This window comes from Cupriavidus sp. USMAA2-4, from assembly GCF_001854305.1.
Lineage (GTDB): Bacteria > Pseudomonadota > Gammaproteobacteria > Burkholderiales > Burkholderiaceae > Cupriavidus > Cupriavidus malaysiensis.
This window is the reverse complement of sequence record NZ_CP017749.1, coordinates 2,094,756-2,152,426: the sequence shown is the minus strand read 5'-3', so window position 1 is coordinate 2,152,426 and position 57,671 is coordinate 2,094,756. Positions and strand designations below refer to the sequence as shown.

40 protein-coding genes (2 of these 40 cut by a window edge) are annotated in these 57,671 nt (G+C 70.9%); 12 read left to right on the top strand and 28 right to left on the bottom strand.

The window, feature by feature from the left end:
* From pgaC to BKK79_RS29385, 6 genes are all read left to right on the top strand, one after another.
* A protein-coding gene (gene pgaC / locus BKK79_RS29410) for a poly-beta-1,6-N-acetyl-D-glucosamine synthase (RefSeq protein WP_071039576.1) crosses the window boundary here: on the top strand, positions 1 to 535 show its final stretch. Its footprint begins 782 nt before the window's first position; the window shows 535 of its 1,317 coding nt (coding positions 783-1,317); its start codon lies off the left edge, out of view; it ends in the stop codon at positions 533 to 535.
* A gap of 14 nt (positions 536 to 549) precedes the next feature.
* A complete protein-coding gene (locus tag BKK79_RS29405; RefSeq protein WP_071039575.1) occupies positions 550 to 993 on the top strand; it encodes a hypothetical protein in 444 nt (147 codons plus the stop codon).
* A 70-nt stretch (positions 994 to 1,063) separates the two neighbouring features.
* Entirely contained in the window at positions 1,064 to 2,302 is a 1,239-nt protein-coding gene (locus BKK79_RS29400; RefSeq protein WP_071039574.1) for a hypothetical protein, read from the top strand.
* 244 nt (positions 2,303 to 2,546) lie between these two features.
* Entirely contained in the window at positions 2,547 to 3,782 is a 1,236-nt protein-coding gene (locus tag BKK79_RS29395) for a CaiB/BaiF CoA transferase family protein (protein ID WP_071021514.1), read from the top strand.
* Positions 3,779 to 4,606, top strand: a complete 828-nt coding sequence (locus BKK79_RS29390) for a GntR family transcriptional regulator (protein ID WP_071039573.1) — start codon at positions 3,779 to 3,781, stop codon at positions 4,604 to 4,606. Before BKK79_RS29395 ends, BKK79_RS29390 begins: the two co-directional genes overlap by 4 nt.
* Before the next feature lie 164 nt (positions 4,607 to 4,770).
* On the top strand, positions 4,771 to 5,754 hold the full coding sequence (locus tag BKK79_RS29385) for a tripartite tricarboxylate transporter substrate binding protein (RefSeq protein WP_071039572.1): 984 nt from the start codon (positions 4,771 to 4,773) through the stop codon (positions 5,752 to 5,754).
* A 48-nt stretch (positions 5,755 to 5,802) separates the two neighbouring features.
* Here BKK79_RS29385 and BKK79_RS29380 read toward each other — a convergent pair whose 3' ends face one another.
* From BKK79_RS29380 to BKK79_RS29365, 4 genes are read right to left on the bottom strand one after another with little or no spacing between them, the layout of a single operon-like run.
* Positions 5,803 to 7,404 (bottom strand): gamma-glutamyltransferase family protein, encoded by a 1,602-nt coding sequence (locus BKK79_RS29380; protein WP_071021522.1) that lies wholly within the window; start codon positions 7,402 to 7,404, stop codon positions 5,803 to 5,805.
* A 4-nt stretch (positions 7,405 to 7,408) separates the two neighbouring features.
* Positions 7,409 to 10,048 (bottom strand): branched-chain amino acid ABC transporter ATP-binding protein/permease, encoded by a 2,640-nt coding sequence (locus BKK79_RS29375; RefSeq protein WP_232346348.1) that lies wholly within the window; start codon positions 10,046 to 10,048, stop codon positions 7,409 to 7,411.
* A complete protein-coding gene (locus tag BKK79_RS29370; RefSeq protein ID WP_071039571.1) occupies positions 10,045 to 10,923 on the bottom strand; it encodes a branched-chain amino acid ABC transporter permease in 879 nt (292 codons plus the stop codon). Before BKK79_RS29370 ends, BKK79_RS29375 begins: the two co-directional genes overlap by 4 nt.
* A 38-nt stretch (positions 10,924 to 10,961) precedes the next feature.
* Complete coding sequence (locus BKK79_RS29365) at positions 10,962 to 12,137, bottom strand: ABC transporter substrate-binding protein (protein ID WP_071021528.1); 1,176 nt, start codon at positions 12,135 to 12,137, stop codon at positions 10,962 to 10,964.
* Positions 12,138 to 12,467: 330 nt separating this feature from the next.
* Here BKK79_RS29365 and BKK79_RS29360 point away from each other — a divergent pair, with 330 nt between their 5' ends.
* From BKK79_RS29360 to BKK79_RS29350, 3 genes are read left to right on the top strand one after another with little or no spacing between them, the layout of a single operon-like run.
* A complete protein-coding gene (locus BKK79_RS29360; RefSeq protein WP_071039570.1) occupies positions 12,468 to 13,475 on the top strand; it encodes a polysaccharide deacetylase family protein in 1,008 nt (335 codons plus the stop codon).
* Between the two features lie 31 nt (positions 13,476 to 13,506).
* On the top strand, positions 13,507 to 14,262 hold the full coding sequence (locus BKK79_RS29355; protein ID WP_231908157.1) for a GntR family transcriptional regulator: 756 nt from the start codon (positions 13,507 to 13,509) through the stop codon (positions 14,260 to 14,262).
* A gap of 29 nt (positions 14,263 to 14,291) precedes the next feature.
* Complete coding sequence (locus BKK79_RS29350; RefSeq protein WP_071039569.1) at positions 14,292 to 14,933, top strand: flavin reductase family protein; 642 nt, start codon at positions 14,292 to 14,294, stop codon at positions 14,931 to 14,933.
* A 62-nt stretch (positions 14,934 to 14,995) separates the two neighbouring features.
* On the opposite strand, the gene BKK79_RS29345 is transcribed toward BKK79_RS29350, so the two are convergent.
* From BKK79_RS29345 to BKK79_RS29335, 3 genes are all read right to left on the bottom strand, one after another.
* Entirely contained in the window at positions 14,996 to 16,243 is a 1,248-nt protein-coding gene (locus BKK79_RS29345) for a CaiB/BaiF CoA transferase family protein (RefSeq protein WP_071021536.1), read from the bottom strand.
* Positions 16,244 to 16,420: 177 nt separating this feature from the next.
* Positions 16,421 to 17,248 carry an SDR family NAD(P)-dependent oxidoreductase gene (locus BKK79_RS29340; RefSeq protein ID WP_071039568.1) on the bottom strand — a complete coding sequence of 276 codons (828 nt, stop codon included), beginning with the start codon at positions 17,246 to 17,248 and terminating at the stop codon, positions 16,421 to 16,423.
* Between the two features lie 45 nt (positions 17,249 to 17,293).
* Entirely contained in the window at positions 17,294 to 18,478 is a 1,185-nt protein-coding gene (locus BKK79_RS29335; protein WP_197524083.1) for a lipid-transfer protein, read from the bottom strand.
* Between the two features lie 398 nt (positions 18,479 to 18,876).
* Here BKK79_RS29335 and BKK79_RS29330 point away from each other — a divergent pair, with 398 nt between their 5' ends.
* Positions 18,877 to 19,506: a LysE family translocator gene (locus BKK79_RS29330; protein WP_071039567.1), complete on the top strand. Its 630-nt coding sequence runs from the start codon at positions 18,877 to 18,879 to the stop codon at positions 19,504 to 19,506.
* A gap of 117 nt (positions 19,507 to 19,623) precedes the next feature.
* Here the strand turns inward: BKK79_RS29330 and BKK79_RS29325 are convergent, their stop codons facing one another.
* The 4 genes from BKK79_RS29325 to BKK79_RS29310 form a co-directional block, all read right to left on the bottom strand.
* Positions 19,624 to 20,625: a tripartite tricarboxylate transporter substrate binding protein gene (locus tag BKK79_RS29325; RefSeq protein ID WP_071021548.1), complete on the bottom strand. Its 1,002-nt coding sequence runs from the start codon at positions 20,623 to 20,625 to the stop codon at positions 19,624 to 19,626.
* A 202-nt stretch (positions 20,626 to 20,827) separates the two neighbouring features.
* A complete protein-coding gene (locus tag BKK79_RS29320; protein ID WP_071021551.1) occupies positions 20,828 to 21,994 on the bottom strand; it encodes an acyl-CoA dehydrogenase family protein in 1,167 nt (388 codons plus the stop codon).
* Positions 21,991 to 23,229 (bottom strand): CaiB/BaiF CoA transferase family protein, encoded by a 1,239-nt coding sequence (locus BKK79_RS29315; RefSeq protein ID WP_071021553.1) that lies wholly within the window; start codon positions 23,227 to 23,229, stop codon positions 21,991 to 21,993. Before BKK79_RS29315 ends, BKK79_RS29320 begins: the two co-directional genes overlap by 4 nt.
* Positions 23,230 to 23,241: 12 nt before the next feature.
* The gene (locus tag BKK79_RS29310; protein WP_198173339.1) at positions 23,242 to 24,045 is read right to left on the bottom strand and encodes an enoyl-CoA hydratase/isomerase family protein; all 804 of its coding nucleotides are present in this window, start codon (positions 24,043 to 24,045) and stop codon (positions 23,242 to 23,244) included.
* Positions 24,046 to 24,179: 134 nt separating this feature from the next.
* Between BKK79_RS29310 and BKK79_RS29305 the strand changes: the two genes are divergently transcribed.
* Positions 24,180 to 25,073 (top strand): IclR family transcriptional regulator, encoded by an 894-nt coding sequence (locus tag BKK79_RS29305; RefSeq protein WP_084085319.1) that lies wholly within the window; start codon positions 24,180 to 24,182, stop codon positions 25,071 to 25,073.
* 121 nt (positions 25,074 to 25,194) lie between these two features.
* Here the strand turns inward: BKK79_RS29305 and BKK79_RS29300 are convergent, their stop codons facing one another.
* From BKK79_RS29300 to BKK79_RS29245, 12 genes are all read right to left on the bottom strand, one after another.
* On the bottom strand, positions 25,195 to 25,701 hold the full coding sequence (locus BKK79_RS29300) for a hypothetical protein (RefSeq protein WP_071040433.1): 507 nt from the start codon (positions 25,699 to 25,701) through the stop codon (positions 25,195 to 25,197).
* A gap of 95 nt (positions 25,702 to 25,796) precedes the next feature.
* Positions 25,797 to 26,162, bottom strand: a complete 366-nt coding sequence (locus tag BKK79_RS29295; RefSeq protein ID WP_071021556.1) for a hypothetical protein — start codon at positions 26,160 to 26,162, stop codon at positions 25,797 to 25,799.
* Positions 26,163 to 26,268: 106 nt separating this feature from the next.
* Positions 26,269 to 27,678, bottom strand: a complete 1,410-nt coding sequence (locus BKK79_RS29290; RefSeq protein WP_442873307.1) for a Do family serine endopeptidase — start codon at positions 27,676 to 27,678, stop codon at positions 26,269 to 26,271.
* 38 nt (positions 27,679 to 27,716) lie between these two features.
* Positions 27,717 to 28,631 (bottom strand): peptidylprolyl isomerase, encoded by a 915-nt coding sequence (locus BKK79_RS29285; RefSeq protein ID WP_071039565.1) that lies wholly within the window; start codon positions 28,629 to 28,631, stop codon positions 27,717 to 27,719.
* Positions 28,632 to 28,685: 54 nt separating this feature from the next.
* Positions 28,686 to 28,919 carry a hypothetical protein gene (locus tag BKK79_RS29280; RefSeq protein ID WP_071039564.1) on the bottom strand — a complete coding sequence of 78 codons (234 nt, stop codon included), beginning with the start codon at positions 28,917 to 28,919 and terminating at the stop codon, positions 28,686 to 28,688.
* Positions 28,916 to 29,494 (bottom strand): YbjN domain-containing protein, encoded by a 579-nt coding sequence (locus BKK79_RS29275; protein ID WP_071039563.1) that lies wholly within the window; start codon positions 29,492 to 29,494, stop codon positions 28,916 to 28,918. Before BKK79_RS29275 ends, BKK79_RS29280 begins: the two co-directional genes overlap by 4 nt.
* A gap of 41 nt (positions 29,495 to 29,535) precedes the next feature.
* Positions 29,536 to 30,297, bottom strand: coding sequence for a hypothetical protein (locus BKK79_RS29270; RefSeq protein ID WP_084085317.1), 762 nt, complete (start codon positions 30,295 to 30,297; stop codon positions 29,536 to 29,538).
* Between the two features lie 10 nt (positions 30,298 to 30,307).
* The gene (locus BKK79_RS29265; protein ID WP_232346347.1) at positions 30,308 to 32,062 is read right to left on the bottom strand and encodes a putative porin; all 1,755 of its coding nucleotides are present in this window, start codon (positions 32,060 to 32,062) and stop codon (positions 30,308 to 30,310) included.
* Positions 32,063 to 32,196: 134 nt separating this feature from the next.
* Complete coding sequence (locus BKK79_RS29260; RefSeq protein ID WP_071039561.1) at positions 32,197 to 32,913, bottom strand: energy transducer TonB; 717 nt, start codon at positions 32,911 to 32,913, stop codon at positions 32,197 to 32,199.
* A 10-nt stretch (positions 32,914 to 32,923) separates the two neighbouring features.
* A complete protein-coding gene (locus BKK79_RS29255; protein ID WP_071021575.1) occupies positions 32,924 to 33,334 on the bottom strand; it encodes an ExbD/TolR family protein in 411 nt (136 codons plus the stop codon).
* Positions 33,335 to 33,346: 12 nt separating this feature from the next.
* Positions 33,347 to 35,128, bottom strand: a complete 1,782-nt coding sequence (locus BKK79_RS29250) for a DUF2341 domain-containing protein (protein ID WP_071039560.1) — start codon at positions 35,126 to 35,128, stop codon at positions 33,347 to 33,349.
* Positions 35,129 to 35,304: 176 nt separating this feature from the next.
* The gene (locus tag BKK79_RS29245; RefSeq protein ID WP_084085313.1) at positions 35,305 to 36,987 is read right to left on the bottom strand and encodes a ShlB/FhaC/HecB family hemolysin secretion/activation protein; all 1,683 of its coding nucleotides are present in this window, start codon (positions 36,985 to 36,987) and stop codon (positions 35,305 to 35,307) included.
* Between the two features lie 202 nt (positions 36,988 to 37,189).
* Between BKK79_RS29245 and BKK79_RS29240 the strand changes: the two genes are divergently transcribed.
* A complete protein-coding gene (locus tag BKK79_RS29240; RefSeq protein ID WP_231908159.1) occupies positions 37,190 to 37,639 on the top strand; it encodes a hypothetical protein in 450 nt (149 codons plus the stop codon).
* A 79-nt stretch (positions 37,640 to 37,718) separates the two neighbouring features.
* Here BKK79_RS29240 and BKK79_RS29235 read toward each other — a convergent pair whose 3' ends face one another.
* The 5 genes from BKK79_RS29235 to BKK79_RS29215 form a co-directional block, all read right to left on the bottom strand.
* The gene (locus BKK79_RS29235; RefSeq protein WP_198173338.1) at positions 37,719 to 49,949 is read right to left on the bottom strand and encodes a filamentous haemagglutinin family protein; all 12,231 of its coding nucleotides are present in this window, start codon (positions 49,947 to 49,949) and stop codon (positions 37,719 to 37,721) included.
* A 375-nt stretch (positions 49,950 to 50,324) separates the two neighbouring features.
* The gene (locus tag BKK79_RS29230) at positions 50,325 to 51,347 is read right to left on the bottom strand and encodes a FecR family protein (RefSeq protein ID WP_084085309.1); all 1,023 of its coding nucleotides are present in this window, start codon (positions 51,345 to 51,347) and stop codon (positions 50,325 to 50,327) included.
* Positions 51,348 to 51,452: 105 nt separating this feature from the next.
* The gene (locus BKK79_RS29225) at positions 51,453 to 51,959 is read right to left on the bottom strand and encodes an RNA polymerase sigma factor (RefSeq protein WP_071021589.1); all 507 of its coding nucleotides are present in this window, start codon (positions 51,957 to 51,959) and stop codon (positions 51,453 to 51,455) included.
* Positions 51,956 to 52,747, bottom strand: coding sequence for a hypothetical protein (locus tag BKK79_RS29220; RefSeq protein ID WP_157128547.1), 792 nt, complete (start codon positions 52,745 to 52,747; stop codon positions 51,956 to 51,958). The genes BKK79_RS29225 and BKK79_RS29220 overlap by 4 nt, the downstream gene beginning before the upstream one ends.
* Before the next feature lie 156 nt (positions 52,748 to 52,903).
* A protein-coding gene (locus BKK79_RS29215; protein ID WP_071039556.1) for a filamentous hemagglutinin family protein crosses the window boundary here: on the bottom strand, positions 52,904 to 57,671 show its 3' end. Its footprint extends 7,601 nt past the window's final position; only the last 4,768 of its 12,369 coding nucleotides appear in the window; the start codon falls outside the window, past its right edge — the gene reads right to left on this strand; its stop codon occupies positions 52,904 to 52,906.

Below are 57,671 nucleotides of genomic sequence, written 5' to 3'. Positions count from 1 at the left end.
CTTCAAGGGCCTGTTCCGGCAGCGCCTGCGCTGGGCCAAGGGCGGCATCCAGGTGCTGCAGAAGTACGCCGTCCCCATCCTCCGCAAGCGCGCGACGATGATGTGGCCGATCTTCCTCGAATATGCCGCCAGCGTGCTGTGGGCCTACTGCATGCTGTTCACGCTGGTGATGACGCTCGCCAACGCGCTGTTCGACCTGCCGCCGGCCTGGCACTTCGCCAACGTGCCGCGCGGCGCCGGCATCGCTCTCTTCCTGACCTGCTGCGCGCAGATCGTGGTCGGCTGCCTCATCGATCGCCACTACGACACCCGGCTGCTGCGCTACTTCCTCAACACGATCTGGTATCCGGTCGCGTTCTGGACCATCGGCATGGTCGCTTCGGTGATCGCCCTGCCCAGCGTGCTGCTGCACCAGCGCGGCTCGCGGGCGCGGTGGGTCAGCCCGGACCGCGGCATCCGCGAGGGCGCGCCCTCGCAGCCAACGTCTCCCGCGCCGGCATCGCCGCATGCCACGCAGCTTGAAGAGCACACTTGAGGAGGAACCCCGACATGAACGAGCCGATCATCGACACATCCGGCGCCGGACTGCAGGCTTACCTGCAGTACCTTGGGCGCGGCAAGGCGCTGCGGCGCTACCTCTGGTTCCGGCTGGCGCGCCCTGCGATCGTCGCCGGCGCCTGGCTGGCGGCCGCGTATTACATCTACCGCTGCGTCCTGTCCGGCGGCGGCAGCCCGGTGACGTGGCGCGAATTCGTGCCGCAACTGCTGGCCGTGGCCGCCATGGCGCTGGCGCTGAGCCTGTGGGCGTTCGCGCGCCTGGCCGGCGAACACCGGCCGGGCGCCCACCATACGCCGCGCGCGGCCGCCACACCGTCACTGGACCTGGCCAAGGACGTCGTGCTGGCGGTGGGCGCCGGGCGCCGCCTGGTCGCCTACCACGACCAGGACGGGCTGATCTCGCGCGTCGCGCCGCTGCAGCAGGAACTGGCCTGAGCAGCGCCGGCGACCCGGTCCGCGCGGGCGGACCGGGGCCATCCGGCCGGGCTCGACTGCGGAAACCACCATGCGCGGCACGATCGGCGCGATGGCGCCATGGCATGCGGCGCTGGCCCTCGCCGCGGCGCTGTCGTGGGCGACTGCGGCCCAGGGCGGCGCCATTCCGGCCACCGAGGCCGCCCTGCCCGCCGGCGCGCGCCCCGGCGTCGACCTGCGTGCCTATATGCACGGCATCGGCGCCGCGGCCGGCCCCGGCGGCCTCACCTATGTCTTCTTCAGCAGTGCCGGACTGCCGCCGCGCGGCCCCGACCGCAACCGCAACTGGACCCACGACATCTACGTCGCGACCTGGACGCCGGCCCAGCCCGCGCTCGGCAAACCCCGCCTGCTGGTGGCGCAGAAGGAAGCGCAGGAGCCGGTGTCGGTGGCACAGAATGCCGCCGGCCGCATCATGCTGACCTTCGAGGACGGCTCGGACACCGTCAATACCGTCAGCCAGCGCTACCGTCTCTACACCCGTGACCTGCAGCCGCAGCAGGCAAGATCGATCGACGTCCGGGCCGGCGGGCACTCCGGCCACGTAGCGGCGGTGGGCAACCGCTTCGTGGTGTTCTATGCCGACGACTGGGTGGACGGCGGCGGTGTCGACGACCTGGGCACCGGCAACGGCGTCTACCTCAAGACCTACGACGGCAAGGGGCGACTGCTGCGCAGCGACGACGTGGCCCGCCGGCAGCGCGAGTGGTGGCCGCTGCTGGCGGGCTCGCGCGATGCCGCCCTGCTGGTCTGGCAGCAGTACATCCCCGGCGAGACCCATGCCCGCCTGAAGGCCGCGCTGTTCCGCCCGGCCGATGGCACCCTGTCCGCCGCGCAGGTGCTGAGCGACCGCCTGAAGTACTACACCTACGGCGTGGCCTACGTGCCCGCGCTCGAGCGCTTCCTGGTGGTCGGCACCAGCGATGCCGGCACCGGCTTCGCGCGCCTGCTCGACGACGACGGCCAGGTGCGCGCCACGCTGGATTGCATGCCGGCCAGCGTGCGCGAGGCCGGCATCGCCGTGGCCGGCGAAGCCGCCTACACGCCGTCGCAGGACGGCCGCCTGCTGCACCTGGCGCTGTCCGCCGACCGCATCACGCTGCGCGGCAGCCAGCCCTCGCCGATCCCCTGGACCTACCAGGGCAGCCTGGGGCTGGTGCGCTCGCCCTCGGTGCTGCACTGGGTGGCGCTGACGCCGAGCGGGCTGCAGGAGGCCGACTTCGACCTCGCCCGCGCCACGCCGCCGACGCCGGCCGACCTGTGCCGCTGACCGGAGCGCTCCGGCGGCCGCGCCGGCGCCCATGACACCCGCCGCACCCGCTGCTGCACTGCTGCACTGCTGCACTGCTGCACTGCTGCACTGCTGCACTGCTGCACTGCTGCACTGCTGCACTGCGGCGCATCCACGCATTGAGCGACACCGGCTTTTCTCCTATAGTTCCAAACATAGAACTAAAGAACGAAGACCGGCCGGCAGCCTGTTCGGGCGCACGGCCCCGAGGAGCGCGCAAGCCATGGAGCAAGCACGACAGGAGGAGAACGCCGGCCCGCTGGCCGGCGTCAAGGTGGTGGACATCACCTCGGTGTTCATGGGCCCGTCGGCCACGCAGATGCTGGCCGACCTGGGTGCCGACGTGATCAAGGTGGAACCGCCCGGCGGCGACAGCACGCGCGCCATCGGCCCCTGCGGCGACCGCAAGCTCGGCCCGCTCTTCCTCGGCCTGAACCGCAACAAGCGCAGCATCGTGCTGGACCTGAAGGCCCCGGCCGGGCGCGAGGCGCTGCTGCGGCTGGCCACGGAGGCGGACGTGCTGGCCTACAACGTGCGCCCCCAGGCCATGGAGCGCCTGGGCCTGGGCTACGACACGCTGGCGCAGCTCAACCCGCGCCTGGTCTATGTCGGCATGTTCGGCTTCTCGCAGCGCGGCCGCTACGCGCCCCAGGCCGCCTTCGACGACCTGATCCAGGCCGCCACCGGCCTGCCGCAGGCGGTCGCGGCGGGCACCGGCGGCCTGCCGCGCTACCTGCCGATCACCATCGCCGACCGCTCGGTGGGACTCTATGCCTTCGGCGTGATCAGCGCCGCTCTGTACGCGCAGGCCCGCACCGGCAAAGGCCAGCGCGTCGACGTGCCGATGTTCGAGACCATGGTGCCCTACGTGATGGGCGACCACCTGTACGGCGAAACCTTCGTGCCGCCCCAGGGCGGCTTCGGCTATCCGCGCCTGCTGTCGCCGGAACGCCGCCCCTACCGCACGCTGGACGGCCATGTCTGCTGCCTGATCTACCACGACCACCACTGGCGCACCTTCCTCAAGGTGATCGGCCGGCCGGAACTCTACGACAGCGACCCGCGCTTCGCCAGCATCACCACGCGCACCGCCCACATCACCGAGCTGTACGCGCTGGTCAGCGACGAGATGGCCAAGCGCACCACGGAGGAATGGCGCACGCTGCTGGAAGAAGCCGACATCCCGGTGTTCCCCATGCACACCTTCGAGTCGCTGCTCGACGATCCGCACCTGGACGACATCGGCTTCTTCCGCGAGACCGAACACCCCGCCGTGGGCCGCATCCGCGAGATGGCGGTGCCCAGCGAATGGCATGGCACGCCGCCGCTGCGGCGCCGCCATGCGCCGTCCCTGGGCGAGCATAGCCGCGAGATCCTGCGCGAGGCCGGCTACGACGACGCCGCCATCGACGCGCTGGTGGCGGCAGGCATCTCGCGCGACGGCGCCGCGCAAGCGTGAAGTCCGCACGCACCGCCGCCCCGGCCGCGCGCGGCCGGGCCTTTGCCGACGATGGCGGCAGCGGCGGCGTCACGCGCTATCGCCAGCTCGCCAGCGTGCTGCGCCACAAGATCGTCGCCGGCGAATACTCGGTCGGCGCGCGCCTGCCCACCGTGGAGGCGCTGGCGCAAACCTACGGCATCGCCAAGGTGACGGTGCGCCAGGCCTTCGCGCTGCTCGCCGAGGAGGGCCTGGTGAGCAGCCGGCGCGGACTCGGCACCCACGTCCTGCAAGGACCGCCGGGGCCGGATGCGCGGCTGCGCTCGGCCATCAACGACGAATCCGCCGATGGCGCCGATGGCGCCGGCTTCCAGATCCGCGTGCTCGACAAGCGCAAGGACGCCAGCCTGCCACCCGAGCTGGGCCGGCACGGCAGGCCGCTGGAGCGCTATGTGATGGTGCGCAAGCTGCATATCCATGATGGCGCGCCGTTCTGCCTGATCGAGATGTACATCGCCGCCCCGGTGTTCGCCCGCTTCCCGCGCGGCAGCGAGAAGCGGCACAAGCTGGTGCACCTGCTGCGCCGCGTCGCCGGCGAGCGCCTGGCCGTGATGCACCAGACCCTGACGGTCGAGCCCGCCGACCACGTGCTGGTGCGCGAGCTCGGCTATGGCTTCGGCGCCCCCGTGGCCAGGATGGTGCGCACCGCGCGCGACATCGACGGCGACATCCTGATGGCCGGCTTCTTCTGGTACCGCGGCGACCGCTTCGTGCTCGACATGGAGCTGCCGGCCAGGCTGACCGAGCACTATCCGGCGCTGGCGATCCCGGCGAGCCGCGGCTAGCCGCTGGCCGCTGGCCGTTATCGATCAGCCGCTGGCGGCCAGCCGCCAGCCGATCGCCGGCAAGCGCCGGCACGACCGGGAGACGACGCCCCCTGGCGCGAGCCAGCACGTGCCGCCTCCCCGCCAAGATGCCGCGAAGGCACGAGAAGAGAAGAGGAGACAAGATGAACGAGCGAATCGAACGGCGCCGCTTTCTCGCCCTGCTGCCGCTGCTGGCCGCGGCGGCGGCGGCGCCACGGCCGGCGCGCGCGGCCGGCTATCCGGAGCGGCCCCTGCGCGTGCTGGTGCCGTTCCCGCCGGGCAGCGGCACCGACGACAGCGCGCGCTATGTCGCGCAGAGCCTGACGGCGCAGACCGGCCAGCCGGTGGTGGTCGACAACCGTCCCGGCGCCAGCGGCATCATCGCCGCCAAGGCGGCCGCCGCCTCGCCCGCGGACGGCTACACCCTGTTCATCACCACCAACACCACGCATGCGGCCAATGCCTCGCTGTTCCGCACGCTGCCCTACGATCCCGTCAAGGACTTCGCGCCGGTCTCGCTGATCGCCCGCAGCGGGCTGGTGCTGGTGGTGCCGGCCGATAGCCCGGTGCGCACGGTGGCTGACCTGAGCGCGCTCGCCAAGGCGCGGGCGGGCAAGCTGACCTTCGCCAGCGGCAGTTCCTCGACCCGCATCGCCGGCGAACTCTACAAGATGATGAGCGGTGCGCCGGCCGAGCACATTCCCTACAAGGGCGTGCCCCAGGCCCTGACCGACCTGATGGGGCACCAGGTCGACTTCATGGTCTCCGACATCTCGCCGGCCCGGCCCCTGATCCAGGGCGGCAAGCTGCGCGCCGTCGCCGTCACCACCGCCCGGCGCCATCCGCTCTTCCCAGAGGTGCCGACCATGGCCGAAAGCGGCCTGCCCGGCTATGAGATGACCGCCTGGGTGGCCGCCTTCTTTCCCGCGGCCACGCCCCCGGCCCTGGTGGCGCGCATGAACGCGCTGATCCGCCAGGCACTGGCGGCCCCGGCCACGATCGAGCATTTCGGCCGCACCGGCGGCGAGGCCGTGCCGTCCACGCCGGACGAACTGGCAGCCTTCGTGCGCAGCGAGACGCTCAAGTGGGCGCGGGTGATCCAGGCTGCCGGCATCGAGCCGGAGTGAGCCAGGCTCGCTGAACGAAGCCGCCCCGGCGGGTCCGGCGGGCCAGCGCTACAGGCCCATCGCCACCCCGTCGCTGCGCGGGTCGTGGGCGCCGCGGCAATGCCGCCCGTCGGCATCGATGGCGATCACGCCCGGGTGCCCGGCCAGCGGGCTCTGCGCCGGGATCTCGCTGATCTCGTGGCCCCGCGCCGCCAGTTCCGCCATCACCTGCGCGCCGGCGTCGGCCTCCAGCTTGAGGCTGTCGCGCGCATCGGAAAAGGTGCGCCCGAGCAGGAAACGGGGCCGCGCCAGCGCGCTCAGCGGATCCATGCCGTAGTCGATCAGGCGCGTCAGCACGGCCGCAAGGGTCTGCGGCTGGCCATCGGCACCCTGCGTGCCGTACAGCAGGCGCGGCCGGCCCTCGCGCAGGTACATGCCTGGATTCAAGGTATGGAAGGGCCGCTTACCCGGGCCGATCGCGTTGTGGTGCGCCGGATCGGTGTGGAAGGCCGCGCCGCGGTTGTGCCACAGGATGCCGGTATCGCCCGCCACCACCCCGCTGCCCCAGTCGAAGTAGATGGTCTGCAGCACGCTGGCGCAGCGGCCCTGGCGATCGACCGCCGCCAGGTAGACGGTATCTCCATGCTGGTAGACATGCGGCCAAGACAACGCGCGCTGCGGGTCGATGCGGCGTGCCATGGCATCAAGCCGCGCCGGGCTCAGCATGTCCGCCACCGGCACCTCGGCGAAGTCGGGATCGGCGACATAGCGGTTGCGCTCGATGAAGGCCTCCTTCACCGCCTCCACCAGCAGGTGGTAGTAGTCGGCACTGCCTTCGGCGAGCGCGGCCACGTCGAAGCGCTCCAGCACACCGAGGATCTGCAGCGTGGTCACGCCCTGCGTCGGCGGCGGCAGGCTGAGCAGTTCGCCGCCGCGGTAGGAAACGCGCAGCGGCGCGGCCTCGCGCGCCGCGGTGGCGGCGAGGTCGGCCCGCGTCAGGGGCGAGCCGGCGGCGCGCAGGCCGGCGACAATGCGCGCGGCCAGTTCACCCTCGTAGAACTCGCGCGCGCCATGGGTGGCGATGCGCTCCAGGCTGCGCCCGAGCGCCGGCTGGCGCAGGCGGCTGCCGACCGCCGGCAGGCTGCCATGCGGCAGGAAGGTGTCGGCAAAGCCCGCCCAGCCGGCCAGTTCCTGGCGGCGGAAGGACTGCCAGAAGTGCTGCGAGGGCGTCAGCGCAAAACCTTCGTGCGCATAGTCGATGGCGCGCCGGAACAGCTCGCTCCAGCCCAGGCGGCCGCCCCATTCGCCGGCCACGGCGTAGGCCCGGGCCCAGGTGTCGACGGTGGCGGCGCTGGTCAAGGCGGCGGCACCGCCGCGCTGGGGAATCGCGCCATCGAAGGCCGGCAGCGCCGCGGCCGCCTGGCCGATGCCCGACAGGCCGCGCACCTGGCCGGCTCCGTCGCTCAAGAGCCAGAAGGCATCGCCGCCCAGTCCGGTGAAATGCGGATAGGTGACCGCGAGCGTGGCGCCGATGGCGATGGCGGCCTCGATGGCATTGCCGCCGGCGCGCAGCACCTCGAGCCCGGCCTCGCTGGCCAGCGCGTGCGGGCTGGTGACCATGCCGGCCGAGGACTCGGCCAGCGCGGAGTTGGCAGGAGACAGGCATGCCATGGTGTCACGCTCCGCCGAGATAGGCCTGCGCCAGCGACGGGTCGCTCGCCAACTGCCCGGCCGGGCCGCTGGCCACCACCCGCCCCTCCTCCAGCACATAGGCGCGGTCGGCCAGCGACAGCGCCAGCGCGGCCATCTGGTCCACCAGCAGGATGGTGATGGCCGATTCGCGCAGGTGATCCAGCGAGGCGAACAGCTCCTCGATGATCTTCGGCGCCAGGCCCAGCGAGGGCTCGTCCAGCAGCAGCACCTTGGGCCGCGACATCAGGCCGCGCGCGACCGCCAGCATCTGCTGCTCGCCGCCCGACAGCAACCCGGCGCGCTGGTGCTGGCGCTCGCGCAGACGCGGAAAGCGGGCGAACATCGCTTCCACGCGCCGCATCGTCTCGGCGCGCGGCAGGCGCCCCGAGGGAAAGGCACCCAGGCGCAGGTTGTCGAGCACGGACAATTCCGGGAACACTTGCCGTCCCTCCGGCACCAGGACGACGCCCAGCGCCGCCACGCGCGCGGCGTCCAGCCGCGCCAGGTCCGTGCCGTCGAACGTGATGCCGCCCGCCACCGGGCGGTGCAGGCCGGCCAGCGCGCGCATCAGCGTCGACTTGCCGGCACCGTTGGCTCCGAGCAGCGCCACCATCTCGCCCTCGCGCACCTGCAGGTCCACCTCGTGCAGCACCGGCGCGGCGCCATAGCCGGTACGCAGCGCGCTGACGCCGAGCGCCTCGCGCGGCGGCGCACCCTCGCCCGTGCCGGCACGCCGCGCGCGCGCCGGCACGCCGCCGGTATCGCCCAGGTAGGCGCGGCGTACCACCGGATCGGCGCGCACGTCCTGCGGCGTGCCCACGGCCAGGCGCTGGCCGGCGTCGATCACCACGATGCCGTCGGATACGTCCATCACCAGCGACATATCGTGCTCGACCAGCCCGACCGCTACGCCGCTGCCGGCGATCGCGCGCAGCAGGCGGCCGAGCGCCACCTTGTCCTCGCGCGACAGGCCCGCGGCCGGCTCGTCGAGCAGCAGCACGGCCGGGCGCGTGGCCAGCGCCCGCGCGATCTCCACCAGGCGGCGGTCGATGTGGGGCAGGTCGGCCGCGCGCACGTCGGGGTCGCCGGTGTAGCCGCAGGCCAGCAGCAGCCCGCGGGCCCGCTCGCGCACCACCGCCGAGGTGAAGCCGGTGACCCCGAGCAGGCTGCCCAGGCGGCCGCCGGACAGCGCGATGGCCACGTTGTCGGCAGCGCTCATGCCGGCGAACAGCTGCGTGGTCTGGTAGGTCCGCGCGATACCGTGGCGCGCGCTGTGGCAGGCACCGCGCGCCGGCAGCGCGCGTTCGCCCAGCCAGCGCTGGCCAGCGCTCGGGCGGTAGTAGCCGGAGAGCATGTTCAGCACGGTCGACTTGCCGGCGCCGTTGGGGCCGATCAGGCTGGTCACCCGGCCGGGCGGCAGTTCGAACGACAGCGCATCCACCGCGCGCACGCCGCCGAACACCATCGACAATCCCCGCGCCGCCAGCCCCGCGCGCTCGGCCGGTGGCCGTACGGGCAGGCGGCTGGCGGCGGCGGCATCGGCGCGGCCGCCTCCGGGCCAGGCCTTCGGGCGCCGCCGCAGCCGCCCCAGCAGGACGCCGGCGACACCGGCCACACCCACCGGCGCCACCCACAGCACCACCAGCAGCAGCAGGCCGAAGCACAACAGGCGCAGATTCTCCAGGCTGGACAGCAGTTCCGGCAGCAGGCCCACCACCAGGGCGCCGACCAACGGCCCGGCCACCGTGCCGGCGCCGCCGATCATCACCACCAGCACGAACAGGATCGATTGCAGGAAGGAGAACATGCCCGGCGTGACCATGCCCTGCAGCGGCGCGTACAACCCGCCGGCCAGGCCCGCCAGCGCCGCCGAGACGGCGAAGGCGACTGTCTTGACCACCAGCGGATCGATGCCGATCGAGGCCGCCGCGGTCTCGCTGTCGCGCACCGCCCGCATGGCCGCGCCCCAGCTTCCGCGCGCCATGCGGGCATAGGCGGCGAGCGCCAGGCCCAGCACCAGCAGCGCGAGCAGCGCCACGCTGCGTTCGCCGCCGCCGAGGCCCGGCAGCGCCGGCTGGGCGATGCCCATCAGGCCGTTCTGGCCGCCCGTCAGCGCGCGCCACTCGACCGCGCCGTGCTCGACGATGAAGCCGAAGGCGATGGTCACCATGGCCAGGCCCGGCCCCTTGACGCGCAGCGCCGGCAAGGCCAGCAAGGCACCGAGCGCGCCCGCCAGCAGCGCGGCGGCCGGCCATGCCGCCCAGAAGCTCCAGCCCGCCTGGCCGGTCAGGATGGCCACGGTGTAGGCCCCGATCGCATAGAAGCCGACGTGGCCGAACGACACCTGCCCGCTCAGGCCGAGCAGCAGGTTCAGGCCCACGCCGCAGATCGCCAGCAAGGCCACCCCGGCGATCACGAAGACGAAGTAGCCGTTCAGCGACAACGCCAGCGCCGCGGCGGCCAGCAGCAGGGCCACCACGGCCGCCACCTGCGCCGCAGACCCCAGGCCGAGCAGCGGCGCGCCGCGCCGGGCGGCAGACGATGCCACCGGCGGCACCGCGGCGGAAGGCGGAGACGAGGGAGACGAGGGAGACGAAGGGGAAGACAGCATCGGATCGCTCATACCTTGCGCACCTCCGCACGCCCGAACAGGCCGTCCGGCCGCAGCGCCAGCAGCGCGATCACCAGCGCGAAGGTGATGATCTGGGTGTAGCTGGAGCCGAGCCAGGCGGTCACCAGCGCCTCGGCCAGGCCGAGCAGCAGGCCGGCCGCCATCACGCCCCAGGCGCTCGACAGGCCGCCCAGGATGGCCACGGCGAAAGCCTTGAGGCCGAACACCGTGCCCATGTCGGCCTGCACGTTGAACAGCGGCGCGATCAGCACGCCGGCCACGCCCGCCAGCAGCGTCGACAGCGCGAAGGCGCCGGCCACGGTGCGCCGGATGGGGATGGCCATCAGGCGCGCGGCGTCGCGGTTCTGCACCACCGCCAGCATGGCGACGCCCCAGCGCGAACGGCGCAGCGCCCAGTGCAGCAGCCCGGCCAGCGCCAGCCCCACCACGGGGATCACCAGCTGCAGCGGATAGACGCCGACGCCGGTGGCGCCGAGCTGCAGCGATTGCGTGGCCAGCGGGGACGGCAGGCTGCGCGGCTCGCTGCCGAAGGCCAGCAGCACCACGTTGTCGAGCACGATGCCCAGTGCCACCGTGGCCATCAGCCAGGCATCGGAGCCGCGGCTGGCGAACGGCCGCACCGCCAGGAACTCGACCGCCAGCCCGTACAGCGCGCACAGCGCCAGGGCCAGCAGCATGGCCAGCGGCATCGGCCAGCCAAGCGTCTGCGCGAAGGTGTAGGTCAGCACCGCCCCCAGCATCATCGAGCTGCCCTGGGCGAAGTTGACGGTGGCGGACACCGCGTGGGTGAGATGGAAGCCCAGCGCCATCAGCCCGTACATGCTGCCCAGGCCGAGCCCGCTGATCAGGGCGGAAATCCAAAGCATGGAGAAACCTCGTCGCTGCCGGAAGCGGCCGGCCTGCCTTACCTGCCCACCGGCACGATACGGTTGTCGATGAACTGCGCCCATACGTAGTCGTTCTCCGACAGCGCGTCGTGGGCCTGCGGCGTGAAGGGCTTCACATAGGTCTTGATCAGGCCTTCGTAGCGGTCGATCTTGTAGAAGCCCTCGCGCACCGCATCGCCCTGCGTGCTGCCGGCGCGGGCGATGGCCAGTGCCGCCAGCCGGGTCGCGTCATAGGCGTTGGCCACGCCCACGGCAGGCGTGATGTCGTCCGGGCCCTTGATGTCACCGTACCTGGCCTTCAGCTCGGCCACCACGCGCGTGCTGACCGGGGTCTGCGGCCCGAAGAAGCTGTAGGTCTGCACGAAGTGCACGTTTCTGGCATTGGGGCCGGCCAGCTCGGTGAAGCGGCCGCCCGCCGGGCCCCAGTGCGAGACCACCGGCACCTTCCAGCCCATGCGGTCGAGCGATTTCACCACCTGCGCCGACGGGCCCACGTTGCCCACCAGCAACAGCACATCGGCGCCGGCGGCCTTGAGCCGGCCGAGCTGCGGCACCACGTCGACATCGCTGGCCTCGAACTTCTCCACCCCGGCGGGCTTGGCGCCCTTGGCCGCCAGCGCTGCCACGATGCCCTTCTCGTTCGACTCGCCCCACGGGTTGTTGACCAGGATCAGGCCTGGCCGGCTCGCGCCGAAAGCCTTCTGTGCGTACTGCAGCATGGCCTTGTCGACCACCTCGTCGACCGCCGAGACACGGAAGGCATAGTTGGGATTGGCGCCGTTGCGGGTGATCGCGGTACCGGCGGCCCACGGGCCCATGAAGGGCACCTTCTCCTGGTTGGCGATCGGCACGATCGCCATCGACACCGGCGTGTCGAGGCCGCCGAACAGCACCGCGACCTTCTCCTTGTAGATCAGCTCGCGCGCAGCCAGCACGCCCTTGGCGGGATTGCCCTCGTCGTCGCGCCGCACCAGTTCGAGCCTGCGGCCGCCGAGCAGGCCGCCCTTGGCGTTGATCTCGTCGATGGCGACCGTCATGCCGCGCGTCAGCGCCTCGCCGGCACGGGCGGACTGGCCGGACAGCGCGGTGATCAGGCCGATCTTGATCGGCTCGGCCGCCTGCGCCCGCAAGGCAGGCAGCACACAGGCCGCGGCGGCGGCAAGCAAGAGGGCACGGCGTTGGGGACGGGGCATGGGGTTCTCCGGAGGCGTCTGCACGATGAGTGGATGCGGCAGGACGGCAGGCGCCGCCCTGGTACAGGCCCATCGATTGCAAGAGCCATGCCAATCTGCACGCGAAACGGAAACTGATCAGATGACGATCTCTACGGCTATATGCAGACGATCTGGCCTGCTTTTTGCGAACGATCTGACATCGTTCCGGATTGCGATGCGCGGCCAGGCTCTTGCACGAGCGCGGTGCGCGGCGCCGCAAGTCGGGGCAGGCGTTCCCCGCAATGGTTCCGCCCACCCCGCCGGACCCCGACACCCTGCAAGCGAAGAAAGGAAGAAAGGCAAACGTCCATGACGCACCATCCGAGTCCGCCGGCGACACCACAACCACATGCCGCACCCGCACCCGCACCGCAGTTCGGCCCGCTGCGCAGCCACGGCCGCTTTCCCTACCGCCCGATCACAGACGCCGATGCCTTCCGCTGGCCTGGCGGCGCCCGCCTGGCGGTCTACCTGGGCTTCAATATCGAGCACTTCGCCTTCGGCGAGGGCCTGGGTGCCAGCCTGGGCCCCGTGTCGCCCCAGCCGGACGTGCTCAACTACAGCTGGCGCGAATACGGCAACCGGGTCGGCGTGTGGCGCTGCCTGGAGCTGTTCGACCAGTTCGCCATGCCGGCCGGCGTGCTGCTGAACACCGCGCTGTACGATCACTGCCCCGAGGTGCTCGATGCCTGCCTGGCGCGCGGCGATGAACTGATCGGCCATGGCCATACCAATGCCTGCCGCCAGAGCGAACTCGACGAAGCCGGCGAGCGCGCGCTGCTGCGCCACTGCCGTGAGCGCATCCGCGCGCACAGCGGGCAGGCCCCGGCAGGCTGGCTGTCGCCCTGGATCTCGGAGACGACGGCCACACCGGACCTGTTGGCCGAATGCGGCTACCGCTACACGCTGAACTGGTGCCACGACGACCGGCCGGTGCCGATGCAGACCCGCGGCGGTCCGCTGTGGGCCATTCCCTACCCACAGGAACTCAACGACATCCCCATGATCGTGGCGCGCCAACTCGACGGCGCGGCCTTCGCCGACATGATCATCGACCACTTCGACGAGATGCTGGCGCAGGCCGGCCATGCCCGCCATCCGCAGCCGCTGGTGATGGGCATCGCGCTGCATCCCTACCTGGTCGGCCAGCCTTACCGCCTGCGCCACCTGCGCCGCGCACTGGCGCACATCGCCGCGCACCGCGACCGCGGCGACATCTGGATGACCACGCCCGGCGCCATCTGCGCCGCCATGGAGGCCCAGCCGCCGGCGCAGGACGCGGGCGCACCGTTCACTGCCCTGGCCGCGTCACGCTAACATCATGGCCATCGATTGCCCGCTCGCTCCCATGCCCTCCTCCCCCGTGAAGAAGACCCGCGCCGCACAGCAGGCGCCCGCCGCCGAACAAGCGGAAACGGAGGCGCGCGACGCCGACGCGCGCATCTACCAGACCATTTTCGACGGCGTCCTCAATCACCGCCTGGTGCCCGGCACCAAGCTGCCGGAGCCGGAGCTGTGCCAGTTGTTCGGCGTCGGCCGCGCCGTGGTGCGGCGCGTGCTGGAAAAGCTCGCCCACGACGGCATCGTGGCGCTGCGCCCCAACAAGGGCGCGGTGATCGCCGAGCCGACGCCCGAGGAAACCCGCCAGATCTTCGAAGCCCGCCGCGCCATGGAACGGGTGCTGGTGGAATTGGCCGTGTCGCGCGTGAACGCGGACGACCTGCGCGAGCTGCGCCGGCAGCTCGACGAGGAACACGACGCCATGCACCGCTTCGACCAGCCTTCCTGGGCGCGGCTGGCCAGCGGCTTCCACCTGCGCATCGCCGCGCTGGCGCGCAACCCGGTGCTGCAGCGCTATCTGACCGAACTGGTCTCGCGCTGCTCGCTGATCGTCGGCCTCTACGAGCCGCCCGGGCACGCCCCCTGCGAACATGATGAGCATGCCGCCATCGTCGCCGCCATCGAAGCTGGTGACGCTGCCGGCGCGGTGGCACGGATGGAGGCCCACCTGCTCGAACTCGAGCAGCGGATCGAAACCTCGCGCATGAAGGGCGAGAAGAGCCTGGCCCAGATGCTGGGCCTGCCGCAGCAGGGCAAGCAGTAGGCACGTGCCGGCCACGCACGGGAAACCCCATGGAAATCGATTTCAGCACCCTGACCGAGTACCAGCGCTACAAGCTGATGGCGAGCCTGATCGTGCCGCGCCCGATCGCGCTGGTCACCACGCTCGGCGCCGACGGCACGGCCAATGCCGCGCCCTTCTCCATGTTCAACATGCTGGGGGAGGAGCCGCCGATCGTCATGATCAGCGTCAATCGCCTGGCCGACGGCTCGCTCAAGGACACGGCGGCCAATATCGTGCGCAGCGGCGAATTCGTCGTGCACCTGAGCGACGAAGCGATGGCGGACAAGATGCACCAGTGCGGCGAGCGGCTGCCGCCGCACGTCAGCGAGCTGGCGCGCGCGGGACTGACGCCGGCCCCCTGCGCGCAGGTGGCGCCGCCGCGCATCGCCGAGGCGCCGGTGGCCTTCGAATGCACGCTGTGGGAAACGCTGGAGACCGCCAGCCGGCAGATCTTCATCGGGCGCGTGCTGCACCTGCATGCGCGCGACGGCCTGATCGACACCGAGCGCTGGCGCGTGCGCCTGCAGGACTACTTCCCGGTCGGTCGCTTCGGCGCCAGCTTCTACGTGACCACGCGCGACCGCTTCTCGCTGGAGCGGGATGCGGACGCCGGCGTGGCCAGCCTGTCGACAGCGATCGATGAGATGTAGGGCGCGCGGCGCCGCATGGACCGACGCACGGACCGACGCCAAGGCGGTCCGCAAGCGGGCCCTCAGGCGCCCGCCTGGCCCTCCGGCAGCGTCAGCACGCCGCGCGCCTGCAGGTCCTGCAATTGCGCGTCGCTCAGCGACAGCAGTTGCTGCAGCACCGCGCGCGTGCCCTCGCCCAGCGTCGGCGGCGCGCTGCGGATCGGCAGGCGCTGGCCGTCCAGCCGGTACGGCGGCGCGAACACGTGCGTGCTGCCCGCCACCGGATGCGGCATCTCGCGCAGCAGGCCGCCGCGGCGCGTGCGCTCGCTGGTCAGCGCCTCGTGCAGCCCCGCCACCTTGCCGCAGGGGATGCCGCAGGCCGACATGCGCTCCAGCAGCACGTCGCGGGCGAAGCCGCGGATCACGCCGGTGATCAGCGGTGTCAGCGTCTCACGGTTCCGGGCCCGCTCCACGTTGGTGGCATAGCGCGGGTCCTCGACGATGTCGGGGCGCTCGACCACCTGGCGGCAGAATTTCTCGAACTGGCTGTTGTTGCCCACCGCGATGATCAGCGGACCGTCCGCGGCATCGAACATGCCGTAGGGAACGATGGACGGGTGGGCATTGCCATAGCGCGCCGGATCGCGGCCCAGCAGCATGGCATCGAGGCCGTAATAGCCGGTCACCATGACGCCGCAGTCGTACAGCGCCATCTCGATCAGGCGGCCCTTGCCGGTGCGCTCGCGGCGGAACAGCGCCGCCAGCACGGCCTGCGCGGCGTACATGCCGGTCATCAGGTCCACCACCGCCACGCCGAACTTCAGCGGCGGCTGGCTGGCCTCGCCGTTCAGCGCCATCAGGCCGGCCTCGCCCTGGATGACCAGGTCGTAGCCCGGCCGCTTGGCCTCCGGGCCGCTGCTGTCGTAGCCCGACACCGCGCAGTAGATCAGCTCCGGCTTGATCGCCTTGAGCTGCGCGTAGCCCAGGCCCAGCTTCTCGGCGCCGCCGGTCTTGAAGTTGTGGATCACCACGTCGAACTGCGGCAGCAGGTCATAGACGATCTGCACGCCTTCCGGGCTCTGCAGGTCCAGCGTGATCGACCGCTTGTTGCGGTTCATGCTGTTGTAGTAGGTGGTCTCGGTCTTGCCGATGCGCATGCCCCAGTCACGCGTATCGTCGCCGCGGCCGGGGTGCTCGACCTTGATCACCTCGGCGCCGAAGTCGGCCAGCACCTGGCCGCACAGCGGCCCCGCGAACACGCGCGACAGGTCGAGTACACGCACGCCTTCCAGCGGGAAGTCGAGATCCTGGGATTGCTCTTGGTTCGTCACTGCTTGTCTCCGTAGTGCTTTGCGAGGCAGGTGTGTCCCCGCTGTGCAGGCGGTAGTCTAGCCGAGACAGCGCAGCGCGGAAGGCCGGATGCCGTTTTTCGTTCTGCATGGCAGAAGAGCAATTCCACCAGGCGCGACCAGCTGCCGGTGTGACCCGGCGGCAGGTCGCCGCCGCGCTCACGGGCGGCCGCCGCCGCAGACCAGCACCTGGCCGCTGACGTAGTTGGACTCCGGGATGCAGAACATGTAGACCGCGCCGGCCGCCTCCTCCGGCGTGCCCCCGCGCCCCAGCGGGATCAGCGCCTCGGCATTCTTGAGCACCTGCGGGTTGACGCCCACCTTGATCTGCTGGCCGGCGATGTCGATGCTGGCATCGGCGTCGGCCGCGGCCTCGGTCAGGCGCGTCATGATCAGGCCGAAGGCGACGCTGTTGACATTGACCTTGTAGCGCCCCCATTCCTTGGCCATGGCCCGGGTCAGGCCGTTGATGCCGGCCTTGGCGGCGGCGTAGTTGGCCTGCCCCGCGTTGCCGTACACGCCCGAGGTGGAGGAGATGTTCACGACCTTGCGGAACACCGGCCGGCCAGCCTCGGCCTCGCGCTTGGCGGCCTCGCGGATGAAGCCGGAGGCGGCGCGCAGGATGCGGAACGGCGCGGTCAGGTGCACCGCGAGCATGGCTTCCCACTGCTCGTCGCTCATCTTCTGCACCACGTTGTCCCAGGTGTAGCCGGCATTGTTGACGATGATGTCGAGCCCGCCGAAGCTGTCCAGCGCCTGCTTGACGAAGCGGTCGGCGAAGCCGGCCTCGGTCACGCTGCCGACGCAGGCCACCGCCTCGCCGCCGGCCGCGCGGATGTCGGCGACGGTCTGTTCCGCGGGTGCCGCGTCGAGGTCGTTGATCACCACGCGCGCGCCTTCGCTGGCGAGCTTGAGAGCGATCTCGCGGCCGATGCCGCGTCCGGAGCCGGAAACCAGCGCCACCTTGCCTTCGAGTTTGCGAGTCATCGTTGCCTCCTGTCCTTGTCGTCTGTGTCGATCATCACGCCGCCCTCACGCTGCCTGGTACAGCGTGACCACGCAGGCGCCGCCCAGGCCGAGGTTGTGCTGCAGCGCGTTGCGCGCGCCCGCCACCTGGCGCTGGTCGGCCTGGCCGCGCAGCTGCCACACCAGTTCGGCGCATTGCGCCAGGCCGGTGGCGCCGAGCGGATGCCCCTTGGACAGCAGCCCGCCCGAGGGATTGGTCACCACGCGGCCGCCGTAGGTGTTGTCGCCGTCGACGATGAACTTCTCCGCCGTGCCTTCCGGCGTCAGGCCGAGCGCCTCGTAGGTGATCAGCTCGTTGGCGCTGAAGCAGTCGTGCAGCTCCACCACGTCGAGATCCTCCGGTCCCACGCCGGCGGCCTCGTAGACCTGGCGCGCGGCCGCGGCCGTCATGTCGTAGCCCACCACCTTGCGCATGTCGCCGCTGTCGAAGGTGCTCGGCGTATCGGTGGTCATGGCCTGGGCCGCGATCACCACGCGACGGTCCAGGCCGTGCTTGCGCGCGAACGGCTCCGAGCAGACGATGGCGGCGGCCGCGCCGCAGGTCGGCGGGCAGCACTGGTAGCGCGTCAGCGGGCCGAACACCGTGGGCGAGGCCATCACCTCCTCCAGCGTCAGCGTCTGGCGGAACACCGCCAGCGGATTGCGCGCCGCGTGCTGGCGCGCCTTGACCGAGATGCGGCCGAAGGTGTCGGCACGGATGCCGTACTGCTCGATGTAGTCCTGCCCCGCGCCGCCGAAGAACTGCGCCGCGCGCGGCGCGTCCGGCTGGTAGCCCTGCTGCGCGGTCATGGTGTCGACGAAGCGCGCCATCGGCGAGGGCCGGTCGTCGTAGGCGCCCTTGAGCGCGCCCGGCACCATCTGCTCGAAGCCGAGCGCGATCGCGCACTCCACCAGGCCGCTCTCCACCGCCTGGCGCGCCAGGAACAGCGCGCTGGAGCCGCTGGAACAGTTGTTGTTGAGGTTGAAGACGGGAATGCCGGTCAGCCCGACGCCGTAGATGGCGGCTTGTCCGGCGGTGGAGTCGCCGTAGACATAGCCGACATAGGCCTGCTGCACATGCTGGTAGTCGACGCCCGCGTCCTCCAGCGCCAGCCGCGCCGCCCGCGCGCCCATGACGTGGTAGGGATCGCAGGCACCCGGCTTGGTGAAGGGAATCATGCCGACGCCGACGACGTGGACGGCGCGTTTCATCTGGGTCATCGAGGGTCTCCTGTGCTGGCGGCCGGCGACGGGACCGTGCCGCGTCGGGCCGCCTCCGGCACCGCGCCGGCCGGCCGGCCCACGCGATGCAGTGTGCGCCGGGGGCGCGGCGTCGCCAATCGCCGATTGGGACAAAAACATTGGCAGAAACAATCAGGCCGGGGCGGCGCCGGTGCTGGCCCGCCGCGCCGCGCCGCGGTCGCCCGCCATCGACGCCCCCTCCGCTGTCCGAACGACGCCGCAGCCTGCCCCCCGCGCCGGGGTGCCCCGTGGCGCACCTCAGCGCAATCCGCACCGAGCGCGCATAATGCGTCGTCCAAAGCAACCGCGCCGGCCCGCAACGGGCGGCGCCAGCCGCTCGCCGGCTGACCGCTCAACAAGGGATCTTCATGATGGAAGTGTCGTGGTCTGTCTTCATCCTCACCTCTCTGCTGGTGATCGCCACGCCGGGCCAGGACATGGTGCTGGTGATGTCGCGCACGCTGGCGCGCGGCACACGGGCCGGCCTCGTCACGGCGGCCGGCGTCAGCGTCGGCCTCATCGGTCACACCATTCTCGCCACGCTGGGCCTGGGCGCCATCCTGCAGGCGTCCGAATGGCTGTTCACCGCGCTCAAGCTGGTCGGCGCCGCCTACCTGCTCTATCTCGGCATCGGGCTGCTGCGATCGTCCGGCACCCTGGAAGTGACGGCGGATGCCGGTCGCGCGCACTCGCCGCTGCGCACCTTCGCGCAAGGCGCGATGTCCAATCTTTCCAACCCCAAGGTGGCGATCTTCTACCTGGCCTTCCTGCCGCAGTTCGTGCATGCGGACGCCGCCCATCCGACCCTCGGCGTCTTCGCGCTGGGCCTCGTCTTCGCGTGCCTGACCTTCCTGGTCAAGGGGCCGGTGGCCTTGTCCGCCGGACTGCTGTCGAACTGGATCCGGCGCAATCCGCGCTTCCTGACCGGCCTGCACCGCACCAGCGGCGTGGTGATGATCGGGCTCGGGCTGAAGCTGGCCTTCGAGCGCCGCAACTGAGGAAGCACCAAGGGCAAGCCGCACGCGCATGGCGCCTGCGGCTCCCTTCCCCTGCGCCGGCGCCCGGCGGGCCGCAGCTGGCGGCCCCCGGGCATCCGCGCTCAAGCCGGTGCGCCGTTACTGCAGTTCGATCTTCGCAATCGATGCCAGGCGCTTCCAGCGCGCGATCTCCGTCTTCTGGTACTCCCGCAGTTCCGCCGGGGTGGACAGGATCAGCGAGGTCGACTGGCGCTGGTAGTAGGCCTTGACCTCCGCGCTGGCGCCCGCCTGCGCGAACAGCTCTCCCAGCCGTTGCGCGACGGCCGGCGGCGTCCTGGCGGAGACCGCCGCGGCGACCCAGTTGTAGGCGAGAAAATCGGGGATCCCCGCTTCGGGGGCGCTCGGCACCTCGGGCAGCAGCGGCGAGCGTTGCGGCGCGGTGTAGGCCAGCGCGCGCAGCCGGCCCGCCTTGACCAGCTCGATCGCGCCACTGGCATCCACCACGGCGAAATCGACGCTCGCTGCCATGACGCCGTTGATGGCATCTCCGGCCCCCTTGTACGGCACGCCGGTGGTCTTCATATGGCTCTGCTCGTTGAGCCATTCGCTGTACAGGGTGTACGACACCGACCCGGTGCCGTAGTTGAGCGCGCCGGGCCGCTTGTGCGCGTCGTCCACCAGCTCCTTGAGCGAGTGGTAGGGCGAGTTCGCCGGCACGATGATCAGGCACGGGCCGCGCGACAGCAGCGTGATCGGCGTGAAATCGGTGAGCGGATCGTAGGGCAGCTTGCGGAAGGTGGCGGCATTGGTGGACAGCGTCGAGTTGCTGCCGATGAATACCGTGTAGCCGTCGGCGGGAGCGCCGAGCAGCGTCTGCACGCCGATGAAGCCGTTGCCGCCGGGCTTGTTCTCGACCACCACGCCCTGCCCGCTCAGCTCGCCGATCTTCTTGGCGAAGACGCGTGCCGTCATATCGGTGCCGCTGCCCGACGGAAACGGCACGATGAAGCGGATGGGACGGCTGGGGAATGCCGGGGCCTGCGCCGCCGCCGGGGCGGGCAGCCCGGCGAAGCCGGCCGCGCAGGTGATGCCGGCCGCGATGACGAAGCGGCGGCGCGATGCGTTGTCGATGGTGCTCATCTTGTCTCCTGTGTCTTGCTTATGTCCTGCTTATGTCCTGCTTATGTCCTGCTTATGTCCTGCTTATGTCCTGCTTATGTCCTGCTTATGTCCTGCTTATGTCCTGCTTATGTCCTGCTGATGTCCTGCCTATGCCTTGCCTGCGGCGCTGTGCCCCGCCTGCCGCTCCGTCCTCCGGCGAGGCAGCTCCCGGCCGCAGCCGTCAGCGCTTGAGCCCGAGCAGGTCGCGGGCGATCACCCAGCGGTGCACTTCGGACGGGCCTTCATAGATGCGCATCAGGCGCGTTTCGTTGGCCATCTGCTGCAGCGGCATCTCCTTGGTCATGCCCATGGCGCCGAACGTCTGCATCGCGCGGTCGATCACATCCCATGCCATCTCGGTGGCGAACACCTTGATCATCGAGACCTGGGTGCGCGCTTCGTCGCCGCCATCGATGCGCGCCGCGGCCTCGTAGGTCATCAGGCGGCAGGCGTGGATGCGCGTGGCGGCGTCCGCCACCCACCACTGGATGGCCTGCCGTTCCGCCAGGGGCGCGCCGAAGGTGCGGCGCTGCAGCGCGTACTCGCACATCATGTCGAGCGCGCGCTGCGCCCGCCCGATGCACCAGGCCGCCATCTGGACGCGCCGGCTGGACAGCCGCGCCTGCATCGGCCCGAAGCCCTGTCCTTCCACGCCGAGCAGCTGCGCGGACGGCAGGCGGCAATCCTCCAGCACCACCTCATAGGTGGAGGCACCACCGATCATCGCGATACGGCGTTCCACCTTGAATCCCGGCGTGCCGCGATCGACCAGGAAGGCGGAGATGCCGCCGCGCGCACCGCGCGCCTTGTCGGTGACCGCCATGACGATGGTCCAGTCGGCGCGCGCGGCGCGGCTGATCCAGATCTTGCGGCCATTGAGCACCCAGTCGTCGCCGTCCCGCTCCGCGCGCGTGCTCATCATGGCCGGGTCGCCGCCCGCGCCCGGTTCGGAGATGGCGATGGCCGACACCGTTTCGCCGCGCGCATAGGGCTCCAGGTAGCGCGCGCGCTGCCCGGCGTTCGCGCTCCGCAGCAGCATGCGCAGGTTGGGCGAATCGGGCGGCAGGTCGTACGGCGTGATGGTCTTGCCAAGCTCCTCGTTGACCCCGACCATCGCCACCACCGGCAGGTCCGCGCCGCCCAGTTCGGCCGGTGCATCGAGGCCCCACAGACCCAGCTCGCGCGACAGCCGGTCGAGCCTGTCCTGGTCGTGCTGCAGCAGCGTCAGCTGGCCGCTCTCCGCCTCCCGGGCCAGCGCGCCGGCCTCCAGCGGGATCAGTTCCTCGCGCACGAAACGTGCGACAAGGTCCTTCAGCATCTGGTGCTCTTCTGCAAGTGCGAAATTCACGAACGTTCTCCTCTCTCGTCGGTATCGTCCCGGACCGTCCCCCGCGTGCCGGCGAGCCGGGCGATCTCGCCCGGCTCCAGCCCCGCTTCGCGGAGGACCTCTTCGGTATGCTCGCCCAGCGTGGGCGCGTGGCGGCGCAGCGCCAGCGGCGTGGCCGAGAAGCGCGCCGTGGGGCGCATTTCGCGCAAGGGCCCCTCGGTGGGATGGGTCGTCTTCTCGAACAGTCCCACCGCCTGCAGGTGCGGATGCGCGGGCAGGTCGTCCGGCGCGTAGATCGGCGTGGCCGGGATGTCGAGCGACTCGAACAACGCCATCCAGGCCGACGTGGTGCGCGTGGGCGTGATCTCGCCCAGGTGGCGGTACAGGTCGCGGATATGGGCATTGCGCTGCGCGCGGCTGTCGATGCGGTAGGCCTCGGCCAGGTCGTCGCGCCCCACCGCATGGAAGAATGCCTTCCAGTGGCGCCCGGTGTAGGGCAGCGCGCAGAGCCACCCGTCGGCGGTCTGCACGGGCCGCCGGCCGCCCTGCAGCAGGCGCGCGTATCCGGCGGGCCCGGCAGCCGGATCGAAGGTCAGGCCGGCCAGGTGCTCGGCCATCACGAAGCTGGCCATCGTTTCGAGCATCGGCACCTCCACCGACTGGCCCTGGCCGTGCCGCTCCCGGTGCAGCAGCGCGGCCAGCACGGCATTGGCCAGCACGATGCCGGTGGTCTTGTCGGCGATCAGGCTCGGCACGTACTCCGGGCGGCCGCCCGACGAGCCCAGCGCCACCAGTCCGCAGGCCGCCTGGATGATGTCGTCGAAGGCCGGCTTGTCGCGGTGCGGGCCGTCCTGCCCGAAGCCGGTGGCGACGCAGTACACGATGCGCGGGTTGATCGCTGCCACCGCGGCATAGCCGAAGCCCAGCCGCTCGATGGCGGCGACGCGCATATTGTGGACCAGCACGTCGGCCCCCTCGATCAGGCGCCGCAGGGCTGCCGCGCCCGCCTCGCGCTTGAGGTCGAGCACCACCGAGCGCTTGTTGCGGTTGAGCGCGAGATAGATCGAGCTCATGCCCTCGCTGCGCGACACGCCATTGGCGCGCATGAGATCGCCCTCGGGCCCTTCGATCTTGATGACGTCGGCACCGAGGTCGGCCAGGGCCTGCGTGGCCAGGGGGCCGAGCACCACCGAGGTCAGGTCCAGCACGCGGATGCCGTCGAGCGGTCCGGCGCAGGCCGCATTCTTCGTTTGCATGCGGTGGCTCCCTCAACGGCGCTGGAACAGCGGTGCACGGCGCTCCGCCATGGCCGCCACGCCCTCGCGGAAATCGGCGGTGGCGAACTGCACGCGCTGGATCTCCAGCTCGCGCCGGTTCGCCGCGACGACGCGCTCGGCCAGCCCGAGCCGCAAGGTCTCGCGCGTGCTCTCGACGGCGAGCGGGGCGGACGCCGCGATTTCGTGTGCCAGCGCGGTCGCGCGGGACAGGACCTCGCCCTGGTCGACCAGGGCATCGGCGAGGCCGATGCGCACCGCTTCCGCGCCATCGATGCGGCGGCCCGTATAGAACAACAGCGCCGCCTGCTGCTCGCCGACCAGGCGCGGCAGCGTCACGCTCATGCCGAAGCCGGGATGGAAGCCGAGCCGGTTGAAGTTGGCGCTGAAGCGCGCCGCGCGGCAGGTGACGCGGAAATCGGCCAGCAGCGCCAGGCCGAGGCCCGCGCCGATGGCGGCGCCTTCGACCGCCGCCACGATCGGCTTGCGGCTGCGGTAGAGCTTCATGGCCTGTTCGTAGAACGCCGACGGATCGCGTGAGACATCCGAAGCGCCCGAAGCGCCCGAAGCGCCGGCCTGTGCCGTGCCGCTGAAGTCCGCGCCGGCGCAGAAGGTGCCCACGCCCGACGCCAGCACGATGGCGCGGCAGCTCTCCTCTTCGTCGAGACAGAACAGTGCCTCGGCAAGCCGGCGCATGAGATCGGCGTCGACGAAGTTGTGGGGGGGACGGGAAAGCTCGATGCGCGCGACATGCTGGTCGCGTGTCACGCTGAGATCGGGGGAAGATGCCAAGGCCATGGCGTAGCGCTCCGGGGAACAAGGACGCGCACAGTATTCGCCGCTACGTGTCACTGCGCTACACTGCAATTTCGGATACCGAAATTGCTCACGACCCAGGCATCCCGCATCGCACCACGCCGAACCGTCTCCCCATGCCTGCCCCGCGCCGCCGGACCCTTGCTGCCCCTTCCCCTGCTCCCCGCCCCGCCACGGCGGCGGAAGCCGCCGCGGTCGCGCCCTCCAGCCGCGCGCTGACACAGCGCACCGGCAGCTTTACGCGGCAGACCGACGGCAGCCAGTCGCTGGAGCGTGGCCTGCGCCTGCTGCGCGCGTTCCGGGTGGGGTCATCGAGCCTGAGCAACGCGGAGTTGGCGGCGCGCACGGGCCTGCCGCGGCCGACGGTCAGCCGGCTGACGCGCTCCCTGGTGGACGGCGGCTTCCTGCTCTACGACACCACGGAGCGCGCCTACCGCCTGGCGGTCGTGGTCGTCAGCCTGGCCGATGCCTTCCACCACGCCACCGTGGTGCCGGCCGTCGCGCTGCCGCTGATGCACGAGATCGCTGACGCCGAGAAGGTCAACGTGGGCCTGGCCGTGCCCGACCAGACCGCGATGGTCTACCTGGCCGCGGTACGCCACAGCGTCGACAGCGTGTCGCGCACGCGCCGCGTCGAGCCGGGCACGAGGGTGCCGATCGAGCAGACGTCGATCGGCATGGCATGGCTGGCCGCCGTGCCGCCGGCGGTGCGCGGCGCGATCCTGGAGCGCATCGCCGAGAAGGCCGGCGACGCCTGGCCGGCGGTCGAGCGGGAGCTGAGCCGTGGTATCGCCCAGGCACAGTCGCTCGGATACTGCACGGCCGACTACCAGCCGGGACACCTCACCGCCGTCGGCGCGGCGTTCCGCGGTCCTGACCAGCTGTGGTACGGGCTCAATATCAGCTTTCCGCCCAAGCCCGGCGGCAAGCGCGCGGTATCACGGTATGCGTCGCTGCTGCTCGGCCTGATCGGGAAGATCCAGTCCGCATGCGGCTCGGCGGGCGCTTGAGAAATCGAGAAATCGAGGGATAGAGGGATAGAGGGCTGGTGTCCGGCATCACGGCGTCGTTGGCTCGGCCGGCCCAAGGCATCGCCCGCACGACGCGGTGGATGCCTGCATCGATCTGCCCTCAGCCGCGCCGGCCGATCTTGCCGAAGCCGCTGTCGGCCCAGCGGCCGGCACTCTCGCGCGTCAGGCGGAAATCGGCAGGCACCTTGACGCTCGCGATCACATCGCCATAGGGGTCGACGGCGGTCAGCGTGCCGAAGGGCTCGTACTCATCGGGCGTGACGGCGAGCCTGACGCTCACGGTTCCCGCTTCGGTCTCGATCTGGCACTGCTTGTTGAGGCGGGCATGCAATTGCTGCTCATGGCGCCGGATGACCTCGCTGGCGGTCTTGACCAGCGTCTGGAAGGCCGCTGCATCCAGCGGCTTCGGGTCGACCTTGTTGCGCCCCATGGTCCAGGGGCCGACCAGCGCCGGCTCGGCGCTGCCGTCCTGGATCATCTCGACCGCCCATCCGTCGCCATCCTCGTTCTTGATGACGCGGGCGGTCCAGCCTTTGTCCTGCCAAAGCCGGGGCTGGTGGATTGCGGAGACCTCCTCCGCTGCGGAAGAGTCGTCGGAATGGTGCATCAGGGGCATCAATCTGCCAGGTAGCGGTCGGGAAACCCGCTAGGATACCGCACCGGGCAGCGGCTACCGGGCAGCGGGATCTCGCCGCCGGGGCATCAGCCGGGTGGCTGGTCGTCCGCCGATTCCTGCAGCAGGTGCCCGTAGGCGTCGATTTCCTTCTGCGCCCGTGCCAGGCTTTCCGAAATCCTCTCCGGCGTCACTTCGCCGTCGATGAACTCGACCGATACCCGATACACGCGCGCATCCTTGTCGACAATCCCTTGCAGGACCTTGTCGAACAGCTTTTCCCCGGCCTTCAGGCCCAATGCCCGTGGCACCAGCACCTTGACCAGCAGGATTTCCTGGTCGCCGGACCCCTCCGCCGCCTCGGCCAGCGCGGTTTTCAGATGCCCCTTCAGCTTCAGGACGCTCAGGTCACCGGGTATCGCCACATGCGCGACGCGAATCGATTTCTTGGCCATGCCGCTTGATCTTGCGCTTGCTCTTGCGCTTGCGCTTGCTTGAACGTGTTGTCGAAGGACGGAATATACCGCACGGAAGCGCCGTGCCGGCGGCCGGCATCCCCGCTCAGCCCAGGTCGAGCGGCAGGTACAGCCGCGTCCGGCCGCGCTGGATCAGCAGGGCGGCGTTGCCACCCGCCTGCCGCAGTTGTTCGGCGAACTGCTCCAGCGTCGCCACCGGGCGCGCGTTGAGCGACAGCACGATGTCGCCCGGTGCGATCCCGTCGCGCGCGGCGCGCCCGCTGACCTGCTGGATCAGCAGCCCGTGGTCGACGCCGACGCGCTGCTGCTCGCGCGGCGTCAGCGGCCGCAGTGTCATGCCCAGCCACTGCGGCGTCGGCGCGCCCGGCGCGCTGCCGGCCGGGCTTTCCAGGGCTCCCACGACGGCCTTCACCTGGCTGGCAGCGCCTCCGCGCCAGACCTGCAGATCGACCTGGCGGCCGGGCCGGATCCTGGCCACGGTCGCCAGCAGGTCGGCGGCATCCCGCACGGACGCGCCGTCGACCGCCAGCACCACGTCGCCGGCCTGCAGGCCGGCCGCCGCGGCCGGGCCACCCGCCTGCACCGCGCTGATCAATGCCCCGTCCGGCTTCGCCAGCCCGAAGGAGCGCGCCAGGGCCTGCGTCACCTCCTGCACCGTCACGCCCAGTTGGCCGCGGCTGACCTTGCCGGTGCCGAGCAGCTGTGCCTTGACGTCCATGGCCACGTCGATCGGTATCGCGAACGACAGGCCCTGGTAGCCTCCCGTCCTCGAATAGATCGCCGAATTGATGGCGATCACGCGGCCGTCCAGGTCGAACAGCGGCCCGCCCGAACTGCCCGGGTTGATCGGCACATCGGTCTGCAGGAAGGGGATGCCGGACTCGCCGGGCAGCGAACGCGCCTTGGCGCTGACGATGCCGCTCGTGACCGAGTTGGCGAAGCCGTAAGGCGAACCGATCGCCATCACCCAGTCGCCGACCTCGGTGCTGCCGGCGCTGCCCGCCACCACCACCGGCAGGTGGTCCGCATCGATCTTCAGCAGCGCCACGTCCGACAGCGCGTCGCCGCCGACGACCTTGGCCTTGAACTCGCGCTTGTCGGTCAGCTTGACCGTCACCGCATCGGCGTCGCCGACCACGTGGCGGTTGGTCAGGATGTAGCCGTCGGCGCTGACGATGAAGCCCGAGCCCAGGCTGACCTCCTCGCGGTTGCCGATGACGCGGCGCGCCAGGAACGGGGCCAGCGGATGGCCGGGTTCGATGCCGGGGGGCAGCTGGATGCCCACCTGCGCCACTTCACGCGTGACGCCGATGTTCACCACGGCGGGGCCGTAGCGCCTGGCCAGCGCGGCAAAGTTCGGCAAGGCGGGCGCCACTTCATGGGCGGCCGCGGGCGCGAAGCCGCCCGCCGCGGCCAGGGCCAGCGCCGTCGCCCAGGCCGCCGCCAGCGCTGCGGCGCCGCCTGCCGGCCCGCCGTCCCTCTTCCTTCGCCGCATCATCGTGCCCGCTCCCGCGCGTTCACCCGGGCCTGCCGTCATTGGCTCGGCACCAGCGCCTTCTTCAATGCCTCGTCATCGATGGAAACCGCGTCCGCCGCCGCCAGCTTCGCCAGGTAGGCCTGCACATTCTGCTGCGCGCGCTGCTCGCGCAGCGCGGCCCGGATCTGCGCCCTGACCTCGTCGAGCGGCCGCAGGGCCGCCTCGCGGACCTCGACCAGCTTCAGCACGTGGAAGCCTGTCGGCGTGCGTACCGGCGCCGACACTTCGCCGCGCTTGAGCGCGTTCGCCGCTGCCAGCACCGCCGGTTGGATCATGGTCTCCGGCACGAATCCCAGGTCTCCGCCGCGCGCCGCGCTGGCCTTGTCTTCGGAATACATCTTCGCCAGGGCCTCGAAGTCGGCGCCGCGCGCCCGCGCCCGCCGCGCCAGGTCGGCGGACTTCTTCTGCGCGCCATCGACGGCGGCCGCGTCGGCACCGGGCGGCAGCGCGACATAGAGCTGGGCCAGGTGCAAGGCACGCGGTGCCATGAAGGTGGCTCGGTTGCGCTCGTAGGCGGCCTGGATCTCCGGCTCCGGCGGATAATCCGCAGCCGGCTCGCTGAGCGCCGCCAGGTAGCTCTGCAGCAGGACCTCGCGCTGCGCCTGCTCGATCGCCGCCTGCACCAGCGGCTGCTTGTCCCAGCCCTTGGCCTTCGCCTCGGCCAACACCGCCTTCTGCGCCAGCAGCGTGCGCACGACCTGGTCCCGCGCCGCCGCATCCGCGAGCAGGCGCGCGCGGCCTTCCGGGCTCAGCGAGCGCGACAGCCCGGCCACCTCGGCCCGCGTCACCGCAGCGCCCGCGCCCCTGGCCACCACCTCGTCCTGCGCGTGCGCGGCGCCCGCTACCAGGCATGCCGCCCCTAGCAACCATGCGCCGAGTGCCGGCGCGATCCGATTCGTTCTCTTCATCATGACTGACTCCACTGCAAGACTGTGCCGCCCGCATGGCGGCGGCCCGGCGGCGCCTCAGGGCATCGGGCCGGGCATCGGGCCGGACACCGGCGGCGCGGTGCCCGCCGTGCGCATGCGCACGGCGCGGCGCGCCTGCACGATCTCCTCGGCCGAGATGCCGAACTCGATCGAGACTTCGGCGATCAGGCGCACCAGCGCGGCCCGCTGCCGCTGGCGCGCGGACTCCGCACGGCGCGAGTGCTCGGCCTGCCTGGCCAGCGTCAGGACGCCCTGCACGAAGCCGCTCATTGCAAGACCGGCTCGGCTCCTGCTGGCGCGGGTTCCAGGGCGGCGTTCTCCGGCAGCACGCCCTCCGCGCCGCCTGCGCTGCCCGCGCCGTCCGCACGGAAGTTGCGCAGATGCAGGAAGAACTGGCCCATCATCTGGATCCACAGCCGGATGGCGACCGACAGGTAGTCCAGGTGGACGCCGCCGGTGACCACCACATCCATCTCGAGCACGAGGAAATCGCCGTGCGTGGCCAGGCGGGCCAGCCTGCGCGTGCGATGCCATTCATCGACCAGGCCGTCCGGCAGCGGGCCGCCCTGCACGCGCAGCGGGCAGCTGAGCGTGAAATCGAGGTACTGGTCCGGCCCGAGCGTATTGCCCCAATGTACCTGGTAGCCGATGCCGTGGCTGGCGCTGTGCAGGCGCGTGACGCCGTCCTCCTGCAGCAGCGTCACCGCGCAGCCGGCGGCGCGGATGGCATCGGCCACCTGCTCCGCCGTGACGAAGCGATGGATCGCGCTCGAGGCCTCGGCGGCCTTGTCATGGGTCCCGCTGGCGGCGCCTTCCGCGGACAGGTCCTGGTTCAGGTCATTCATGCTGGTAACTCCTGTGGTTCGGTAAGCGGTTCGTCATCGCATCACTGCCGGGCGGCCTGTTCCGCCGGTGCCGCAGCAGGGGCCGCAGCGGGGGCCGCAGCGGGGGCGCTCGCCGGCGCCGCCGCGGCGGCGGCGCGCGGGTCGAACTTGCCCTCGTAGAGCTTGTCGCCGTACTCCTGCGCGATCTGCTCGTACTTCACGCGCGCCTTGGCGGCGAACGGCTGCCGCGAGGCGATCACCGTGCCGATGCCGACGTTCTCGTAGGCGTCGAGGATCTCCTGCCCGACGGCATAGAGCTTGGCGTTCTTCGCCTCGCACAGCGCCAGCGCGCTGCGTTGCGCGCCGCTCTCCTCGCCCAGCCGCTTGCGCTCGGCCTCCGCGTTGCGCGCCAGCTTCAGCAGCTCCTCATAGGCATTGCGGTACTGCGCGATCTGGGCATTGGCCTTGTCGGCGATGGCCTGGGCCTGCGACTGCGACGCGCGCGAACCCTGCTCCAGGCGCTCACGCGCCTGCTTCTCGGTCGCGAGCTGGGCCTGCGCGGCCTCGAGCGCCTTGCGCAGCGCGTCCGGCGAGTCCTTGCCGGCCGATGCCCCGGCCGGGCCGGACTGCCCCGCCTTCAAGGCCGCAAGTTCGTTCTGCGCCTGCTGCAGCTGCGCGGTGGTGTTGCGCAGCTGTGCCCGCAGGCGTTCCTCCATGCTCTGGGCCGGTTGGGCAGGCTGGGCCAGCCCGTTGCCGGCCCAGAGCGCGGCGGCCATCATCACAGCGGCGGACATGCCCCATGCACGCGGGGACGGTTTGGTCATGACGCCCTCCTCAGAAGCGGGCATTGAATTCGAACTGCAGCGTATCGATCGACAGCGGCGGGCCGAAGACCTCCTTGGTCGAGATCCAGCGTCCGGTCACCCATGCGTTCTTGTCCAGCGCGTACGAGCCGCCGAGGTAGTAGCCCCGCGCATTGGTGCCGCCGCCATGGAAGGTCGAATCGTTGAACGCGTCCGGCACGGCATCCGGCTCGATGCGCTTGTAGCCGAACATGACGTTCCAGTCGCCGCGCGCGGCCGGCGACGGCTTGCCGAAGGTGGCCTGCAGCATGTAGGCGTTGGGGCCGCTCTTGAAGTTGGCGCGCGTTACGTCGCCGGCACCGAAGTTGTTGACGATATTGCCGTTGGAACGCGCAAACATTGCGTTTTCGTTGTACGCCAGGTTGCGGATGAAGTTGGCGTCGAAGCGCAGGCCGTAGACGCCGGCGACGCGCGTGTCCCAGCGCAGGTTGACATCGAACAGCTGGAACTTCGAGGCATAGCCGACGAACTGCGGCAATGGGGTGTTAGCGGGATCTAAGGGGTTAGACGCGATAGTGCGCAGCAGCATGAGCGTATTGCCCTTCTGCATGAAGGCCGGCCGCGACCAGTCGGAATCGCAGCTCGTCGCGCCCGCGTAGAGCGCGCACGGGCTCGACAGGCGGCCGTTGATATTGTGGAAATCGTAGTAGGCGAGCGCGCCGCGCAGGCGGTTGGCACTGTCGATCTTCCAGTTGGCGCCGACCTGGGCGCCGAGCAGCCACTTGTACTCGCTGTGCATCTTGTCCTGGCTGTTCGACGGCGCATTGTCGTTGGAGTACTCCAGCGGAATGAAGCCGATCGAGCCGAACAGGTTGATGTCGCGGTTGATCGGCAGGTCCTTGTCGAAGCGCGCGGCGATGCCGTCGAGATTCAGGTCCGGCGAGAACAGCATGTCGGTGGTGACGAAGGGCGGCGCGAAGCGCCCGCCGATCACGTTCATCCAGTCGGTCGCCTGGTAGGACACCCACGCCTGGTCGAGCCAGATGTCCTTCTTCGCCAGGCCGCCCCCGAGCGTGGTGTTGGTCGACACCGGGCTGTTGTCGTTGCTGGCGGCCACGCGCACGCCGGCCTTGATGCTGTCGGAGACGTCGGCGAAGATGCCGAAGCGGGCCCGCGCGCGCCACTGGTTGGTGCGGTTCTCGCGCGTATTGAGCAGCGGCGGCAGCGCGACGCTGGTGTTCGGGTTGACGTCGACGCCGTTGCTGCTCTTGTTGATCGCGGCAAAGTCGATCTGGATGTTGTTGTTGTTGCTCGAGTAGAAGCGCGACTCGTTGCGCAGGCGCATGTCGCCTTCGATGTGGATGCGCTTGGTCCACTCCGGCAGCTCGTTCGGCGCCGCCCAGCCTTCCGCCTTGGCCTGGGCCATCACCTCGCCCTTGACCTCGTCGCGGATCTCGTCGCGCACCGTCTGCGGAATATAGGGCACGCGCACATCGCCCGCCTCGACGCGCGGCGCGCCGGCCGGCGGCGTGGCGGCCGCCTGCTGCGTTGCTTGCTGCGTTGCTTGCTGCGTTGCCTGCTGTGCTGCCTGCTGCGAGGCGAATGCCTCGGTCTGGGCCTGCGCCAGCAGCGCTTCGCCGGTTGCCTTGTCGAGCGCGCCGCTGCTGATCAGGCCGCGGATCAGCTTGACCATGGCGCTCTCCCTGGGTGCCTCGGCGTGGGCGGCGCCGGCCGTCACGAACAGTGATGCAGCCAGCGTGGCGGCCAGCACCGACCGGCGCGGCACCGATCTCGGCGACGCCGCCGCGGCGGCCCTCCGAGCTTGCTCCTCCCGGGGAGCTTGCATTGCGATTGCGTTCATTTTTTGTCTGTGCGTTGCTTGAGAAGGAAGGACGGCTGCGGTCTTGCCAGTCTTGTCGTTCACGGCCGCCGCCCCCGGATGGCCATGGAAAGCGGGTAGCGCAGCGATGCCGGTGGCCGCTCCTCCGCCCGGAAGTCATGCAGCATGGCGAGCACGGCATCGTCGATCGACTTGTTGCCGGTGCCGCGCGCCAGTTGCACGCGTACCGCGCGCCCGTCGGCATCGAGCCAGAGGTCGATGCGCACATCGTCGAAGGCCAGCTGGCGCGTGCGCGCGTCGCGCGCGAAGGCCTGCTGCATCGCGCCGGACAGCCAGGCGCTGTACGAGCGGCTGCCAAGCCCGCCTCCGCCACCCGTCATGCCGCCGCCACCGCCGGCGCCGATGCCGAAGGCATCCGTGCCGGCCTGGGCGTCGCCATTGATGGTGACCGCGTCGCCGAGATCCTTGCTGGGGCTGGGCGGCGCGTCGTCCTTCGGCGCCTCCACCGGCTCCACCGGCTTCGGCTCGACGACTTCCGGCTTGATCTTCTCCGGCTGGGGCTCGGGCAGCTTCTCGGGCTCCGGCGGCGGCGGCGGTGGCGGGGGCAGCATCAGCATCGGCGTCGCGGCCACCTCACGGCGCACGCTGGCGGTATCCGTGAGCAGGTGCCAGACCAGCGCGGCGACACCGGCGGCCACGAGCACGCCGGCCACCGCGCCGCTGCGCCGGCGCAGCAGCGCGAGCGCCGCGCCGGCCGGGCCGCCGGCGGGCCGGACTGTGGAATCGCGAGGTTTCACGCTGCGCTCCTCACGCCGGCTTGCCGGTCACCAGGCCGACCTGGTTCAGGTCGATGCGGCGCAGCAGGTCGAGCACCTCGACGACCTTGGCGTACTGCACCGCGGCGTCGCCGCGCACGATGACGGGGAAGTCCGGCGTCAGCGCCTTTTCGGTGCGCAGGCGGTCTTCCAGTTCCGGCAGCGACACCGGATAGGCGTCGAGGAACACCTGCCCGGAGTTGTCCACCGTGATCGCCTTGGTCTTCGGCTTCTCCAGCGCCACCGACGAACTCGCCTTGGGCAGGTCCACCTTGATGCCAGGAATGCTGGCGTTGCTGGTCAGGATGAAGATGACCAGCACCACGAGCAGCACGTCGACGAAGGGCGTGATGTTGATGCCGCTGGCCCGCTTCTTGGTGCCGAATCGTCTTGCGTATGCCATGGTCCGCCCCCGTCAGGCCCGCTGCAGATGAGGCACGCGGCGGCCTTCGCCCTGCTCTTCCGCCAGGCGCGTGGTGAACTCGTCGACGAAGACCGCCATGTCGGCGGCGATCCCCTCCGAGCGGGAGGCCAGCCAGTTGTAGCCGAACAGCGCCGGGATGGCGACGCCGAGGCCGGCGGCGGTACACAGCAGCGCGGCCGCCATGCCTGGCGCCACGGAGTTGATGTCGACGGCGCCGGCCATCGCCGCCACCACGAACACCAGCATGATGCCGATCACGGTGCCGAACAGGCCGACGTAGGGAGCGCCCTCGATGGTGGTCGACAGCCAGTTCATGCGCGCGCCCATGCGCTCGACCTCGCGCACCATCGCGCCGTCCATCGACGCGCGGATGGCGCTGATGGTGGCATCCGAGACGGCGTTCATGTCATAGCCCAGCTGGTGGCGCCGATGCATCTCGTCGACCGCCACCTCGTACAGGCGCCACAGCGAAGACTGCGCGCGCACGTCTTCCGGCACGCGGCCGCTCTCGGCCAGGCGGTCCAGCGGCGCGCCGGCGGTTTCGCGGAAATGGTCCATGAAGGCCGCGTTGGCGCGTGCGTTGCTGCTGTAGCTGCGGCTCTTGGTGATCATGATCAGCCACGACAGCGCCATCATCACCCCCAGCAGGCAGACCACGACCCAGGCATCGATCGGCATCGCCGCGATGATGAAGCCGAAGTGGCTCTTGCCCGCCTGCTGCTCGTCGGGGCCAAAGGCCGTCAGGCGCGACTCCGCGCCCTGCGACACCGCGTCCGCCAGCAGCAGGGCCGCCGGCCGCGCGACCTTGGACACGCGGACTTCGTCGATCGCACCGGCAAAGCGTGCCAGCGCGCCGCCCGCGCCGTTCGCGCCCTCGACATCGGCACCGATGGAGGCCGGCGTCTTCAGCGCCGGCAGCGCGGCGGCCAGCGTCGCGGCCGGCCGGCCACCGACATACAGCGTCACGGCCTTGCCGTCCGCGCTCACGGCCAGATGCGACCACTGGCCTGCCTGCACCGGCTGTCCCGGCTGGCTGGTCTGGCCGTTGACGCGCACGAAGGGCACGCCCTGGTCGATGCCGACCACCAGTTCGCCGGCACCGTCGCGGCGCACGTAGATGGCCTCCTGCGGACCGAGCTTCTCCGGACGCACCCAGGCCGAGAACGTGAAGCTGCCGCCGGCGGCGACGGCCAGGGACGGCGAGGCCGGCAGGATCACCGGTGCGGCGCCGGCCTGCGCGCCCTTGCCGATGATGGCGCCGTCGAGCGTGACGACCGCACTCTGGCTGTGGTTGCCGTAGGCGGTGGTATCGCGCGCCGGCACATTGGCTTCGCCGAAGTGGTAGACGGCGGTGTAGTCCGGATCGAACACGCGCTGCCCGTTGCCGGCGGCCGGCGCCTTGCGGTTGCCGTAGTACATCCAGATCTGCTGCTTGCCGCTGGCGGAGACCGCCGGCACGTCCACCCACACCAGCGCGATGCCCAGCATCGGGTCGAACTGCTCGACCTGGTGGTTCAGCACGGTCTTGTCGTCGGCGGCCACGAAGCGCAGGTCGGCGCCGGTCTCGTTGACGCCTTCGAAGCTGAAGTTGCCGGTGTGCAGCCGCAGCAGCACCGGCATGCGGCCGGGATCGGCAGCGATATTGCCGCCCTGGGGGCCGGCGTCGATCGTGATCGGTTTGCGGTAAGCCCAGTCTGGCTGCCACCAGGCGTGCGCCAGCGCGGGCATCATCGCGCCCAGCAGCGCGAGCAGGAACGGAAGGATGCGTCGCATTTCAGTGTTTCTCCGTGGGTGCTCCCGGTGCCTTGCGGAACCCACCGGGCGGTCAAGTCGTTGATGGATCGATTTCGGTGATCGTTTGTGGTGATCGTTTGTGGTGATCGTTTGTGGTGATCGTTTGCGGTGATCGTTTGCGGTGATCGTTTTTTCGGGCCGCGTCGCCGCAGCGCTCAGTAGGTCGCTGTCACGCTGAAGTTCAGGTGCGGACGATGGCGCGGCGTGCGCGGTCCGTCCTTGAGCGGATAGGCGGCATCGAACCGTCCGTACACATGCGTGGCCAGCCGGAACGAGGTGCCGATGCCGAACGAGGCCAGCGAGAAGCGCGCCTTCTGCTCCGGCAGCGGATCGCGCAGCCCCAGGCGGGCGGCGTCGACGAAGCTGTAGACACGCCAGTCCTCCACGTACGGCGTCAGCAGCGGGATCGGCGGCGCGCGCCACTCGATCGACCCGACCACGCCATAGTCGCCGGTCGCCTCGGCGGACAGGTAGCCGCGCACCGAGTTCATGCCGCCGCCGGCGATCTGCTCGCTCGAGATCAACGGGGAGTCGGTGAGCTGGCCGGCCACGCGCCAGGCGAGCTGCGAATTGCCCTGGAAGGTGTAGGTGCCGTTGGTGTCCGCCTTGACCAGCGTGAAGCTCGGCGTCGCCTTGTAACGCTTGGCATCGAACTGGTGCTCGTTGCTGCCATAGCCGAAGAAGCTCTGCGTGCCGGTGACGATGGCCGCGTTCAGCGCGTACTGTCCGCGCTCGCCCTGGTAGAAGCCGCTGTAGCCCAGCGTGATCGGCGCGTACTTGAGCGGCACGGTGTCGCCCGCGCTGCCGAGCCGCGTCACTTCGGTGTTGTCCTTGAAGTCGACCCCCAGGCTGAACGCATGCCACCAGGCCCCGGTGTCCGGCACCGTGTAACTGCCCTTGACGCCGAAGGCATGGCCCTTGCCGAGCACCGTGGTGCCGCCGGTGGTCGCCACGTTGCTGTCCGACTTGTAGGCGTTCGCTTCCAGCGACCACTGGGTGCCCTTGAGCGGCGCGACATAGGAGGCGGACCACACCTTGGTCTGGCTCAGGTCCTGCGGCGCGCCGAAGAAGCTGACCGAGGCCCGGTGGCCGAGCTGCCAGAGGTTGTCGTAGCCGAGCGTGGCCGTCATCCGCAGCGGCTTGGTATCGGCGCTGCGGTCGTTGTTCAGGCCGAGGCTGGCCCGCCACGGATTGCTGTCCTGCACCTTCAGGTCGACGTCCATGGTGCCGGGCACGGCCCCCTGCTTGACGAGGGGAACGACCTGCTGATCGCCGGTGCGGTTCAATGCCGAGAGTTCGGCCTGCGCCGTGTTGAAGTCCGGCACCTTGCCCTCCGCCAGCGACGGCACCTGCTCGCGCACCTCGCGCGGCGAGTGGTACTCGGCGCCGACCACCCGCACGCGCCCCACGCGCGTCTCGCTGACCTGCAGGTAGACCACGCCGCCGCTGACCTGCTGCTCCGGCAGGTCGACATAGACCGATTGGTAGCCCTTCGCCTGGTAGGCGGCCAGCAAGGCGTCGCGGGCTGCCTCGATGTCCTTGAGCGAGCGGTTCGGCCCCAGGTAGGGCGTGACGGCCTTCTCGATGGTGCGCACGTCGAGGGCGGTATTGCCGCGCACGATGTACTCGTTGATATTGACCTTCCGTTCCGCGGCGGCGCCTGCTGCCGCCTTGCCCGCCTCCGCTTCCGCCTCCGCGCCGGCCACCGCCGCCGCGCGCGGGGCCGCGGCGGCGGCATCGTCCTGCGCAGACGCCACGCCGTGGCCGGCCGCCCCCATCGTCGCCGCGCACATGGCCGCCCAGTGGAGCCAGGGCCGATTCGTCCTGATGACACGCATTGTGTGACTCTGATCTGTTGGTTCGATTGCCGTTGCACTGCCGCCGTGGGGCCACCGGGATCCACTGGAGAAGCCGCTTCCCGCAACGCCGGCCCGCAACCGTGCCGACGTCGTGCACAGCCTTCTAGACGGGCTGGCGTCGCACTGCCTAGCGTTTGTCACGAAGATTTCATGCTCGCTGCAGGAACACGGCGCCTGGCCTATGCTGGAAGCCGGCATCGACATGACCATGGAGGACGCGATGATCAAGCGAACGGGGAAGGGCTGGCGGCATTGCGCCATCGGCGCGGCGCTGGCGGGATCCGCCCTGGCGGCCGGCGCGGCATCCGCGCCCGCCGCCAGGGAGTTGGAAACACGGGAAGAGGTGGCAGGGCACGCGGCCGGCTGCGTGGAGGTGGAGGTCAACGGCATGCGCTCGCCGTCCTACGACTGCCTGACCGACAAGCTCAAGCCCGCCGCCTCGGCGGCGGGCGCCAGGCCGCCGCGGCAACCGGAGTCGGAAGCCATCGCCCAGCGGCCGGGCAATCAGCTCGGCGTGTTCAACTGGTCGGCCACCTCCCAGCGCATGGGCAATACCTTCGGCACCTCGGTCACGCCGCAGCGCCCCGCCGCTTCACCGCCGCCGTCCCCGCTGATCCGGCCCGGATCCTGAGCCCCGCCCTGCGCCCCTCCCGGCGCCCCTCCCGGCGCCCCTCCCGGCGCTTTTCGCCGGGACCATGGCGCGGGCGGCCTCAGTGCGCCGGCTCGGCCGCCTGCTGCAGGCGGCGGCGCTCGTCGTCGCTGAGGCGCGCCCACAGCCGGGGGTCGACCTTGCCGCCGAGACCGACGATCTGCACGGGGCTCGACGGGTCGTAGCGATAGGGCATGCCGGACTGCAGCCCCGCTGCCGGCGCTGCCGGCCTGCGCTCGCCGTCTGCGGCCGGCGATACGTCGCCGCCGAGCATGCGCACGGTGAAGATCGACGGCAGGCCCTGGCGCTGCGCGGCACGCTCGCGCGTCATCGCATCCTGCGCCGCGGCCGCCGCCTGCGAGGCCACCGCGCTGGCATTGCTCAGCGCCCCCACGTTGACGCTGGCCACCACCGGCAGGCCGGTCGACTTGCCCTGCACCTGCACATTGGCCGCGTTCACCACCTGCAGCGCGGCAAAGTTCACGTTGCCCGAGACCCGGATGCCCGCCTCGCCCGCGTCGATGGTGCCCAGCGGCGCCACCAGGTCCACGTCGCCCGGCGGCACCTCCGGGATCGGGCTCAACGTGGCGATGCCCGCGCCCGAGGACGGCACGTTCGGCGACACCGTGACATTGCCCAGCGCGTCGTAGACGCGCTTGGGCGGGGTGTACAGCACGGTCGTCTTGGCCCCCCGGCCGGCGTTGATGTCGCCGTCCGACGACCAGCCCTGGATGCTGCCGCCGAAGGTGGTCATGATGCGCGACAGGCCCAGCAGGATCGAACCCTTCGAGTACAGAGCGATATCGCCCGACCCTTGCGTGATCAGGCCGGCGCCGGTCCCTGCCGGCACGCCTTCCACGCCGACCAGGGTCTTGCCGCCCGGATTGAGCATCTGGATGCCGCCGCCGAAGTTGGTGTGGATGCCGGCGTCCGTCGTCACGGGTACCGCCTGGCCATTCACCGTCTTGGAGCCCGTGATGCTGCTGAACATGGTGATGTCGCCCTGGTAGGCGATCGCCCTGCCCTGCGCGTCGGCGCCCGGGAACAGCGTCGCGATGGCCTCGCGCCCGCGCAGGTAGCTGCCGTAGCGCGAACTCGCCGGATCGTTGTACTCGCGCCCGCCCAGCAGCAGCTCCTGGAAATAGACCTGCCGCGCGAAGACACCCTGCTGCTCGCCGGGCAGCGCCAGGAAATAGGCCAGCGCCTCGGCTGCCCCGCCCTGGTAGCCGAAACGCTGCCGCATCCAGGCCAGCAGCTCTGTGTCGTAGGTGTGCGCCACCTTGCCGCTGCCCGCCAGCGGCGTGCCGGCGTTCAGCTGGTTCGCCGCATCGAAGTACAGCCGGGCGAAGCCGGCGTAGTCGGGGCCGTTCGCGCCGACGCCGGCCAGCACCGTGATACCGGCCCCGCCCGACTTGTTCGACACGTTGACCACGTCGCCCGCGCTCGTCAGCGAGCCGTCATAGCCCTGGTACAGGTTGCGCCCGGCCTGGACCTGCAGCAGGCCCGGCCCGGCGATCGTCACCGACTGGCGGAAGATATCGCGGCCGGCCTGGATCAGCGTGATGTCGCCCGCATCCAGGTTCAAGAAGGTACTCGCCGTGGTACCCGTGCCGACGATATCGCGGCCGGCGATGACCTGGAACGGCTTGGCGGCGGCGTACCAGGTGGTGGGGAACGGCTGGAAGGAACCGGGGCCGAACCCCGGCGGCGGGTTCTGTACCTGCCCGAGCGTCAGGTCGACGATATCCTTGCCGGCATAGACGAGCGCCGGCAGGTCATCCCCCGCATGGAGATTTCCCAGCGGCGTGTCCGGGCCGAACGCGATCGGACTGCTGCGCGTAAAGCCGAGATAGGCCGAGGTCGGACTGGCATTGTTGGTGCCGCCGCCACTGACCGAGGTTTCGAAGACCGGGCGCAAGGGCGTCGCCAGCGTGCTCATGTCGGCGCCGGACATGGCCACCACCTGGCTGGACCCGTAGATGGAACCCGCCGCCAGCAGCTCGAGCTGGCCGCGCGGCGACGGTACCAGCTCGAGTACCGGATACGTGAGGCCCGGCAACGGCTCGGCGAAACGGATGTCGCCGTTGGCAGCCGCGACGATCAGCGTGCCAGGATAGAAGCCGTTGCTGTTCGACAGGCTGTTGCCGAAGACCCCGCCCTGCAACGGTGCCACATCGCCACCGGCGGAGTACAGCCGGATCGCCGATGCCGGCGTCCAGAGGGTGAAGGCGGAAAAGCCGCCAGTCGGAACCAGGGTCGTGCTCCCGTCCGCATTGCGCAGCAGATAGGGAATGCCGGCCTGGTCGACCGCGTTGCCCATGCCGGCATCGGCGGCGCCGGCGATCACCAGGTCGCCGCGCGCGGAGACATTGACGACACCGTCGCCCGGCGTCAAGGTGGGGCCGGGCGTCTTCGTCGAGCGCTCGAAGACGTTGGCTTCGACCGCGCGCGGATCGAACGACGTGAACAAGGAGCCGCCTTGCACGACCGTCAGCGCACCGATGGAGCCGGCATTCACATTGATGTCGCCGCGCAGGTTCGCGATCGCGCCATAGTAGTCGGGCGGCTGGACGGCGGTGCCCGGCAATACCGCGTTGAGCCCGCCGCCGATCTTCAGCGTGAGATCGCCGCCGCCGGTGGCGACCACGGTGCCGTCGGCCAGTACGCGGCCGGTCGAGGCCACCGCGAGATCGAGTGCGGTCGAGCCGCCGCCGGTCAGGCCGGCATTGCGGCCCGCAATCACGGTCAGGTTGCCGCCGCCCAGCGTGCCGATCCCCTGGAAGCCGGTCATCGAGCTATCCACCTTCCAGCTGGCGGTCTGCGTCAGGGAACCGAAGTTGATCCACCACGCCGTGGGATCGGCGGACGCGCCGCCGCCCTGGCGCCGCAGCCAGTTGCCGCTCAGGTCCGAATCGACGTAGCGGGAATTGTTGTCGGCGATCTGCACGCGGCCCGTGACGTCCTGCTGGGCCATGAGCAGCAGGTCGCCGCCATGCTCCGGGTACCAGGCGTGCAGGCCGGCGCCCCGCATGGCGATGATGTCGTAGGGATTGCTGCCATCCGCTGCCAGGATCGGCGCCGCTTGCGTGCCGGCGGTGTAGACGCCGTAGGGCGTGGCCTCGCTGAAGCTGCCGCCGGCCAGCAATTCGAGATTGCCGGTGCCGGTGCGCAGCACGCTGAAGAAGGTGCCGTTCAGGGAGGCGTTGTAGCTCGGATCGTTGAGGGTGAGATTACCGCCGCCCTGGAGCGCACGCACGGTCTGCAAGGCGCGCTGGTCCGCGCCGGCCAGGTCGGCACCGGCTACCAGGCGCAGCGCCGCGGATGACGTGCCGGCCGCCAGCATGGTCGCCGCGGCCGACGCGGCGGCCGCGCCGGGAGCCCCCTTGCTGACCAGCGTCGTGGCGACGCCCGGCATAGGGATCCCGGCCTCGAACAACAGGCCGTCCGCGGCGGACAGCCTGGTGCCGGCGGGAATCGTGTCGCCGACGTAGTAGATGGTTCCATCCGAGCCGATGAGGCCGCCGAGGTAGTTGTAGAAGTCGTCGTTCGGCACCGTCCAGCTCGTCATCAGGTAGACGTCCTTCGACGCGACGTAGCTGGCCCCCGGCGTGCCCCAGTAGCCATCCTGGAGGGAGAACTCGGGACTGTTGGTGATATCCAGGATGCCGTCATAGATCGCCGGCTTGCCCGCGACCGCCCGGAAGCCGTCGGAAATGCTGCCCTTGACCGCCAGGTTGCCGCCGGCGCGGATCACCAGGGCCAGTGGCTCGCCCGCGCCGTAGGCGGCGGACGTGGCATCGCGGTCGGCGCCGGGCCCATAGCGATAGCCGGCCAGGTCGATATCGCCGGATACCGTCAGGTTGCCCTGCGGGGTGGCGCTCACCAGCTCCACGCCCGGGCGCAGGTGCAGGGCGCTGCCATAGGCGGACAGCCCCGCCAGGCGGCCCTGCAGGGCGGCATTGGCAAGCGCACCGGCCATGAAGAGCTGGCTGTCCCGATCGACCAGATCGAGCCAGCCCTGCGTGATGACCTGGCCGTTGGCATCGCCCGGATCGGCCGGCGCGTTCGCATAGGTGGCGAAGCCGTTCAGCTGGATGCTGCGCGCCCCGCGGAGGGTGAGCGGTCCGGCGGCCGAGATGGCGACATCGTTGCCGGTCGCATTGGCCGGAGCCCCCGCGCCGGTCGCGCTGGCCACGGTCGCGCCGACGCGCTGCGCGTTCAGCACGATATCGCCATAGGCCACGCCATCCGGCGTCGACAGGTCGATGGTGGCGCCCGGCTGCAGCAACAGGGTGCCGCCGGCGGCGGTGAGTTCGACATGCCCGCGGTTCTTCGCCTCGATCGGCTGGCCGTAGCTGTCCACCTGCAGCACCGTGCCGTGCGCGTCGAGCACCGCGCCCGCTGCCAGCGTCAGCCCCTTGCCGGCCGACAGCCGGATCGTGCCGGGGGCCGCCCCCGATGCGTCGATGGTGCCGTTCACGGTCAACTGCCCGCCGTCCGTCGCGATCGACACCTGGTGCGCCTTCACGCCGTCGCCGACCACCAGGTCGCCCTGCCTGGCGGTGAAGCTGCGCGCATCGAAGAAGCCGCCCCGGGTCAGCGCAGCATTGAGGCCGGCAAAGTCGGCGAACGTCCCGGCCCGCGCATTGAAGTCGCCGCTGGCCTGGCCATCGGTCGCGCCGCCGTTCAGCGTCCCGTTGAGCACGACCTGCCCGTTGCCGGCATCGATCGTGATCTCGCCGGCGTTGGCATGGGTGGCCGAGACGTCGATCACCGAGCCGCCGGCCTGCACCACGCCGCCCTGCGCGCTGTGGAAACTGGCCGTGCCGCCGAAGCCATAGACCGTGGCCCGCTGGATGGTCGACGGCTGGCCGCTCAGGTCGATGCGGCTGCCCGCGTCCAGCGCGATATCGTGGGTAGCGTTCACCACCAGCTTGCCGCTCGGCAGCAGGATGGTGCTGCCGATGGCGACGCTGTCGCCGCCCAGGTCGATCTCCGCGCCCGCGACGGTCGAGACCGCCTGGCTCGGCGCCTGGCCCGGCGGCGCCACCACGTTCAGCGCCCCGCCCGCCGTATAGGCCATGATCGACTTCTGCATGCCGGTCAGCAGCGGCGTCGCCAGCGTCAGGTTGCCGCCGGTGCCGCTCTGGCCGAACACGGCGCTGGCATCCGTGCTCGGCGCCTGGTAGACGAAGAGCGAACCGTTGCCGGCCGACACGATCTTCTCGCTGGCCTTCAGGTTGACGTTGCCGAAACCATAGACCGTGCGGCTGACCTTGGTGTTGTCCAGCGACAGGAACTGGCCGAGGTCGATCTCCCTGGCCACCAGGTCCAGCGTGCCCAGGCCCGTGCCCGGGCCAGCGGCCGCGACCGCCGGCGGCGTGGCACCGGCGATACCGTTCCACGTGATCCTGCCGGCCGCGATGGTGGCATGGTCGCCTGCCCCGCCCCAGCCGTAGATGGCGGGCGTGTTCAGCACCAGGTTGATACCGGTGCCGGTGGCGTCCAGGCCGGCGCTGCCGAACACGTTGATCGCGCTGGACGCGCCCAGCGTGATGGTCTGCAGTGCCGGCACGCCGCGCGGCAGATCGCCGCTGACCAGCCGGTTGAACAGCGCCTGGTCGAACTGCAGGCCGGCCGGGGCGCCCGCCGCGGCAATGTCGGCGCTGCCGCCGACGTTGATGGTGTTCATCGCCAGCGCGATATTGCGCGAGCCGAAGCGGGCGCCCGAGTCCATGTTGACCCCGCCGTTGGTGGCGAATGCCAGCGTGCCCTCGGAGTACAGCTGCGACCCGGCGCCGATGGTGATGGCGCCGGTGCCCTGCGAGCCGAGGAAGTCCAGCCTGCCATTGGACAGCGCCAGCACCGAGGTACCGTAGCCGGTGGTGTAGCCCATGCCGGTGGAGGCCGAATCGAACGGCGCTCCGCCCTGGCCGATGGTGCTCAGGGTCACGTTGCTGCCGACGCCGATATTCCCGCCGACCAGCACCAGCTCGCCGGCCTGGAGGGTGACGCCGTCGCGGATGGCGAGGTCCTTGCCGCCCTGGAACATCAGCGAGCCGTTGATCACGCCCACCGTCCCGTTGACCAGCAGTCGCGGGGACGCGATGGCATTCAGGTCGGCGGCACGGACCGAGACGCCGCTGAAGCCCGGCGTGGCGCTGTCCGCGACGATCTCGCCCACGTTCGACAGGGCCACGGTGCCATCGATCCCGCCCGCGTCGCCCCGCAGCCGCGCGGTGCCGGCGAAACCCAGCGCCGTGGCGGCTGACGGCGTGTCCGGCTGCTCGAAGGCGATCTGCAGGGTCTTGCCGTCGCCCGGCAGCAGCGGGCGCAGGCCGCCGAACTGCGCCGTCCTGGCGGTAAAGAAGTCGGCGTAGCCTTGCTCGTTGTACTGCGCGTAGCGGCGCACGGCCGTCCCCGGCGTGATCAGTGCCGTCAGCGGCAGGGCGCTGTGGAAATCGGTGCCGGCGATGCCGGTCTGCACCGCGGTGGCAAAGGTGCCGTTACCGATCGCGGCAACGCCGCCGAGCGGCTTGGTGCCGCCCGCGCCGAGTTCCACCCGGTAGGCGCCGGGCAGCAGCGCGTAGTTGGAGGGCAGCAGCGTGTAGGTGCCCGCCGGCAGGCCGGGCACGCCCGCGCCCACGGTGATCTGCTGGCCGATGGCCGGATCGCCGGCGCCGTTCTCCGGCGCCACCGGCGCGTAGCCGGAGGCATAACCCGGCAGGATGGCGTAGACCTTGTCGCTCGCCTTGCTCAGCGGCGTGGCCGGGTTGGCATTGACCAGCGGCGTGGTGAGGATGTTGACCGAGCCGCCGCGGCCCGAGACGAAGCCTGCGCCGGTCAGCGTGCCGCCGCCCGAGAGGTCCAGCGTCGCCCCGCCCTGCACGTTGACGGCCTGCGCGTCCAGCGTGATCCCGGCCCCGGAGCGCAAGGTGGAGTTGCCGGAAAAGCCGGTGAGGGCCAGTGGCAGCACGCTGGCGCCGCCGTAGGTGTAGGTCACACCGTCGATGGTGCCGCCATAGGGAATGGTCAGGCCTGCCATCGAGACGGAGGTCAGGCTGCCGGGCAGCAGGTCCACCCGCTGCGTCGCCGGGTAGTTGATGCCCAGCGCGATGGCGCCGAAGGGAGCGCGCACGATGCCGCCCTGCTCGATGACCGCCGCCTGCAAGCTGAGGCTGCCGAACACCGACAAGGGAGCGTCGGGCACGTCCGGCGTGGTGCGCCCGATCGTCAGCGTCGCCACGTAGCCGGGATTGTTCTGCCCCGCGATGACGGTGGCCCTCGCATTGGTGGCCGGGTACACCTGGGCGGCCTGCAGGTCGATGTCCCAGGCGCTGGCCAGCGTAGTGCCCTGGTCGACGGTGGTGGGCAGGAAGCGGATGTCGCCCTGGCTGACCAGCCGGGTGGTGCGGAAACCGGGCGACGGCGTATGCACGAAGTCGAAGATCGAACTATCGTAGTGGGCGATGTCGGCCGAGAAGGTCAGCAGCCCCTGGATATCGATCTGCTTCGCATCGACTTCGAAGGTGGCGACGGTCGGTGCCCCGGCGCTACGCGGGTTGCCGATCGTACCGCTGCTGTTACCGTCCGGTACGATGACCGGCACCCCGCTGAGCAGGACGTACGGCGCGGCGATACGCACGCTGCCCGTTGCCGGCGGCGTGGAGGCATCGGGCGGCCCCGCCAGCACGGGCCCCGAGGTGAACGCTCCCGCCGTCAGCGACACGCTCTTGCCTAGCGCCAGCGAGACATCCCCCGAGAACTGCATGTAGTCGCCGGACCTCAGCGCAAGCGCGTCGAAGCCGCCGGCCTTGACCGCGTCCGCGCTGACGGTGGCGCGGCCGAGGGCCAGCGCGGCCGCATTCGTGCCCGCGGCGAGATCCGCGGGCAGCGATGGCGCGGGCTGCGCCTGCACCACGGTCATGGTGCTCGGGACCAGGGCGCTGGGCGGCAGCACGCTCAGGTTGGAGAAATAGGGCGTGAGCAGCGCGATCGACAGGCTGCCGCCGCTCGCCCCGGCACCGCCGCCGGCGGCGTGCAACGTGCCGTCCAGGTAGATCCCGCTCAGCGAATCGAGCGAGATGGCGCCACCATTGCTCGCCAGCGTGACGGCACCGCCCGGCGCGGCGCGCGCGTCGACCGTGCCCGCATCGACCACGACGCGGGTGCCGTCGGCGTCCAGCTCGGCTCCCGGGCGCACCACCACGAAGGCGGTGCCGCCGCTCAGCTTGATGGTGCCGCCATCCATGGCCGTGCCGTAGGTACGCCCCTGGGCGTCCACCGCCGCGTAGGCCTGGCCCGAGACATCGAGCCTGGCACTCGGGCCGACCCACACCGACACGCCGCGGCCGACCCCGGTCGCATCGAAATTGCGCAGGGCGTCGAGGGAGCCGTCTGCTTCATTGACCAGGCTGATGCTGCCGCCGTGCGCGGTCAGCGTGCCCTCGATATCGATCAGCCCGGTGGCGTCGATCTTGATGCTCTGCCCCGGATCGACGGTGATGGCGGCGTCTTTCTGCATGATGATCGACCCGCCGCCCACCAGCTGGTTGCCCTGGCTGCGGGTCTGCGAACGCAGCGTGAGGCTGGCGCCCCCGCGCTGCGTGAGCGTCGCGCTCTGCGGGTGTTCGGCGTACAGCGGCGGCAGCCACAAGGACATCGCCGCGGACGGATCGCTGCCCGAGGGCGCCGCCACACTGTCGGCGGTGATCCGGTACACCGGCATCGCCGGCGCGATGGCGGAGCCCGCCACCAGCATGCCCAGCCCGGCATTGATGTCGTAGTTGGAGAAGCCCGCGCGGAAGAACGCGGGGCTGAGCGCCGGGGCCGGCGCCACCGACACCGTCTGCGGCAGGACCGTGCCCGGTGGAATCACGGTGCCCGCCTGGTAGGTCATGTCCTGCGCCTGCACCGAGCCGGCGGCATAGACGAGACGGTAAGGATTGATCTGCAGGCCCTGCGGGAACACGCTCGAAGGGATGATGGTCCCGACCGGGATCGTGCCCGATCCGGCGGCGCCGATGATCAATGTCCCGGCCGGCACCACCTGGCCCGGGCTATAGTAGACGAGGTTGCCATCGGCGCCTCTGGAATACAGGGCGCTCATCCCGTTCGGGACGACCCAGTTCGCCGCGGTCGGTGTGCCGGCCCCGCCTGAGAGCGAGATATCGATGGGAACGGGCACATCGAGCGGCAGCGTGTTGTGCGTCTCGACCAGCGTGAAGGGCATGGGCTGCCCGGCGGCGATGGTCAGCGGCTGCGTGAGCTGCATGCGCAGCGGCGCCGACGTGCCGGCGGCCAGCACGCCGCCGGCCAGGGCCGCGTTCTCGCCGATCAGCACATTGTTCGGCGAAGACAAGGTCAGCGTGCCGCCGCCGTTGACGCCGGCCGCGCGGATCACGCCGTCCAGCACCAGATTGCCGGTGACGGCGCTGGCACCGCCGGACACGTCGCCGGCGACCAGCGTGACGTTGCCGCCCTTGCCGCCCACGGTCTTGCCGCTGGCCAGGATGGCCGCGCCGGACGAGACGTCGATCACGCTGCCGCCGGCGATCATCACATCTTGCGAGCCGTCGATCGTGACGCTGCCGCCATTGACATAGGCAAGCCCGGCAAGGCTGGCCGGATCGATGCGCGCATTGGTCCACACGCCGCGCGCGTCGATCGTCCTGCCGGCCTCGAGCGTCAGCTGCGACGTGCCATCGGCCGCCATCAGCGCGCCGGGATAGCGGTCACCGGCGCGCGTGAACAGGTTCGACAGGTTCACCGTGCCGCCGCGCGCCGTCAGGTTGGCATTGACGTCGACATTGGGCGCCACCAGGCTCAGCTGGCCGCCATCGGCCAGCGCCAGCGGCTGGCTCACCACGATGCGCCCGCCGCTGGCCAGGTCCAGCACGCCCAGCTGGAAACCGTTCAGCATGCCCGCGTCCAGCCACACCGTGTTCTGCCGCTGCGGGTCGAGCGCATCCGCCGCCCCCATGCCCGGCGTCACCCCCACCTCGGTGCCGATCTTCACCTCGCTGGTGAACACCCCGGTGCGCCCCGGCCCCGTGTACTGCCCCAGCGCCAGCGCGCCCGCCTGCGCCACCGCGTACTGCCCCTGCTTGTAGCCGTCGGCGAGGCCCGCCGCGCGCGCCTGCGTCTGCTGCGCCCCGTTGAACACCCGCGCCACCACCTCGCCTTCCAGCACCGCCGTCGGCGCGCTCACCTGCAGCCGCCCCGCGTCGCGCCCCACCGTGTAGCCGTTCTGCAGCACCTGCTGCGGCGCGATCAGCGGGCTCGCGTACGACTGCATCGCCGTCTTGCCCCAGCGCGGGTGCTCGTCGTCGAAGCCCGTGTAGACCCCCGTGTACAACACCCCCGCCAGCGCGTTGTCGGCCTTGGTCAGCGTCCCGTCCGCCGCCTTGAACCAGGTCTGCTTCAGGTACCCCGTCTGCACGTCCAGGCTGCCGCCCGACAGGTTGATCGACGAGCCCGCCTGCGTCACCACCTCCTTGCCGCCCAGCGTCACCGTGCCGCCCTGCGCCGCCCACTCGCCGATGCGGTGCCCCTGGTTGCCCAGGTAGCCGCCCACCTCCAGCAGCCCGCCTCCCGTGTACCAGCGCTCGGTCGCGTAGCCGCCCACGCCCGCCGGCACGTACACCAGCCGGCGCCGGTCGATCCACACGTTCGCATTGAGCAGGTTCCCGCTGTCGCGGTTGCCCGGCGCGTCGCGCTGCTCGTTGCCCTGCACGTTGATCTTGACGTTGTTGGTGTCCATCGCCAGCGCCACGCCCACCGCCCCCGACACATCCAGCTGCGCCCGGTTCGCCACGAAGCTGCGCCCCGCCGTGCTCACCGCGATCTGCCCGCCCGTGGCCAGCGTCAGCGAGTCGCCCTGGAACAGCACGTCGCCCCCGCTGACGATCTCCACGCGCGACTGGTCGCGCCGGTCCGACAGCTTCGACAGGTTGTCGAACAGCCCCGACGCCGCCCCCGCGCGCAGCAGGTCCTGCGCCGCCGAGTCCTGCATCAGCGCGTCGCGCTGGCTGTCCAGCGCCGTGGTCTTGCCGTCGTCGTCGATCAGCACCGCCGTCACCGCCCCCGGCCCCAGCGTCACCCGTCCCTGCGTGTCCGCCGCCGAGTTCAGCAGGTGCACCGTGCCGCGCGTGTTGACCGTGGTGGTCGCCACCGCCACCCCGAGCTGCTGCACGTCGCGCCCGGCCAGCGTCACGTCACCCTCCGGGGCCAGGATCAGCCCGCTGTTGGCCACCTTGCCCGCGCTTCCCGTGCCACCGCTGGCCACGAACTGCGGCGAGATCTCGTTGCCGCGCGTGGTCGACGTGGTGTTGCCGTCGGTGCCCACCCCGCGCCGGATCACGAAGCTGTCGCCCGCGGCCAGCGCCGCCTGCCCGCGCGGCGTGGCGATCGTGCCCGCGTTGCCGACCTCCCCGCCCAGCAGCAGCACATAGCCCCCGCCCTGCGTCACCGTGGCCGGCGCGCGCGTGGCGATGCGCGCCCCGGCCTGCACCTCCACCTTGCCCAGCGCGTCGGTGAAGCTCGGCGTGGTGCCGTTCAGCCCGTAGATGCCGTTGCTGCTGAACTGCCCGTCGCTGATGCGCGCCGCCGCCGCCACCAGGTTGCGCGTGTCCACCTGGCTGGTGCCGCTGAAGATCACCCCGTTGCGGTTGACGATCATCACCGTGCCGTCGCCACGGATCTGCCCCTGGATCTGGCTCGGCCGCGCTTGCGGGTCGTTGACCCGGTTCAGCACCGCCCAGTCCGCCTGCTGCTTGAAATCCACCGTGGTGCTGCGCCCCACGTTGAAGGTCTCCCAGTTCAGCACCGCGCGGTCCGCGGTCTGCTGGATCGCCACCGTGGTCTTGCCGTCGGCCACCGTCTGCGCCGGCGCGTTGGCGTTGACCCAGCCCTGCGTGAGGCTGTTGGTGTCGATCTTCAGCCCGCCCTCGGCCAGCCCGTCCGGCACCGTGGCGTTGGCCGCCGCCGCGGCCGCGCGCGCGCTGGCCTGCGCGGCCTGCATCGCCGCGATGCCCTGCGCGGCCGTGCCCAGGTTGGCCAGCGAGCGCTGCAGCTCGGCGCTGGCCTGCTGCTGCTGCGCCGAGGGGCTCGCCAGCGCCGACACCGGCATGCCGTTGGGCAGGCGCCCGGTCTGCTGCGCCGCGCTCTGCGTCGCGCCCTTGGCGGCGAACCACGCGCTGCTGAAGGCCTGCTGTGCCTGCGCCGTGCTCCAGATCCCGCCGCTGGCGAGAATCAGCACAGCGGCCTGGGCCATCGGTGCCCTGCGCAGCACGCGCCTGTCCTGTGCCAGCCGATCCGGTTTCGTTCCTGCGCACTTGCGCCCGCGTGTGCTCATCTTGAGGTCTCGCCTAGGTTTTGCGTCGATGCCGGCCCGGCGGCCCCGCCCGGGGGACCGCCGCGCTCAGGGTGTCCAGCGCAACGCGGCGTCGCACGCCATCGCTGCGGAAGTTTTCTGACGAGCTAAGACGATTGACGACCACGGCAGTCCGCAAAGTATTTTTTCGGCACGCGTGTTGCAGGCAGACTGCAGGCATGGAGGGATGAAGGCATGACGGCGCGAGGACGTGACACCCACGCGGCGCAAAGACGCGAGGAAGCCGGCGACGCGCGTCACGCATCATCCGGCGCTCATGCACGGCAGGGAGGTTCAGCTCAGGATGAGCAGGCCGCCCGGCAGCGCGCGGGCCTCCAGGTCGAAGCTGTGCTGCAGCTGGGCCAGGGCCCGGTCCAGCGAGGCGATGTAGAAGCTGCCGCTCACGGGCATGTCGCGTACCGCGTCATTCACCAGCACGACGCGCCCCGGCCGGTAACGGTTGATCTCCGCCAGCACCAGGCTCAGCTTGGTCTGCCGGAACACCAGTTCTCCGCTGCGCCAGGCCGAGACGTTGAGCGGATCGATGCTGGCGATGCCGGCAATCGAGCGGCCGTCATAGACGGTCTGCTGGCTGGCCTGCAGCTCGCGCACGCCGGCCGGATGCGCCACCCGGACCTTGCCTTGGAGGCAGGTCACGCAGACCTTGCCGTCCAGGTGGCGGACCTCGAAACGCCCGCCATCGGCCACGCTCTGGCCGCCGGCGGCGATGACGCCGAAGCGCTGCCCGCCGGCCGGCAGGTCGATGGCGGCCTCGCCCGCGAGCAGCGCGATGCCCGGCACGCCCTCGCGCGTGGCCTCGCGCCGGATCCGGGTCTGGGTGTTCAGCATGACGTTGACCCGGCCGGCCAGCGTGACGGAGCGCTGCTCGCCGGTGGCCGTGCGGTAGTCCGCTCCCCAGCCGTCGAGCGGCGGCCACAGCCCGCCGGGGGGATGCACCAGGGCAACCGCGGCGACCGCCGCCGCCCCGGCCGCGGCGGCACCGAGGAAGGCGCGCCGCCCGGCTTGCGATCGCGTCCGCTGCGCGGCCTGCGCATGGAAGCGCGCCGCCTTGGGGCTGCTGCGCAGCAGTTCCGCCGCGGCCGGCTGGAAGGCTTCCCAGCGCTGCCTGGCGTCGGCGAACGCCGCCTCGTGCGCCGGGCTGGCGTCGAGCCAGTGCTGGAAGCGCTGCGCATCCCACTGCTTGACGTCCCCGGATTTGAGCAGGCGCAGCCAGACCCAGGCCTGCTGGCGCAGCGTGTCGGTCGGGGCGGTGCGGTGGTCGGCGGATGTCTTCATCGTGTGACGGGGATCGGCCATGCCGAAGTGCTTTGGCGGGCGCCTGCCGCGCGGCAGCGGGCACGGTCGCCGGGTCCTTGCAGTGCTAAGACGATTGGCCGCCGCGCACTCCGCAAACTTTTTTGCTCACCGCTCCATGCGGGCCACCAGATAGTCATGGGCGTATTTCAGTTCGTATTCGACGGTGCGCTTGGAGCAGCCGAGGCGCCTGGCCACCTCTTCCTGCGTCAGGCACTCCAGGTGGACCAGCAGGAACACCTCGCGCCGGCGTGGCGGCATGCGCTCCAGCAGCCTCGCCATGGCGGCCAGTTCGGAGCGTCCCTCGGTGGTCTGCGCCGGCCCCGGCAGCGGATCGGCGAGTTCGATCAGCGCCTCGACCTCGTCGAGCGGCAGGGAGCGGCTGCCCCGGCGCAGGGCGTCCACCGCGATATTGACGGCCATCCGCACCACATAGCTGCCCGGACTGCGCACCGGCGAGGCTTCGGCCGGGTCGGCGCTCAAGCGCACCCAGGCATCGTGCAGGGCATCGCCGGCCAGGTCGCTGCTGCCCAGCAGGCGCGTGACGCGCCGCTTCAGGCTGCCGTAGTGCCTGGCCAGGTAGTCGGCGAGAACCGGACGGGTTTCCTCGGTCATGGTGGCTGCGCCCCGCTAGCCGGCGCGCAGCGCGGCCCGGCATCGGGTCCGCGGGCCGCGCGGGGCAAGATCAGCATGATCACGGGCTGCGGCAGGTCGGCGGGCGGCGGCGCACCAAGCTGCACGCGCTGCAAGGCGGCCACGATCGCCGCGTCGCGCCGCGCGTCGCCGCTCGGGCCGAGCAGTTGCACGGCGCGCAAGGCACCCCCCGCGTCCACCCGGAAGCGCAACAAGGATCGGTATGTTCCCGGAGCAGTACGCGGATTGCTGCACAACGCCTCCCAGACACCCGTCTGAACCAAGCCCGGATACCCGGTCAAGTTACCCAGGCCAGCGCCGCCGCCGGCCGGAGCCGCGCCAGCCGCCTTCAGCACGAAGGCCTTGCCCGTACTGCCTTCCACCGTCTCGGCGATCAGACCGGTCCCTTCCAGCAGCCGCTGCAGTGCCTCGCCGGGCGGATACGGCCCGTGCACCGGCGACGACACCCGCCCCGCCACGATCTCGCTGCGGAACAAGGCCGGTTGCCGGGTCAGCAGGGCGTACTGCCGGAGCGCGTCGGCCAGGGGCTGTGCCGGGATGTCGAACGCAAGCGGCGGCGTTGCCGCATCCGGCGCCGGGATATCGGCGCCCGCGGAGGACGGCGCATGCTCCTGCGCCGCGGCCGCCGGAACGCCCAAGCCGCCCACGCCGCTCAAGCAACCCGCCAGCGCAAGCACACGGAGCGACGCCAAGCAGCCTGTCATGTCGAGAAGGAAATCGCCAACGCCTCGCGAGAGCGGGAAGGACAAACCCTCGCGAAACGCCGGGAACGTTACTTACGCGACATGACACGGCTGTGACAGCAGCATTTCAGCGGTACCGGCGCACCAGGACGGCGGGCAAGGCGCCGCTTCCCCGGAGGCAAGGCGGGGCAGCGGCGCGCGCCGGCCGGGTCCGGACCCGGACTAGAGTCCGAGCGAGCGCCGCTCCGCCGCCGTCAACTGGCTGCGGGCGGCCTCGCCCAGGCGGGCATCGCCCAGCACCTGGACCGCGCTGCCGGGGCGATAGGTCATGGGCTTGCCCGCCTGGGGATCTGCCTGCCCGCTGCCGGGCTGGGCTTCTCCGCCGGTGCCCAGCATCCGCACCGTGAAGACCGATGGCATGGCCTGGCGCGCCGCCGCGCGCTCGCGCTGCACAGCGTCCTGCGCGGCGCTGGCCGCGCTGCCGGCGACCGCGCCGGCATTGGCCAAGGCCGACACATTGACCGCGGCGATCACCGGCAGGCCCGTCGCCTTGCCGTTGCCGACGATGTTGGCGGCATTGACGATCTGCAGCGCGGCGAAGTTGGCGCTGCCCGAGAAACGGATGCCCGCCTCCCCCGCGTCGATCGTGCCCAGCGGCGCCAGCAGGTCGAGATCGCCGGGCGGCACCTCGGGGATAGGCGCCAGCGTGGCGATGCCCGCGCCGGTGCTCGGCACCTGCGGGGACAGCTTGACGTCGCCGAGGTCATCGTAGACGCGCCTGGGCGGCGTGTAGACCACGGTGGTCTTGCTGCCGCGCCCGGCGTTGATATCGCCCGCGGCCGACCAGGCCAGGATGCCACCGCCGTAGGTGGTCATGATGCGCGACAGGCCGAGCAGGATCGAGCCCCGGCTGAACAGGCGGATGTCGCCGTTCCCCTGCGTCATCACCCCCGCGCTCGCGGGCGGTACCTCGCCCTGCACCCCCACCACGATCTGTCCGCCCGGCGCCAGCATGTCGATGCCGCCGCCGAAGTCCGTGCGGACGCCGGAGCCGCCGAACAGCGTGATGCTGCCGGCGCGCTCGATGGCCTGGCCCCGGGCATCCTGGTCGGGGAACAAGGTGGCGATCATATTGCGGCCACGCAGGTAGCTCTGGTAGCGGCGGCTGGCGGGATCGTTGTATTCGCGTCCGCCCGCCTTCAGTTCGTCGAAGTAGACCTGCCGCAGGAAGATCGCCTGCTGCTCGGGCGCCAGGCCGTTGAAATAGGCCAGCGCCCGTTCGCCGCCGGCGTCGTAGCCGTAGCGCGCCTTCAGCCAGGCGCCGAGTTCGCCCAGGTAGGTCTTGGCTACCTTGCCCGGCTGGTCGGCCAGGGGCGCGCCGGGATCGGCCAGGTTGGCGGGATCGAGATAGCGCCTGGCGATGGCGGCATAGTCCGGCCCGTTGGCGCCGGCGCCTGCCGCGAGGGCGATCGAAGCGCCCGGCCGTGTGTCGCCGCCGGCAAGCGGGCCGATCGAGGTGACGGAGGCCTTGTCCGCCTGGTAGAGATTGCGGCCCGCCGAGATATCGAGCGTGCCGGGTCCCGCGACCTGGAAATTGGACAGCTGGATGTCGCGCCCCGCGCGCACCACGGAGACGTCGGTCGCGTTGGCGTGGTAGATCAGGTTGCCCTGGGACGGCGAACCGTAGCTGGCACTGGTCGGGAAGACGGGCTGGCCGGTCGGCGAGAGAAACATGGCCGGCTCGCCTGAGCCGATGATGTCGCGCCCGGCAATGATCCGCACCGGCTTGGCGGCGACATGCCACTTGTCGAGCTGGTAGCGGGACACCGAGGTGCCGCCGCTGGTGTGGTCGAGCAGTTCGCCGGTGCGCAGGCCGATGATATCGCCCTCCACCGCGTAGAAACGCTGCGGCGAGCCGTCGCCGGCGTGGAGGTCGCCCTGCACGGTGTTGGGGCCGAAGGTGAACAGGCCCAGCGGGCTCGCCCGGCTCTCGCTGTCGGCGCTGAGGTTGCCTACCGGCAGTTGCCGACCCATGCCGAGGAAGGCCGGATTGGCCGGCGTGGCGATCGCGGCCGGGTCGGCGCCCGACATGTCCACGGCCGAGCGCAGCGCATAGATCGAGTCCCGCGCCAGCAGCTCCAGCTCGCCGGTCGCCGAAGGCGCCAGGATCAGCGACGTGACGACGGGATTGATGGTGTCGCGCGGGGCGCCGTAGTAGATGCTGCCCTGCGCGGCCGTGGCGCGCAGCGTGGCGGGATACTCGCGCCTGGCCCGCTCGCCGAGCAGCACCGGCGTCAGGTTGCCGCCCGCGGCGAACAGGTCCACCGCCGTGCGGCCGGTCCACAGCGAGAACCAGCTACAGCCGCCACCGGCGAAATCGGTGCGCACGCCATCGGCCACCAGGCTGTACGGGGTCGTGTTCTGCTGCTGGGTGCGGCCGGCGTCGTCGGCGCCGCTGAGCACCAGGTCGCCGCGCGAGCGCAGCGTGGCGGTGCCGTCGCCGAGCGTGAGGTAGGGGCCGCCGAAGGGCAGCCCCTGGTTCGGTTCGTTGCTGGAGAAGGCGCGGGGATCGCCCGGCAGGGCATAGTTCCACACGCCATAGCCGAGGTCGATCCGGCCGATCGACCCGGCCTGCACGTCGATCGCGCCCCGCACAGCGGTGATCACGCCTTCGCGGCCCGTGAAGATGCTCGGCTTGCGGTAGGAACTCATCGGATTGAGCGCCCCGCCGACACTGAGCGCGATATCGCCGCCGCCGGTCTGCACCAGGCGTCCGTCCGGCGCCACCCGCCCGCTGCCGCCGACCGCGATGGTCAGGCCCTGGCTGGCGTAGGCGACGGACGAACCCGGATCGACGATCATACCGGCATCGCCGCCGGCGCGGATGGCGACATTGCCGCCGCCCAGCGCGCCGAAGCCCGTGAAGCCGACCATCTGGGGCGCATTGCTGGCCACGTCGCCGGAGTTGATCGGCAGCGCGTAGGTGCCGAAATTGACCCACCAGGCGGTGGGCAGGCCATAGGCGGCCCCGCCCTGCCGCCACAACCAGTTGCCGGGCATGGCGGAGGTGTTGGCGCCCGCCACGCCGTAGCCGGTCACATCGCCCTGCGCGGCGATGTAGAGGTTCCCGCCCGCCTCCGGATACCAGGCCTGGTAGGGGCTGCCCGCCCCGCTCACCAGGGACTCGTAGGCCGCGCCGGCGCTGCCTAGCACCCCGGAGGCGCCGCGCGGGACGCCGCGCGGCTGGTTGTAGGGATTGGACCCATCGGCGGCCAGGATCGGGGCGGATTGGGTGCCGGCGGTGTAGACGCCGTACAGCGACTTCATGGCCACGCTGCCGCCAGCCAGCAGATCCAGGTCGCCGGTGCCCGTGCGCACCACGCTGATGGCCTTCAGCGTCTGGTCGATGCCGGTGAAATGCTCGTCGTCGAGCACCAGGTCCCCCTTCCGGGCCGCGCCGGTGCGGCGGCTGTCGGCGGCGAGAAGATCCGCGCCGGCCGCCAGCCGCATCGACCAGGACTGCGACCCGGCGGGCAGCATGGGGGACACCGCCCACACCCGGCCCGGCTCCGGCCGCGGCGTGGTCGACGAGAAGGCAAAGGGGCTGGGAATCCCCTGCGGCAGCATCAGCAGCGTCGTGCTGGCACCCGCCGGGACGGTGTCGCCGTTGAAATACGCGCCGCCATCGGTGGTGAAGACGAGGCAATCCCAGCAGTCCGCGGGGACCTGGTAGCTGCTCTCGAACTGCCACGGATCGGAGCTGTTGATGGCCTGCGGCAGCGGATCGCCGATCTTGACGGTCGTCGCGATGCGCCAGCCATAGTCGTCCGGCGTGGCCGGGGGCGGCGCGAAGCCGTCGTTGATACTGCCCTTGACGACCAGGTCGCCGCCCGCACGGATCACCAGCATCCCGGGCTCGCCCGAGCCGCGCGCCGCGGGATTCGCCGTGGGGCCGTAGCGATAGCCCGACAGGTCCAGGTCGCCGTCCACCAGCAGGTTGCCATCGGGCGTGGCACTGGCGATCTCGACCCCGGGGCGCAGATGATAGGCCGCGCCGTAGGCTTTCAGGCCGGCCAGGCGCGCCTGCAGGGCCGGGTTGGCCAGCGCCGCGTTCTCGAATACCGTGCTCCGCTCATGGATGGCATCGAGATAGGCCTGGGTGATCCGTTGCACCGGCCTGCCGTCGCTGCCCGGGGTGCCGGCGGGCGCGTCGGTATAGCGCCAGAAGCCGTTGACCGCGAGGCTCCTGGCGCCGTCGATGGCGACCGGGCCGGCGACGTCGATGGCGATGTCGCCGCCGCTCTCGCTCAGGCGCGGCGCATTGAAGGTCACCATGCCGCGCGCCACCCCGTCGGCCGAGCGCACGTCGATGGTGGCACCCGGGGCGAGCGCCAGCCGCCCGCCGCTGGCGGTGAGCTCAACGGTGGCGCGATTGCTCGCATCGATGGGCTGGCCACGGCTGTCGACGCGCAGCCTGGTGCCATGGGCGTCCAGCACCGCACCGGCCCCGAGCACCAGGCCGTCGCGCGCGCTGAGCCGGATCGTCCCCGCCTGCGCGCCGCTGGCATCGATGCGTCCGTTGACAGCGAGGCTGCCGCCGTCCACCGACAGCGCGACGCGGTTCGCCTTCACCTCGCTGCCCACCGCGAGGTCGCCGCGCTTGAGCTGGAAGTCGCGGCCGCCGAACACCCCGCCCCGGTTCAGCATCTCGTTGAGCGCGGCGAAATCGGCGATGCTCTGGGCGCGCAGATCCACCGCCGCGTCCCCATAGGGCATCCTCGTTCCGCCCATGTCGCGCTCGCCGCTGGCCTGCCCGAGGATGGCCCCCGCCAGCGCGATGGTGCCCTGGCCGGCATCGAGCGCGCTGGCCGACAGGCTGCCGCCGCTGTTGTTGATGGCGGAGAGGTCGATGACCGCTCCGGCCTGCTGCCGGATATCGCCGTGCGCGCTGGCCAGGACGAGGTCGCCGCCCCAGCTGTACTTGGTGACG

Bases quoted from the DNA above. Each gene is read 5' to 3' on its own strand.
- BKK79_RS29300 (WP_071040433.1), bottom strand. From the start codon at position 25,701: ATGCACCATTCCGACGACTCTTCCGCAGCGGAGGAGGTCTCCGCAATC.
- BKK79_RS29365 (WP_071021528.1), bottom strand. From the start codon at position 12,137: ATGCCCCGTCCCCAACGCCGTGCCCTCTTGCTTGCCGCCGCCGCGGCC.
- BKK79_RS29370 (WP_071039571.1), bottom strand. From the start codon at position 10,923: ATGCTTTGGATTTCCGCCCTGATCAGCGGGCTCGGCCTGGGCAGCATG.
- BKK79_RS29325 (WP_071021548.1), bottom strand. From the start codon at position 20,625: ATGAGCACCATCGACAACGCATCGCGCCGCCGCTTCGTCATCGCGGCC.
- BKK79_RS29330 (WP_071039567.1), top strand. From the start codon at position 18,877: ATGATGGAAGTGTCGTGGTCTGTCTTCATCCTCACCTCTCTGCTGGTG.
- BKK79_RS29375 (WP_232346348.1), bottom strand. From the start codon at position 10,048: ATGAGCGATCCGATGCTGTCTTCCCCTTCGTCTCCCTCGTCTCCCTCG.
- BKK79_RS29255 (WP_071021575.1), bottom strand. From the start codon at position 33,334: ATGGCATACGCAAGACGATTCGGCACCAAGAAGCGGGCCAGCGGCATC.
- BKK79_RS29360 (WP_071039570.1), top strand. From the start codon at position 12,468: ATGACGCACCATCCGAGTCCGCCGGCGACACCACAACCACATGCCGCA.
- BKK79_RS29310 (WP_198173339.1), bottom strand. From the start codon at position 24,045: ATGGCCTTGGCATCTTCCCCCGATCTCAGCGTGACACGCGACCAGCAT.
- BKK79_RS29290 (WP_442873307.1), bottom strand. From the start codon at position 27,678: ATGCGGCGAAGGAAGAGGGACGGCGGGCCGGCAGGCGGCGCCGCAGCG.
- BKK79_RS29405 (WP_071039575.1), top strand. From the start codon at position 550: ATGAACGAGCCGATCATCGACACATCCGGCGCCGGACTGCAGGCTTAC.
- BKK79_RS29340 (WP_071039568.1), bottom strand. From the start codon at position 17,248: ATGACTCGCAAACTCGAAGGCAAGGTGGCGCTGGTTTCCGGCTCCGGA.
- BKK79_RS29355 (WP_231908157.1), top strand. From the start codon at position 13,507: ATGCCCTCCTCCCCCGTGAAGAAGACCCGCGCCGCACAGCAGGCGCCC.
- BKK79_RS29335 (WP_197524083.1), bottom strand. From the start codon at position 18,478: ATGAAACGCGCCGTCCACGTCGTCGGCGTCGGCATGATTCCCTTCACC.
- BKK79_RS29270 (WP_084085317.1), bottom strand. From the start codon at position 30,297: ATGACCAAACCGTCCCCGCGTGCATGGGGCATGTCCGCCGCTGTGATG.
- BKK79_RS29305 (WP_084085319.1), top strand. From the start codon at position 24,180: ATGCCTGCCCCGCGCCGCCGGACCCTTGCTGCCCCTTCCCCTGCTCCC.
- BKK79_RS29395 (WP_071021514.1), top strand. From the start codon at position 2,547: ATGGAGCAAGCACGACAGGAGGAGAACGCCGGCCCGCTGGCCGGCGTC.
- BKK79_RS29230 (WP_084085309.1), bottom strand. From the start codon at position 51,347: ATGGCCGATCCCCGTCACACGATGAAGACATCCGCCGACCACCGCACC.
- BKK79_RS29350 (WP_071039569.1), top strand. From the start codon at position 14,292: ATGGAAATCGATTTCAGCACCCTGACCGAGTACCAGCGCTACAAGCTG.
- BKK79_RS29245 (WP_084085313.1), bottom strand. From the start codon at position 36,987: ATGCGTGTCATCAGGACGAATCGGCCCTGGCTCCACTGGGCGGCCATG.
- BKK79_RS29285 (WP_071039565.1), bottom strand. From the start codon at position 28,631: ATGATGAAGAGAACGAATCGGATCGCGCCGGCACTCGGCGCATGGTTG.
- BKK79_RS29275 (WP_071039563.1), bottom strand. From the start codon at position 29,494: ATGAATGACCTGAACCAGGACCTGTCCGCGGAAGGCGCCGCCAGCGGG.
- BKK79_RS29315 (WP_071021553.1), bottom strand. From the start codon at position 23,229: ATGCAAACGAAGAATGCGGCCTGCGCCGGACCGCTCGACGGCATCCGC.
- BKK79_RS29250 (WP_071039560.1), bottom strand. From the start codon at position 35,128: ATGCGACGCATCCTTCCGTTCCTGCTCGCGCTGCTGGGCGCGATGATG.
- BKK79_RS29280 (WP_071039564.1), bottom strand. From the start codon at position 28,919: ATGAGCGGCTTCGTGCAGGGCGTCCTGACGCTGGCCAGGCAGGCCGAG.
- BKK79_RS29295 (WP_071021556.1), bottom strand. From the start codon at position 26,162: ATGGCCAAGAAATCGATTCGCGTCGCGCATGTGGCGATACCCGGTGAC.
- BKK79_RS29225 (WP_071021589.1), bottom strand. From the start codon at position 51,959: ATGACCGAGGAAACCCGTCCGGTTCTCGCCGACTACCTGGCCAGGCAC.
- BKK79_RS29400 (WP_071039574.1), top strand. From the start codon at position 1,064: ATGCGCGGCACGATCGGCGCGATGGCGCCATGGCATGCGGCGCTGGCC.
- BKK79_RS29380 (WP_071021522.1), bottom strand. From the start codon at position 7,404: ATGGCATGCCTGTCTCCTGCCAACTCCGCGCTGGCCGAGTCCTCGGCC.
- BKK79_RS29240 (WP_231908159.1), top strand. From the start codon at position 37,190: ATGCTGGAAGCCGGCATCGACATGACCATGGAGGACGCGATGATCAAG.
- BKK79_RS29385 (WP_071039572.1), top strand. From the start codon at position 4,771: ATGAACGAGCGAATCGAACGGCGCCGCTTTCTCGCCCTGCTGCCGCTG.